The 55,438-nt window shown below is 71.4% G+C and carries 53 protein-coding genes and 5 pseudogenes (1 of these 58 cut by a window edge); 27 read left to right on the top strand and 31 right to left on the bottom strand.

Annotation, left to right across the window (positions count from 1 at the left end; translation table 11 throughout):
• Positions 1–94: 94 nt before the first annotated feature.
• The 3 genes from ACWC09_RS00005 to ACWC09_RS00015 all read left to right on the top strand — a co-directional run bounded on the left by ACWC09_RS00005 (position 95) and on the right by ACWC09_RS00015 (position 3,044).
• Entirely contained in the window at positions 95–1,096 is a 1,002-nt protein-coding gene (locus tag ACWC09_RS00005) for a PHP domain-containing protein (RefSeq protein WP_450846860.1), read from the top strand.
• Positions 1,097–1,133: 37 nt separating this feature from the next.
• Positions 1,134–1,796, top strand: a complete 663-nt coding sequence (locus ACWC09_RS00010) for an HAD family hydrolase (RefSeq protein WP_450846861.1) — start codon at positions 1,134–1,136, stop codon at positions 1,794–1,796.
• Between the two features lie 288 nt (positions 1,797–2,084).
• Positions 2,085–3,044 carry an SDR family NAD(P)-dependent oxidoreductase gene (locus tag ACWC09_RS00015; RefSeq protein ID WP_450846863.1) on the top strand — a complete coding sequence of 320 codons (960 nt, stop codon included), beginning with the start codon at positions 2,085–2,087 and terminating at the stop codon, positions 3,042–3,044.
• Between the two features lie 203 nt (positions 3,045–3,247).
• On the opposite strand, the pseudogene ACWC09_RS00020 reads toward ACWC09_RS00015, so the two are convergent.
• The 7 genes and pseudogenes from ACWC09_RS00020 to ACWC09_RS00050 form a co-directional block, all read right to left on the bottom strand.
• Positions 3,248–3,355, bottom strand: a pseudogene (locus ACWC09_RS00020) (NrfD/PsrC family molybdoenzyme membrane anchor subunit); the annotation flags it as partial.
• A gap of 90 nt (positions 3,356–3,445) precedes the next feature.
• Positions 3,446–3,643 (bottom strand): annotated as a pseudogene (locus ACWC09_RS00025) (hypothetical protein); the annotation flags it as partial.
• An 18-nt stretch (positions 3,644–3,661) separates the two neighbouring features.
• Positions 3,662–3,883: a hypothetical protein gene (locus ACWC09_RS00030; RefSeq protein WP_450846865.1), complete on the bottom strand. Its 222-nt coding sequence runs from the start codon at positions 3,881–3,883 to the stop codon at positions 3,662–3,664.
• Positions 3,884–3,970: 87 nt separating this feature from the next.
• Positions 3,971–5,254, bottom strand: a complete 1,284-nt coding sequence (locus ACWC09_RS00035) for an ROK family transcriptional regulator (RefSeq protein WP_450846867.1) — start codon at positions 5,252–5,254, stop codon at positions 3,971–3,973.
• A gap of 125 nt (positions 5,255–5,379) precedes the next feature.
• Positions 5,380–6,354, bottom strand: a complete 975-nt coding sequence (locus ACWC09_RS00040; protein ID WP_450846869.1) for a phosphotransferase family protein — start codon at positions 6,352–6,354, stop codon at positions 5,380–5,382.
• Positions 6,355–6,378: 24 nt separating this feature from the next.
• On the bottom strand, positions 6,379–6,519 hold the full coding sequence (locus ACWC09_RS00045) for a hypothetical protein (RefSeq protein WP_450846870.1): 141 nt from the start codon (positions 6,517–6,519) through the stop codon (positions 6,379–6,381).
• A gap of 271 nt (positions 6,520–6,790) precedes the next feature.
• Positions 6,791–7,834 carry a LacI family DNA-binding transcriptional regulator gene (locus ACWC09_RS00050; protein ID WP_450846872.1) on the bottom strand — a complete coding sequence of 348 codons (1,044 nt, stop codon included), beginning with the start codon at positions 7,832–7,834 and terminating at the stop codon, positions 6,791–6,793.
• Between the two features lie 135 nt (positions 7,835–7,969).
• Here ACWC09_RS00050 and ACWC09_RS00055 point away from each other — a divergent pair, with 135 nt between their 5' ends.
• Together ACWC09_RS00055 and ACWC09_RS00060 are read left to right on the top strand one after the other, a co-directional pair.
• Positions 7,970–9,607 carry a glycoside hydrolase family 13 protein gene (locus ACWC09_RS00055; protein WP_450846874.1) on the top strand — a complete coding sequence of 546 codons (1,638 nt, stop codon included), beginning with the start codon at positions 7,970–7,972 and terminating at the stop codon, positions 9,605–9,607.
• Positions 9,608–9,742: 135 nt separating this feature from the next.
• A pseudogene (locus ACWC09_RS00060) lies at positions 9,743–10,032 on the top strand (diguanylate cyclase); the annotation flags it as partial.
• Here the strand turns inward: ACWC09_RS00060 and ACWC09_RS00065 are convergent.
• Positions 9,990–10,892, bottom strand: a complete 903-nt coding sequence (locus ACWC09_RS00065; RefSeq protein WP_450846876.1) for a DUF3626 domain-containing protein — start codon at positions 10,890–10,892, stop codon at positions 9,990–9,992. The pseudogene ACWC09_RS00060 and the gene ACWC09_RS00065 sit on opposite strands and share 43 nt — an antisense overlap.
• Before the next feature lie 38 nt (positions 10,893–10,930).
• Complete coding sequence (locus ACWC09_RS00070) at positions 10,931–11,929, bottom strand: quinone oxidoreductase family protein (protein WP_450846877.1); 999 nt, start codon at positions 11,927–11,929, stop codon at positions 10,931–10,933.
• Positions 11,930–12,068: 139 nt separating this feature from the next.
• On the opposite strand from ACWC09_RS00070, the gene ACWC09_RS00075 reads away from it, so the two are divergent.
• The 4 genes from ACWC09_RS00075 to ACWC09_RS00090 all read left to right on the top strand — a co-directional run bounded on the left by ACWC09_RS00075 (position 12,069) and on the right by ACWC09_RS00090 (position 16,517).
• Entirely contained in the window at positions 12,069–12,650 is a 582-nt protein-coding gene (locus tag ACWC09_RS00075; protein ID WP_450846879.1) for a CGNR zinc finger domain-containing protein, read from the top strand.
• Between the two features lie 174 nt (positions 12,651–12,824).
• A complete protein-coding gene (locus ACWC09_RS00080) occupies positions 12,825–14,096 on the top strand; it encodes an FUSC family protein (protein ID WP_450846881.1) in 1,272 nt (423 codons plus the stop codon).
• Positions 14,097–14,130: 34 nt separating this feature from the next.
• The gene (locus tag ACWC09_RS00085) at positions 14,131–15,168 is read left to right on the top strand and encodes a hypothetical protein (protein WP_450846883.1); all 1,038 of its coding nucleotides are present in this window, start codon (positions 14,131–14,133) and stop codon (positions 15,166–15,168) included.
• A gap of 113 nt (positions 15,169–15,281) precedes the next feature.
• Entirely contained in the window at positions 15,282–16,517 is a 1,236-nt protein-coding gene (locus tag ACWC09_RS00090) for a lactonase family protein (RefSeq protein WP_450846885.1), read from the top strand.
• On the opposite strand, the gene ACWC09_RS00095 is transcribed toward ACWC09_RS00090, so the two are convergent.
• Positions 16,485–17,204 carry a DUF2470 domain-containing protein gene (locus ACWC09_RS00095; protein WP_450846887.1) on the bottom strand — a complete coding sequence of 240 codons (720 nt, stop codon included), beginning with the start codon at positions 17,202–17,204 and terminating at the stop codon, positions 16,485–16,487. The genes ACWC09_RS00090 and ACWC09_RS00095 overlap by 33 nt on opposite strands.
• A 118-nt stretch (positions 17,205–17,322) precedes the next feature.
• Positions 17,323–17,931 (bottom strand): TetR/AcrR family transcriptional regulator, encoded by a 609-nt coding sequence (locus tag ACWC09_RS00100; RefSeq protein WP_450846888.1) that lies wholly within the window; start codon positions 17,929–17,931, stop codon positions 17,323–17,325.
• 107 nt (positions 17,932–18,038) lie between these two features.
• Here ACWC09_RS00100 and ACWC09_RS00105 point away from each other — a divergent pair, with 107 nt between their 5' ends.
• Positions 18,039–19,592: a cytochrome P450 gene (locus ACWC09_RS00105; RefSeq protein WP_450846890.1), complete on the top strand. Its 1,554-nt coding sequence runs from the start codon at positions 18,039–18,041 to the stop codon at positions 19,590–19,592.
• On the opposite strand, the gene ACWC09_RS00110 is transcribed toward ACWC09_RS00105, so the two are convergent.
• Positions 19,554–20,384: a pentapeptide repeat-containing protein gene (locus tag ACWC09_RS00110; protein WP_450846892.1), complete on the bottom strand. Its 831-nt coding sequence runs from the start codon at positions 20,382–20,384 to the stop codon at positions 19,554–19,556. The two genes, ACWC09_RS00105 and ACWC09_RS00110, sit on opposite strands and share 39 nt — an antisense overlap.
• An 82-nt stretch (positions 20,385–20,466) precedes the next feature.
• On the opposite strand from ACWC09_RS00110, the gene ACWC09_RS00115 reads away from it, so the two are divergent.
• Entirely contained in the window at positions 20,467–20,895 is a 429-nt protein-coding gene (locus ACWC09_RS00115; RefSeq protein WP_450846894.1) for a pyridoxamine 5'-phosphate oxidase family protein, read from the top strand.
• A 255-nt stretch (positions 20,896–21,150) separates the two neighbouring features.
• A complete protein-coding gene (locus ACWC09_RS00120) occupies positions 21,151–21,351 on the top strand; it encodes a DUF5999 family protein (RefSeq protein WP_450846896.1) in 201 nt (66 codons plus the stop codon).
• A gap of 3 nt (positions 21,352–21,354) precedes the next feature.
• On the opposite strand, the gene sigJ is transcribed toward ACWC09_RS00120, so the two are convergent.
• From sigJ to ACWC09_RS00170, 10 genes are all read right to left on the bottom strand, one after another.
• Positions 21,355–22,245, bottom strand: a complete 891-nt coding sequence (sigJ, locus tag ACWC09_RS00125) for an RNA polymerase sigma factor SigJ (RefSeq protein WP_450846898.1) — start codon at positions 22,243–22,245, stop codon at positions 21,355–21,357.
• Positions 22,246–22,359: 114 nt separating this feature from the next.
• Entirely contained in the window at positions 22,360–23,103 is a 744-nt protein-coding gene (locus tag ACWC09_RS00130; protein WP_450846900.1) for a PIG-L deacetylase family protein, read from the bottom strand.
• Between the two features lie 28 nt (positions 23,104–23,131).
• A complete protein-coding gene (locus ACWC09_RS00135; protein ID WP_450846902.1) occupies positions 23,132–24,433 on the bottom strand; it encodes an alpha/beta fold hydrolase in 1,302 nt (433 codons plus the stop codon).
• Between the two features lie 102 nt (positions 24,434–24,535).
• Positions 24,536–25,561, bottom strand: a complete 1,026-nt coding sequence (locus ACWC09_RS00140) for a LacI family DNA-binding transcriptional regulator (protein WP_450846904.1) — start codon at positions 25,559–25,561, stop codon at positions 24,536–24,538.
• Positions 25,562–25,643: 82 nt separating this feature from the next.
• A complete protein-coding gene (locus tag ACWC09_RS00145) occupies positions 25,644–27,056 on the bottom strand; it encodes a BNR repeat-containing protein (RefSeq protein ID WP_450846906.1) in 1,413 nt (470 codons plus the stop codon).
• 33 nt (positions 27,057–27,089) lie between these two features.
• Complete coding sequence (locus ACWC09_RS00150; protein ID WP_055635320.1) at positions 27,090–27,410, bottom strand: L-rhamnose mutarotase; 321 nt, start codon at positions 27,408–27,410, stop codon at positions 27,090–27,092.
• 17 nt (positions 27,411–27,427) lie between these two features.
• Positions 27,428–28,507, bottom strand: coding sequence for a rhamnose ABC transporter substrate-binding protein (gene rhaS / locus ACWC09_RS00155; protein WP_450846908.1), 1,080 nt, complete (start codon positions 28,505–28,507; stop codon positions 27,428–27,430).
• A gap of 126 nt (positions 28,508–28,633) precedes the next feature.
• Entirely contained in the window at positions 28,634–29,611 is a 978-nt protein-coding gene (locus ACWC09_RS00160; protein ID WP_450846910.1) for an ABC transporter permease, read from the bottom strand.
• The gene (locus ACWC09_RS00165) at positions 29,604–30,683 is read right to left on the bottom strand and encodes an ABC transporter permease (protein WP_450846912.1); all 1,080 of its coding nucleotides are present in this window, start codon (positions 30,681–30,683) and stop codon (positions 29,604–29,606) included. Before ACWC09_RS00165 ends, ACWC09_RS00160 begins: the two co-directional genes overlap by 8 nt.
• A complete protein-coding gene (locus ACWC09_RS00170) occupies positions 30,680–32,197 on the bottom strand; it encodes a sugar ABC transporter ATP-binding protein (protein ID WP_450846914.1) in 1,518 nt (505 codons plus the stop codon). Before ACWC09_RS00170 ends, ACWC09_RS00165 begins: the two co-directional genes overlap by 4 nt.
• Positions 32,198–32,467: 270 nt before the next feature.
• On the opposite strand from ACWC09_RS00170, the gene rhaI reads away from it, so the two are divergent.
• From rhaI to ACWC09_RS00200, 6 genes are all read left to right on the top strand, one after another.
• Positions 32,468–33,628, top strand: coding sequence for an L-rhamnose isomerase (rhaI, locus tag ACWC09_RS00175; RefSeq protein WP_450846916.1), 1,161 nt, complete (start codon positions 32,468–32,470; stop codon positions 33,626–33,628).
• Between the two features lie 55 nt (positions 33,629–33,683).
• On the top strand, positions 33,684–35,723 hold the full coding sequence (locus ACWC09_RS00180) for a bifunctional aldolase/short-chain dehydrogenase (RefSeq protein ID WP_450846917.1): 2,040 nt from the start codon (positions 33,684–33,686) through the stop codon (positions 35,721–35,723).
• Positions 35,720–37,168 carry a rhamnulokinase gene (locus ACWC09_RS00185; protein ID WP_450846919.1) on the top strand — a complete coding sequence of 483 codons (1,449 nt, stop codon included), beginning with the start codon at positions 35,720–35,722 and terminating at the stop codon, positions 37,166–37,168. The genes ACWC09_RS00180 and ACWC09_RS00185 overlap by 4 nt, the downstream gene beginning before the upstream one ends.
• A 70-nt stretch (positions 37,169–37,238) precedes the next feature.
• Complete coding sequence (locus ACWC09_RS00190; protein ID WP_450846921.1) at positions 37,239–37,994, top strand: (Fe-S)-binding protein; 756 nt, start codon at positions 37,239–37,241, stop codon at positions 37,992–37,994.
• Positions 37,991–39,469: a LutB/LldF family L-lactate oxidation iron-sulfur protein gene (locus ACWC09_RS00195; protein ID WP_450846923.1), complete on the top strand. Its 1,479-nt coding sequence runs from the start codon at positions 37,991–37,993 to the stop codon at positions 39,467–39,469. The genes ACWC09_RS00190 and ACWC09_RS00195 overlap by 4 nt, the downstream gene beginning before the upstream one ends.
• Positions 39,466–40,119: a LutC/YkgG family protein gene (locus tag ACWC09_RS00200; RefSeq protein WP_450846925.1), complete on the top strand. Its 654-nt coding sequence runs from the start codon at positions 39,466–39,468 to the stop codon at positions 40,117–40,119. Before ACWC09_RS00195 ends, ACWC09_RS00200 begins: the two co-directional genes overlap by 4 nt.
• A gap of 131 nt (positions 40,120–40,250) precedes the next feature.
• Here the strand turns inward: ACWC09_RS00200 and ACWC09_RS00205 are convergent, their stop codons facing one another.
• The 3 genes and pseudogenes from ACWC09_RS00205 to ACWC09_RS00215 form a co-directional block, all read right to left on the bottom strand.
• Entirely contained in the window at positions 40,251–40,376 is a 126-nt protein-coding gene (locus ACWC09_RS00205; protein WP_450846927.1) for a hypothetical protein, read from the bottom strand.
• A gap of 41 nt (positions 40,377–40,417) precedes the next feature.
• Positions 40,418–40,990 (bottom strand): hypothetical protein, encoded by a 573-nt coding sequence (locus ACWC09_RS00210; RefSeq protein WP_450846929.1) that lies wholly within the window; start codon positions 40,988–40,990, stop codon positions 40,418–40,420.
• A gap of 177 nt (positions 40,991–41,167) precedes the next feature.
• Positions 41,168–41,736, bottom strand: a pseudogene (locus ACWC09_RS00215) (TetR/AcrR family transcriptional regulator).
• Between the two features lie 137 nt (positions 41,737–41,873).
• On the opposite strand from ACWC09_RS00215, the gene ACWC09_RS00220 reads away from it, so the two are divergent.
• Both ACWC09_RS00220 and ACWC09_RS00225 read left to right on the top strand, forming a co-directional pair.
• The gene (locus ACWC09_RS00220) at positions 41,874–42,731 is read left to right on the top strand and encodes an AAA family ATPase (RefSeq protein WP_450847430.1); all 858 of its coding nucleotides are present in this window, start codon (positions 41,874–41,876) and stop codon (positions 42,729–42,731) included.
• Positions 42,728–44,083, top strand: coding sequence for a vWA domain-containing protein (locus ACWC09_RS00225; RefSeq protein WP_450846930.1), 1,356 nt, complete (start codon positions 42,728–42,730; stop codon positions 44,081–44,083). The genes ACWC09_RS00220 and ACWC09_RS00225 overlap by 4 nt, the downstream gene beginning before the upstream one ends.
• Before the next feature lie 15 nt (positions 44,084–44,098).
• Here the strand turns inward: ACWC09_RS00225 and ACWC09_RS00230 are convergent, their stop codons facing one another.
• Positions 44,099–44,464 carry a cupin domain-containing protein gene (locus ACWC09_RS00230; protein ID WP_450846932.1) on the bottom strand — a complete coding sequence of 122 codons (366 nt, stop codon included), beginning with the start codon at positions 44,462–44,464 and terminating at the stop codon, positions 44,099–44,101.
• Between the two features lie 172 nt (positions 44,465–44,636).
• Between ACWC09_RS00230 and ACWC09_RS00235 the strand changes: the two genes are divergently transcribed.
• The gene (locus ACWC09_RS00235) at positions 44,637–45,032 is read left to right on the top strand and encodes a nuclear transport factor 2 family protein (RefSeq protein ID WP_450847432.1); all 396 of its coding nucleotides are present in this window, start codon (positions 44,637–44,639) and stop codon (positions 45,030–45,032) included.
• On the opposite strand, the pseudogene ACWC09_RS00240 reads toward ACWC09_RS00235, so the two are convergent.
• From ACWC09_RS00240 to ACWC09_RS00255, 4 genes and pseudogenes are all read right to left on the bottom strand, one after another.
• A pseudogene (locus ACWC09_RS00240) lies at positions 45,027–46,011 on the bottom strand (threo-3-hydroxy-L-aspartate ammonia-lyase). The gene ACWC09_RS00235 and the pseudogene ACWC09_RS00240 overlap by 6 nt on opposite strands.
• Positions 46,008–46,697 (bottom strand): helix-turn-helix transcriptional regulator, encoded by a 690-nt coding sequence (locus ACWC09_RS00245; protein WP_450846934.1) that lies wholly within the window; start codon positions 46,695–46,697, stop codon positions 46,008–46,010. Before ACWC09_RS00245 ends, ACWC09_RS00240 begins: the two are co-directional and overlap by 4 nt.
• 38 nt (positions 46,698–46,735) lie before the next feature.
• Complete coding sequence (locus ACWC09_RS00250) at positions 46,736–48,067, bottom strand: hypothetical protein (RefSeq protein ID WP_450846936.1); 1,332 nt, start codon at positions 48,065–48,067, stop codon at positions 46,736–46,738.
• Positions 48,068–48,137: 70 nt separating this feature from the next.
• Entirely contained in the window at positions 48,138–48,836 is a 699-nt protein-coding gene (locus ACWC09_RS00255; protein ID WP_450846938.1) for an SDR family NAD(P)-dependent oxidoreductase, read from the bottom strand.
• Between the two features lie 93 nt (positions 48,837–48,929).
• Here ACWC09_RS00255 and ACWC09_RS00260 point away from each other — a divergent pair, with 93 nt between their 5' ends.
• Together ACWC09_RS00260 and ACWC09_RS00265 are read left to right on the top strand one after the other, a co-directional pair.
• Entirely contained in the window at positions 48,930–49,817 is an 888-nt protein-coding gene (locus ACWC09_RS00260) for a helix-turn-helix transcriptional regulator (RefSeq protein WP_450846940.1), read from the top strand.
• Positions 49,818–49,830: 13 nt separating this feature from the next.
• On the top strand, positions 49,831–50,178 hold the full coding sequence (locus ACWC09_RS00265) for a LysE family translocator (RefSeq protein WP_450847434.1): 348 nt from the start codon (positions 49,831–49,833) through the stop codon (positions 50,176–50,178).
• 28 nt (positions 50,179–50,206) lie between these two features.
• Here ACWC09_RS00265 and ACWC09_RS00270 read toward each other — a convergent pair whose 3' ends face one another.
• Positions 50,207–51,109: a universal stress protein gene (locus tag ACWC09_RS00270; protein ID WP_450846942.1), complete on the bottom strand. Its 903-nt coding sequence runs from the start codon at positions 51,107–51,109 to the stop codon at positions 50,207–50,209.
• A 348-nt stretch (positions 51,110–51,457) separates the two neighbouring features.
• On the opposite strand from ACWC09_RS00270, the gene ACWC09_RS00275 reads away from it, so the two are divergent.
• The 4 genes from ACWC09_RS00275 to ACWC09_RS00290 all read left to right on the top strand — a co-directional run.
• A complete protein-coding gene (locus ACWC09_RS00275) occupies positions 51,458–51,946 on the top strand; it encodes a hydrogenase maturation protease (protein ID WP_450846944.1) in 489 nt (162 codons plus the stop codon).
• Positions 51,943–54,231, top strand: a complete 2,289-nt coding sequence (hypF, locus tag ACWC09_RS00280; RefSeq protein WP_450846946.1) for a carbamoyltransferase HypF — start codon at positions 51,943–51,945, stop codon at positions 54,229–54,231. Before ACWC09_RS00275 ends, hypF begins: the two co-directional genes overlap by 4 nt.
• Positions 54,232–54,237: 6 nt before the next feature.
• Complete coding sequence (locus ACWC09_RS00285; protein WP_450846948.1) at positions 54,238–54,495, top strand: HypC/HybG/HupF family hydrogenase formation chaperone; 258 nt, start codon at positions 54,238–54,240, stop codon at positions 54,493–54,495.
• A gap of 153 nt (positions 54,496–54,648) precedes the next feature.
• Positions 54,649–55,438 carry the 5' portion of a 4Fe-4S dicluster domain-containing protein gene (locus ACWC09_RS00290; protein WP_450846950.1) on the top strand. 347 nt of this gene lie beyond the right edge of the window, so 790 of the gene's 1,137 nt are visible here — the first part of the coding sequence; its start codon is at positions 54,649–54,651; its stop codon lies beyond the right edge, outside the window.

The raw sequence follows: 55,438 nt of genomic DNA on the forward strand, positions 1-55,438 counted from the left end.
GACCCCGTCCCTGAAGCTGAAGCGCAAGGCCATCGAGAACGCCTACGCCAACGAGGTCGAGGCGCTCTACCGGGCCTAGCTGATGGCGATGCGGATGGAGCGGTCCCTCGCGCCGACGTACCGCGTGCGCGCCTTCCGTACGGCGTCCCGGGTGCTGTCCGCCCTGCCCGAGGGCGAGGTGCGCGAGCGGGCGGCCGCCGGGACGCTGGAGTCGCTCAAGGGGGTCGGTCCGAAGACGGCGCAGGTCGTCCTGGAGGCGCTGGCCGGGGAGGTGCCGGGCTATCTGCGCGAGCTGGACGGCGAGGCCGCGGCACCGCACGGCGACCGGGGCGGCGAGGAGCTGCGGGCGCTGCTGCGCGGGGACTGCCATCTGCACTCCGACTGGTCGGACGGCGGCAGCCCGATCGAGGAGATGGGCCGGGCCGCGGTGGCGCTCGGGCACGAGTGGGCGGTGCTGACGGACCACTCGCCGCGGCTCACGGTGGCGCGCGGCCTGTCTCCCGAGCGACTGCGGGAGCAGTTGGACGTGGTGGCCGGGCTGAATCGCACCTGGGCGCCGTTCCGGCTGCTCACCGGCATCGAGTGCGACATCCTCGACGACGGCGCGCTCGACCAGGAGCCGGAGCTGCTGGAACGGCTGGATCTTGTCGTGGTGTCGGTGCACTCCAAGCTGCGCATGGACGCCCGCTCGATGACCCGCCGCATGGTGGCCGCCGTACGGAATCCGCACTCCGACGTACTCGGGCACTGCACCGGGCGGCTGGTGACCGGGCGGGGGCGGCCCGAGTCGGAGTTCGACGCCGACGAGGTGTTCGCCGCGTGCGCCGAGACGGGCACGGCGCTGGAGATCAACAGCCGGCCGGAGCGGCTCGATCCGCCGCGCAGGCTGCTGCGCCGGGCGGTGGAGGCGGGGGTGCTGTTCTCGGTCGACACCGACGCGCATGCGCCTGGTCAGCTGGACTGGCAGATCCTGGGCTGTGCGCGGGCCGAGGAGTGCGGGGTACCCGCCGGGCGCGTGGTGAATTCCTGGCCCCTGGACGAACTGCTGGCCTGGACTCGCCGGCGGCATACTCCGGAAGGAGTGGCGGGCCGCTGACGTGGTACTCGTGCGCCGAGAGAGCAAGGGAGCGCGCATGGAACGGGCGGCCGTGTTCGACGTCGACGGAACCCTCGTCGACACCAACCACCTGCATGTGGCGACCTGGTGGGAGGCGTTCCGGCAGGCCGGCCACCAGGTGCCCATGCACGCCATCCACCGCTCCGTCGGGCTCGGCTCCGAGGACCTGATCGCCCGGCTCCTCGGAGAGCGGCGGGACAAGGACGGGGACGCCGAACTGAGCGCCGCGCACAAGGCGTTGTACGGCCAGTACTTCGACCGGCTGCCCGCGTTGCGCGACACCGGACGGCTGCTGCGACGCCTGGACCAGGACGGCTGGCAGGTGGTGCTGGCCACCTCGGCGAGCGGCCCGGAGCTCTCCGCGCTGCGCCGCGCGATCTCCGCCGACGACGCGATCACCGCCACCGCGAGCGCCGACGACGTCGAGCAGGGCAAACCGGCCCCCGAGCCCGTCGAACACGCCCTGGAACGGGCCGGGGTGCCCGCCGAGCGCGCGGTCTTCGTCGGCGACACCGTGTGGGACATGCGCGCGGGCGCCCGCGCCGGCGTGCGCTGCCTGGGCGTGCTGTGCGGCGGGATTCCGCGCGCGGACCTGGAGGCGGCGGGCGCGGAGGCGGTCTACGACGACCCCGCGCACCTGTTGGCGTCCCTGGCGGACAGCCCCTTCGGCATCGCGTGACGGAGGTCACGGAGCGTGCCGGAACACCGACAAGAGGTTGCCCGTTGAACAACACGTGGGTGCGGATGGGACAGTGTCCCCGGGCCTCACCTTTTGCCCACAGGGACGATCGTTCGGCTGAAGCCCTGTGGAGCCTTTCGCCGAGAGGCGACCGCCATCCGTGCCCACCACTTGGCGGCCCCGACCGAGATTCCCCCGTCCGGTCGGGGCTCTTCCCTGTCCGGCCGGCGCCGACAGGGCCGATTCCCGCTTGACTTGGAGCGCACTCCAATTCGTAGCGTTCCGGGCATGAGCACTGCACAGCACAGGATCGGATCAGGTTTCGGCGCCACCAGCACCGCCGAGGACGTCCTGAAGGGCGTCGATCTCACCGGGAAGCTCGCCATCGTCACGGGCGGCTACTCGGGCATCGGCCTGGAGACCACCCGCGCGCTCACCGAGGCCGGCGCCCATGTCGTCGTCCCGGCCCGCCGCCGTGAGACCGCCGAGGAGGCGCTCTCGGGCCTGGAGGGCACCGAGGTGGACGAGTTGGACCTCGGTGACCTGGAGAGCGTGCGCGGCTTCGCCGGGCGGTTCCTCGCCTCGGGGCGGAACATCGACATCGTGATCGACAGCGCCGGCATCATGGCCTGCCCGGAGACCCGGGTGGGGCCCGGCTGGGAGGCGCAGTTCGCGACCAACCACCTCGGCCACTTCGCCCTGGTCAACCGGTTGTGGCCGGCCATCGCGCCGGGCGGCGCCCGGATCGTCTCCGTCTCCTCGCGCGCCCACCACTTCTCCGGCATGCGCTGGGACGACGTCCAGTGGCAGCGGGGCTACGACAAGTGGCAGGCCTACGGCCAGGCCAAGACCGCGAACGTCCTGTTCGCCGTCCACCTCGACCGACTCGGCCGCGACGCCGGCGTCCGCGCCTTCGCGCTGCACCCCGGCGGCATCCTCACGCCGCTCCAACGGCACATCCCCAGGGAGGAGATGATCGAGCGCGGCTGGATCGACGAGGCCGGCACCATCCTCAACCCGCAGGGCTTCAAGACCCCGCCGCAGGGCGCGGCCACCCAGGTCTGGGCGGCGACCTCAGCGCAGCTGGACGGACTGGGCGGCGTCTACCTGGAGGACTGCGACATCGCCGAGCTCGCCGTGGAGGGCGACCAGACCGCCGGCGTCAAGGAGTGGGCCGTCGACCCCGAACAGGCCGCGCGCCTCTGGGAGTTGTCGGCAGAGCTGACGGGCGTGAACGCGTTCGCCTAGCGGCATCGCGGTTCTCGGCGCGTTACCGTGCGGGGGTCAGCTCGTCGTGAACTCCCGCAGTTCCGGCGGGAGTTGCTCGACGTGGGGGACGAACAGGCCTTGGCTGGCGTTGTCGTAGACCTGCAGCGTGCCCGGCCGAGGACCCGGACGTCGGCTCCGTGCCGGGCCCGGCTCGGCTCGGCTCGGCTCGGCCCGGCGAGGGCCTATCCCGACTCGTCGGGCCGCTCTCGCTGGGGCGCCACGGTGTACTTCGGGTCCTGCGCCGAGGCGATCCCCGCCGCGAACACACCGAAGCGGGTGCAGGCCGAGCCCGGTGACTCCGGCCTCGTGCAGTTGGTCGACGCGCAGGGCGGCCCGCTCGCGCGGTTCGTCCAGCGGGCCGAACTGGATGGACCCTACCCGTCCCGCACACAGACCTGCTGCCCGCAGCCGACCGCACAGTACGGACAGACGGACTGCACGACCCGCTCCGCACTGTCGGTCCGCAGCCACAGCGTCTCGGTGTACGACGATTTCGCCGCGCTCCCCCGTCCCGTCCGGTCGTCGCCACTGAGTTGCCGGTAGACGGGCCAGGAACGGGCCCCGTCCCCGATACCCACGGGGGCTCCTCCCACGGCTCAGGCGGAGGACTCGTCCGGCGCGGGGTGCTCGGGATGCACGGTGGCGGACCGGGGGCCGTCCTGCCGCCCGGTCCCGGCCTCATCGGTGTCGGGAACCTCGGCCTCTTCCCCCTCCGGAAGCGGAATGTCCAGCGGATCCTCACCCTCACGCACCTGCTGATCCGGCAGATCCCGAGGTACGGGTTCACCGTCCTGGCCTGCGTCACGCCGATCGGCCACGGCAAACTCCCTTCGCGTTGTCGGGCGACACGCGAGTACCTCGCCGATCACTGAGCAAACCCGGGTCACGAAGACAGCAAGGGGCACTCAGTGGGCGCGCTCCTCCAACACTGCCCGCCAAGCAGGCACCGGCCCCTCAGGAACCCCCTCCATCCGCCGCCCCCCACGACCGAAGAAGTCGGCAAGCGGCAGAATCGCAGCCCCCACAGTGACCGCATCGGGCCCGAGTCGCCCGAGCTCGATCGAGACCTTCTCCGCCGGATGCCGCAACGCATACGACACCGCGTGCCGCCGCACGGCAGGCAGGAACCGCGCCCCGAGCTGAAGCCCGGCCCAGCCCCCGATGAGGATCCGCTCGGGCTGGAAGAGGTTGATCAAATCGGACAGCCCGGCCCCCAGATACTCGGCGGTCTCCTCCAGCACACCCAGCGCGACCATGTCGGCCTCACCCTCGGAGGGATACGCCGCCCCCAGCATCGCAGCCAGCGCCGTCTCCTCGTCGAGCCCCTCGGCCGGCCGCCCGCCCGCCTCCCGCCACCGCGAGAGCAACGACTCCGCGCCCGCGTACGCCTCCAGACACCCGAGCGCACCGCACCGACACCGCCGCCCCCGGACCCGTACCGTCAGATGCCCCCACTCCACCGCCCGCCCGTGCTCCACCTCGGGCGTCACCAGACACGCCCCGACCCCGGATCCGAACAGCACGACGATCGCGTTGCGAGCACCTCGTCCCGCACCGAACCACATCTCGGCCTGACCCAGGGTCTTGGCCCCGTTGTCGATGAAGTACCGCACCCCGTCCGGAAGTCGGGACGTCGACCGGAGCAGCGCCTCCAGCGGCACCGCGTCCCACCCGATGGTCTGCCCGTGTACGACGGCGCCCCGGTCCGGCGTGTGCTCGACGATGCCGGGGACACCGATCCCGACGCCGAGAAGCCGTTCGGCCTCGATGCCGGCGTCGGCGAGCACTTCGGTGATCCCGTCGCGGATGTGACCGACGATGACCTCGACCTCGTAGCCCTGCTGCGTGAGCGGGCGTTCGGCGCGGGCGAGTTCCGTGAGGGTGAGGTCGAACAGCTCCACACGCACCCGGGTCTCACCGACGTCGACGCCGATCATGTGCCCGGCGCCGGGTGCCACGCGCAGCAGGATGCGGGGGCGGCCGCCGTCGGAGTCGACGCTGCCCGCCTCCTCGACCAGTCCGTCGGTGACGAGGTCCGCGACGACGTTGCTGATCGAGCCGGAGCTCAGCCCGGTCGCCGGGCCAAGCTCGAAGCGGCTGAGGGGTCCGTCGAAGTAGAGCCGCTGCAGCACGGCTGCGCGGTTGGCCCGCCTGAGGTCGCGCACCGTGCGCCCGTTCCGCCCCGCCATATGGCTCCTTCCGAACCCTTCCCGACCTGCAACATACCTCTGCGGGCGGCTCCGGCGCGACATTCCTCCAACCCTTAGTTCACGCTATGAGCTAAGCGAGTGCGGCCCATGGATCGCCCAAGACGCTAGGAGGCCGGCTCCTCGATTTCCTCCAGGGCCGCCACGAGTTCCGGCGCGACGACGTCCTGCCGCCAGCGGCACTCGCCCTCGTCCATCGCTCTCGGGACCGTCTCGGTGAGCATGATCAGGTAGAGGTAGGCGCGGTAGAGGGCCAGCCGCAGCAGCGCCGGGGGGTCGAACTCGGCCCGCCCGCCGGCCTCCCGGTAGCCCGCCAGGAACGCCTCGTCCTTCCTGATGTCCCCGAGCAGCGCCAGCGAGACGAAGTCGGCCAGCGGGTCACCCCAGAACATCCGCTCGCCGTCGATCAGCCCGCCGATCCGGGGCTCCCCCGTCGAGCGGTCGAGCAGGATGTTGCCCCACCACAGGTCGAAGTGGACGAGCGCCGGGGCGGTGACCTCGTCGAGCGCGTCGTACGCGGTGCGGAGGGTGCGGGCCACGTCGTCGGCGGGCCGGGGCAGCGGGGCCTCGTAGTCGCGGGCGTCGTCCAGTACGGCGTCGAGCATGCCGGTGAACGCGGTGCGCCAGTCGGCTGCCGGCGGACCGAGCGCACCGGACGGATAGCCGAACCCCGGCCCGGACACACGGTGCAGCCGGGCCGTCTGTCGGCCCAACTCGGTGCGCAGAACGGCCCGTTCGGCCTCGCCGAGGGGCTCGTCCCAGGGCTCCCCGGGCAGGGCGGTCATCAGCAGATGGCGTACGGCACTGTCGCCGCCCCCGACGGCCACCACACGGGGTGCCGGAACGTCGGCCTCGGCGGCGCCCCGGTAGAACTCGGCCTCGGAGACGAGGAGTCGGCTCTCGTGGCGCAGGCCCTGCGCGTCCGGCGCCACCTTCAGCACATAGCGGCTGCCGTCGGTGAGCCGGAGCTCCTCGACGATGTTGTACGTGCCGCCGGTCAGCGCACGCAGGTCGGCGAGACTCCCGGGAGGGATCCCGGAGCTCTCCAGAATCCGCCGGGCCCGTTCCCAGGAGTCCACCACCGTGCGCCCGCCTCTCCCCTTCGATCAGCCGGCCGCGTACACGTCCTCGACGTAACGCCCGCCCGCGACCAGCCCGTTCAGCCATTCCTCGGCCGCCGCCGTGTCCGCGCCCGGCGTGCGGTCCCGGTACAGCGTACGGAACACGTCCCGCACGCCCGGCGTCATCTTCGAACCCTGGCCGCAGACGTACGCAGGCCCCACGGCACGGCTGGTTCCGGCCGACACCGTGTCGCCAGGCTCGACGACGGTGAGGTGGCCTGAGCCGGTCCCCGGTACACGCCGGTGCCCGAGCGTGCGGGGGCTTCCAATAGGGAGACCATCAGGTCCGCGTGGGTCGGGGACACCGGGGAGGGTGTCCGCGGTGTGTGTGGGGGGACTGCGCGATCATGCAGTCGAGACCTTCCCGAGGGCCTTGCGCGGGGCCTCGCGAAGTCCCTCAGTCGGACTCCTCCGCAGGTCCGGGCGCCAGAGCGGTGGTGCCGCGCGGGATCAGCCGGGTCGGCAGCACGACGTGCCGGTTCTGGTCCGCCTCGGGGTCGTCGAGCAGCCGAAGGACCAGCTCACCGACCACCCGGCCCATGTCGGACGGTGACTGGGCCACCGTGGTCAGGTCGAACAGCTCGGCCACCGGCTGGTCGTCGAAGCCGAGCACGGACATCCGCTCGGGCACCTCGATCCGGGACCTGCGCAGCGTCCAGATCAGTGAGACCGCCAGCTCGTCCTCCTCGGCGAAGACCGCGGTGGGCGGTTCCCGCAGGCCCAGAAGCTGCCCGAGGGCCTCCGCGACGGCACGTTTGTCCGCGGCCGGTGCGGACACCACGAGGGAGTCGTCCGACGGCATCTCCGCCTCGGCGAGCGCCTGCTGGTAGCCGAGCAGCCGCTCGTGCGAACTGAAGGAGAAGCCGGTGGCGCCGGGACTCTGCATGAACGCGATGCGGCGGTGGCCCAGGTTCAGCAGATGCCGGGTGCCGGACCGGGCGGCGGCCACGTCGTCGACGTAGACGCTCGGCCGCTGCTCGGCGTGCTGGCTGACGTAGACGACGGGCATGCCGAGGCCGTCGAGCCGTGCGTTCTCCTCGTCGGTGAGGTCGAAGGAGAAGACCAGCAGTGCGTCGGCGTTGCGGCGGGCCGGCAACTGCTCGAAGAACGCGGCTCGTTCGGCCAGGTCGGGTATCACGTAGACGCTCAACTCCCTGCCCGCCGCGCGCAGCAACGGGCCCAGGCTGGACAGGGCCGAGCCCATGAACCACGAGTCGAGGGTGGGTACCAGCACCGCGACCACCCCGGTCCTGCCGGTCACCAGGCTCGACGCCTGCCGCGAGACGGCGAAGTTCAGCTCGCGGGCGGCCCGTTCGACCCTGGCACGCACCTGAGGCGACACGTTCGCGAGGCCGCGCAGGGTGCGCGAGACGGTGGAGACGGAGACCCCGGCCCGTCCGGCGACGTCGGCCATCGTGGGGTGCCTCTGGGCTGGCGGCATGGGCGGACGCTAGCACGGGTGTGCGCGGATTGGTGACAGCGCTGTCAGGGCATTACTGGCATGTGACGCCGGAAGGGTTCACCCTTGGACCTTCAGGCTTGCAAGCGTTGTCATGACCCAGGAGGACCGCACCGAATGTCCACCAGCACCGCACCTTGGTGGCGCGACGCCGTCATCTACCAGGTCTACATCCGCAGCTTCGCCGACGGGAACGGGGACGGGGTCGGCGACATCGCCGGCATCCGCTCCCGGCTGCCGTATCTCCAGTGGCTCGGCATCGACGCGATCTGGATCAACCCCTGGTACAGGTCGCCGATGGCCGACCACGGTTACGACGTCGCCGACTTCCGGGAGATCGACCCGCTGTTCGGGACGGTCGAGGAGGCCGAGCAGCTCATCGAGGAGGCACACCGACACGGAATCCGGGTGATCCCGGACATCGTGCCGAACCACACCTCCGATCAACACGCCTGGTTCCGGGCCGCGTTGACGGCGGGGCCGGGCAGCCCGGAGCGGGAGCGGTACGTGTTCCGGGCCGGGCGTGGGCCCGAGGGCGCCGAGCCGCCGAACGACTGGGTGTCCTGCTTCGGCGGCCCGGCCTGGACCCGGCTGCCCGACGGCGAGTGGTACCTGCACCTGTTCGCGCCCGAGCAGCCCGACCTCAACTGGCAACACCCGGACGTACGCGCCGAGTTCGAGTCGATCCTGCGCTTCTGGTTCGGCCGGGGCGTGGACGGCTTCCGGATCGATGTCGCGCACGGGCTGATCAAACACCCGGAGCTGTCCGACCTGCCGCCCCGCCCCGAAGCGGAGGGACCCCGGCAGCACGTCGACCACCCGCACTGGGACCGGGACGAGGTGCACGACATCTACCGCGCCTGGCGCCGCGTCGCCGACGAGTTCCCCGGCGACCGGTCCTTCGTCGCCGAGGCCTGGGCGGACACCCCGGAGCGGCTGGCCGCCTACGTCCGCCGGGACGGACTGCACACGGCGTTCAACTTCGACTTCCTGATGTCCAGTTGGGACCCCAAGGACCTGCGGGCGGTCATCGACGACTCGCTCGCGATGCTGGGCGCGGTGGGCGCGCCGGCCACCTGGGTGCTCTCCAACCACGACGTCGTACGCCATCCCAGCCGCTACGGCCGCAAGACCGTCCGGCCCTGGACGGTGAACGAGCCGTACCGCCCCGAGGGTCCCCTCGACCTGGAACTCGGCACGCGCCGGGCCCGCGCCGCCGCCCTGCTGATGCTCGCCCTCCCCGGCGGGGCCTATGTGTACCAGGGCGAGGAGCTCGGGCTGCCGGAGGCCGAGGAGCTGCCCGAGTCGGTCCTCCAGGACCCCGTCTGGGAGCGCTCCGGGCACACCGACCGCGGGCGCGACGGCTGCCGGGTGCCGATCCCGTGGTCCGGGTCGAAGGCGCCGTACGGGTTCAGCCCGGAGGGCGCGACGGCCGAGCCGTGGCTGCCGCAACCGGAGAGCTGGGCCGGCCTGGGCGTGGCCGAACAGACCGGCGACGAGGACTCGATGCTGGAGCTGTACCGCGCCGCACTGCGGCTGCGCCGCGAGCACCCCGCCCTCGGCGACGGCAGCCTGGACTGGCTCGACGCGCCCTCCGGTGTCCTGGCCTTCGCCCGCGCCCCCGGCTTCGTCTGCGTGGTCAACCTCTCGGCCGGGCCGTACCGGCTGCCCGAGCACGCGTCGGTTCTGCTGGCGAGCGGCCCGGTGGAGGGCGGTGTGCTGGCGCCGGACCAGGCTGCCTGGCTGGCCGTGTAACCGTGTGGCGCCCACCCACGTGCGAGTTCACCGTCTGCGTCCCCACATGATTGCAGAGCGCACGTATCTGTGTCGGGTGACAGGAGCCGAGGGTGGGCTTCGGACGTCTCGAAGCCGTGGTGTGGCGCGACCGCTCGCGTCTCGGTGCAGTGGGAGGCGCCGTGCGGGGCCAGGCGGTACGGCGAGCTCACGGCCGACCCGGTCAGCGACACCGTGGACGACACGCCCGCCCTGCTGGTGATGCCGCGGATGCCGGGCGAACGCGTACCGCCCGCGCCGGAGCCGAACCGGGTCCACACCGATCGAGGCCCGCATCCTGGCCCCGCCGGCGGCTGACGGCCCGCCGGCGCGCGGCGAACCGTACCGAGCTGGTCGCCCGTGCCTATGTGCTCGACGTGCTGACTCCAGGGGTGTGGCCACCCGGCGCCCAGGCGGTGCCCGCGCCTTCGGGCGCGCCGAAGCGGGCGAGGGTGTGCCACACCATCTTCAGGTCCTGCAGCTCATGGCGGCCGGTGCGGGCGGCGTCCCCGATGATCCGTGGGTCGACGCGGCCGTCCCGGGCGATCCGGGCGCCCAACTCCGCGTACTCCAGGCCGCGGTAGTCCGCGTGCTCCCGCAGCTCCGCCACGGTGAGCCGGTAGCCGGGGTGCCACTCGACGGGGCACGGCAGTAGGCGGGCCGCCGCCTCGACGGGCGTGCCGCGGTAGCTCGCGTCCAGGACGAGCGCCTCCAGGTGCCGGGTGAGTTGGACGCCGCCGTGGACCTGGGCCTCGATGTAGTCGTTGAGGGCGTCCTGCTCGTCGGCCTCGGCGAGCGCGATGAGCGACATGCCGGCGGCCACCCCGAAGTCGGTCGGCTCGGCCGCGCTGTCGGGGTAGCAGAAGGTGGTGCGAGCGAGGGTGTCGGCGGTGAGACGGAAGTGCGAGGAGCCGAACCGCGGGGCGGCGCCGACCACTTGACGCCGGAAGTCGAGCGCGCCGTACACGGGCCGGTCGTGCGGGTCGGCGTCGTCGTAGGCGCCGCCGAAGATCCGGCTCTCCCAGCGCCGGCGGTCGCCGCCGGGGTGGGCGGTGAGGCCGCCGTTGCTGGTGCCGGTGACGAACTGCGAGTGATAGGCGCCGTCCCGGGCCAGCGCCTGGAGGATGGGGAGCCCGCCGACGAGCCGGTCGGGGTGGAAGTTCAGCGTGATCCGCAGGTCCGGGGCGACGGCCGGACCCGCGGAGCGGGCGGCGACGTGCCTCAGTGCCTGGCGTGCCCGAGGTGTCCCGAGATCGCTGAACTCCACCGGTGTCCCTTCGCCGCGGCCGTTGCCCTGGCCATGGCTCAGAGGTCGGCCACCGCCAGGACGATCTTGCCACGGTTGTCCCGTCGCTCCAGCAACTCATGGGCGGCGCGGGCCTCTTCGAGGGGTACGACGGTCTCCACCGGCACACGGTACGCCCCCGCGGCGACCCGCTCGGCCAGCTCGCGCAGGTCGGGGCGGGGGTCGTAGCCGTGGATCTGCAGGTTGGTGAGCTGGAAGCCGAGGACGGCCGCGTTCTTGGGGTAGAAGTCGCGGGTGTCGATGGTGCTGGGCTCCAGGGCGACGTTGGCGAGCGCGACGACCCGGCCGCCGTGCCCGACCTCGCGCAGGCTCCGCCCGAACGCCCGGCCGCCGACGGTGTCGAGGACGACGTCGGCGCCGCGTCCGTCGGTCAGCCGCAGCACTTCCTCGACCTCGGCCTCGTCGGTGTGGGCGGAGGTGTCGACGATGTCCCGGGCCCCGAACTCCCCTGCCCACGCGGCCTTTTCCGCCGACCCGGCGAGGGCGATGACCCGCGCGCCGGTCTCGGCGGCGATCTGCACGGCCGCGCTGCCGACCCCGCTCGCCGCCGCCTTCACCACCACCGTGTCCTCCTTGGCGACCTTGGCCAGGTGCCGCAGGCAGTACCAGGCGGAGAGCCAGGCGACCGGCAGGGTGGCCGCCTCACCCCAGCCCACCCCTTCCGGCAGGACGGTGACCCTCGAGGCGGGCACGGCCGCCGACTCGGCATAGAAACCAGGGGCGTTCACCCCGTCCAGGGCCATGACCCGCTGTCCGACCTCCAGACCGGTCACCCCCTCCCCGACCGCCGCGACGACACCGGCCGCCTCCACGCCCGGGATCAGCGGCGGACGTCCGGCCCGGTGGTAGACGCCGGCCCGGACGAGCGCGTCGGCGCGGTTCACGCCCGCCGCCGCGATCCGCACCAGCACCTGACCGGGCCCGGCCACCGGCTCGGGCATCTCGACCGGCACCAGCACCTCGGGCCCGCCGAACTCGTCGATCCGCACCGCACGCATACCGCACCTGCTTCCTGTCGCAGCGTCACACCCGGCTGACACCGGTTGAAGTGGTGTCACCTTCCGACACCTCTTCAACCGGTGTCAAGAGGGTTCGACGGACATACGACACCTCATGAACCGGTGTACGCTCCCTCGTATGACCTCAGCCGCCGCCGACCCGGCACTAGCGTTCCCGTTCATCGGCGGCCGCCCCTGTCTCGACTTCGTGGCGACCCTGGGCCGACGGCATGCCACTCCCCTGGAGCGGATCCCGGACCCCGCCGCACTGGCGCGTTGGTTCGCGGAGGCGGAACTGGCCGCGGGCGACGGGCCGATGCGGGTCACCGCGCGGGACGTGGCCGACGCCCGCGTCCTGCGCGAGGCCGTCCACCGTGTCGTACGGGCGGCGATGGCCGGGCAGGCGCCGGCGCCGGCCGATGTGGAGCTGGTCAACGAGACGGCCGCCCGCCCGGACCTCGCTCCCCAGCTGGGCCCGGCCCGCTGGACGGCACGACAGCCCGCCCGGGCGGCGCTGGCGACGGTGGCCAGGGACGCCGTACTCCTGGTGGGCAGCCCGCTCCTGGAGCGGGTGAAAAGTTGCGAGAACCCGGACTGTTCGCTGCTGTTCCTGGACGACTCCCAGGCCCGGCGCCGCCGTTGGTGCTCGATGGAGCGGTGCGGGAACCTGGCGAAGGTCGCCGGCTACCGCTCACGCGGTCGGGCCGCCGGCACCCGGTGACGGTGGAAAGGTCCTCAGGGCCGTGAGAACCTCGAAGTCCGGGTGTGCGCCGTCACCGTTCCCCCCTCTTGCCGTCCGTCGGCCGTTGCCAACAATCTAGGTGTCGTCGCGGACGGTTACAGTCCGCAACGAACGTCGTTCGTGTCTGTGGAAACGGAAAGGGAACAGCCCGCAGTGCCAGATGTGCGTGAGTGGAGGGCGTCCCTCGTCCGGTTCGTGAAGCGCCGCCGCGACCCCGTGGTCGTCCAGACGCTCCGGTCGGCCGTCGCGGCGACGGTGGCGTACGTCATCGCCCTGCGCCTGAGCCCGGAGGCGGCCCCGCTGACCGCACCGCTCACCGCGCTGCTGGTCGTCCAGGTCACCCTGTACGCCACGCTCACCAACGGCATCCGACGGGTCAACTCGGTGGTGACCGGTGTGCTGGTCGCCATCGCGTTCAGCCTGCTGGTGGGTCTGACCTGGTGGAGTCTGGCGCTGCTGATCGTCGCCTCGCTGGCCGTCGGGCGGCTGGTGCGGGTCGAGGAGTACGTACCGGAGGTCGCGATCAGCGCGATGCTGGTGCTCGGGGTGACGACCGTCGGGGACACCGCCTGGGCACGGGTGGTGGAGACGTTGATCGGCGCGGTCGTCGGGATGGGCTGCAATCTGCTGCTCGCGCCGCCCGTGTGGGTGGACGAGGCGGGCGAGTCGATCGAGGGGCTGGCCCGGCGGGTACGGCAGTTGATGCTGCGCATGGGCGAGGAGGCCGCGGGACGCACCCCGGTCGACCACGCGACGGAGCGGCTGCACGAGGCACGTCGGCTCGACCACGACATCGTCGAGGTGGACGCGGCCCTGCGGCAGGCGGAGGACAGTCTGCGGCTCAATCCCCGCGTGCGTGAGGGCCTGCTGCACCGGGTGGTACTGCGGACGGGCCTGGACACCCTGGAGATCTGCACGGTTGTGCTGCGGGTGCTGGCGCGCACCTTCACCGACCTCGCCAAGGAACGCGATCCGGAGTGGCTGTTCGCGCCGGAGACGGGGGCCGCGGTGGAGCGGCTGCTGTCGGAGATCGCCGACGCGGTGGTCAGTTTCGCGGTCCTGGTCACCACCAGTGTGAGTGTGAGTGCCGAGTCGGCCGAGGCGCGGCTCGCCGCCGAGCTGCGCCAGGCCGCCACGACCCGGGACAAGCTGGCCCAGCTGCTCCTGGAGGAGGTCCAGCGCGACGCCCGCACCTGGCAGCTGTACGGGGCGGTACTGACCGAGGTCAACCGCATCCTGGACGAGATGGACACCGAGCACCGCTCGCGCCGGCTGCTGGAGGAGCTGGACCGCACCTCCGGCGAGCAGCGGGCACGCATGCCGCGGCTGACCAGACTGCGGGAGGGCCTGCGGGACTCCGAGCGGCTGCGGGTACCTGAGGTGCTGCGCAGGAACCATGCCGACGCCTGGCGTCGTTCCAGGTGACGTAGTCACCGGAAGCGAGCGAGGGGGCGGGCGGATGACCGGGGTCCTGATCGACGGGAACACACTGAGGCTGCCGGGCGGGGTGGCGGTGCGGTTCGTGCGTACGCTGCGGCTGCCGGAGACGGGCACACATCCGCTGCCGCCGGGCCTGGGCGAGTTCCCGGTCCGACGGGTTCGCGACCACCCGGACACCGTGCCCGAGCAGTGGCGTGCGCGGGGCGGTGTGATGCTGCCGGTGTACCTGCGCGAGGCGATGTGGCTGAGCTTCGGCGGGACCGCGGAACCGGCCGCCCTGCAGGTCGGGGTGGGCAAGGTGTGCGCGGTCTCGGGCAGGCCGTGGAGCGACCGGCTGTCCCGGAAGCCGCAGAACTACGTCGTGCTGCCCCGCCAGCCCTGGCTGGACGGCATCAACTCGGGCCGGGGCACGGTCCGCCAGTTCGTGGCGGTGCCGCTGGGCCTGGGAGCGACCGTCGAGGGCCAGGTCACCGGCGAGGAGGTCTGGGGCGGCGTCCAGCTGCAGTCCTTTCCACTGAACGAGCGCAGGCTCGCGGAGTGGCGGAAGGCGGAACAGGCGCGGGAGCGGGCGCGCCCGTCCGGCGGTGGCTACGGCATGACCGCCATGTCCATGGCGGCGCCGTCGGCCCCGGGCTCGGCCCCGATGCCGGTCGCGGCAAGGGCTCCGCGGGCTCCCGCCGCCATGGGCCTCGGCGTCGGCGGCTCGATGCGCCAGGAGGTCTACGAGGACGACCGGCCGCTCGCCGACTGGGCCACGGAGCCCGCCGGACGGGTCTTCGTGCACCTGGTGACGCCTCCGGAGTGGCGCCGCATCACCGGCGAGGCTCCTCCGCCGTCGCCGGTGGACCGCGCGGCGTACACGCGGGCGGGGCTGCCCTGGTACGACTACTACGACCAGGACGCGGAGGACCTCGCTCCCACGGACACGCTGGAGGCCGTGAAGCCGGTCGGCGACTGGCTCGGCGACGACCACGAGCCCTGGCAGGCCCCCTCGCCGGACCAGGTGAAACCGCTCAAGGACGCGGCGGGCGAGCCGGTGGAGGACGGCGACTGGTAGAGCGCCCCGGCATTGCACCCCGCGCAACGCCCGGTGCCGTTCTTGCATGACCGGGCGGTCCGCGTCATGGTGGTTTGTCACGGCAGAGACGGGCGATCATCCGAGGTGCGGGCATGGGCAGTGGGGCAGGAGCGGCGGACGGCGGCTGGAGCAGGCGTCGCTTCGTCGGCGCGCTCGCCGGAGTCGGCGTGGTCGCGGCCCTTCCGGCTCCCGCGCCACCCCAGGACTCCCCGGCGATGCAGGACACGGGCTCGGTCACCCCGGAGCGGCAGCCGAGCGCACAGCCCTCCACCGCGCACCCCGCACCGAAGTCCTCCGGCCCCCGCCCCCTCTACCTCGGCACCTACACCACCGTCGAGGGCGGCGGCACGGGCGTCGGTCTCGCCACCTACGATCCGTCGACCGGCCGTATCACCGGCACCGGAGCCCTCACCGGGATCGTCAACCCGTCCTACCTGGCCCTGCACCCGGACGCCCGCACGCTCTACACGGTCGACGAACACGACGACGGAGCCGTGACCGCCGTACGCCTGGCCGACCGCAGGATCCTGGGCGCCCGGAGCACCGGCGGGGCGGGCCCCTGCCATCTCTCCGTGCATCCGAGCGGCCGCTGGCTGCTGAGCGCCAACTACACCTCGGGCAGTGTGGCCGTGCACCCCATCGCCGGCTCGGGCGCGCTGGGCGAGCGCACCGACCTGGTCACGCACTCCAGCCCGGCGCCCGGCCCCGGCCAGGACGGGCCGCACGCCCACCAGTTCATCACCAGCCCCGACGGCGGCCATGTGCTCGCCGTCGACCTGGGCACGGACACGGTGTACAGCTACCGTCTCGACGAGCGCACCGGAACGCTCACCGAGGTGGCACAGGCCCGGACCCGAGCGGGCGCCGGTCCCCGCCACCTCACGTTCCATCCGGGCGGACGCCACGCCTATCTCGCCAACGAGGTCGACGACACGGTGGCGGTGTGCGGCTACGACCCGTCCACCGGCCACCTCACGATCGGCGACCCGCAGTCCACGGGCAGCAGCGGATCGGGCACCAACTACCCGGCACAGTTCCTGGTGACGGCGAACGGCTCGTACGCCTATCTCGCCAACCGCGGCGACAACACCCTTGCCCGGTACGCGATCGAGGCCGACGGCGCGCGGCTCCGGCTGCTCGGCACGGTGCCGGTGTCCGGTGACTTCCCGCGGCAGATCGCGTTCTCGCCGGACGGCACACTGCTGTTCGCGGCGAACCAGAAGTCGAGCACGGTCAGTGTCTTCCACGTGGCCGACGAGACCGGCGAACTGCGGCTCGCGGGCGACCCGTTCGCCTCACCCGTCGCGGTCTGTGCGCTGCCGCTGTAGGGCGCGGGGACAGGCGGCGGCAGTGGCCTGTGTGAGCAGGGCGTGCATGCGCTCCGTGAGCTGACCGATGTCGTCGGCGGGCGTGTGGAACGGCAGGCGTACGTCGCCGTGGGCGCGGGAGCGCTCGATGCGCAGCGTCAGTCCGTGCCGGTCGACGGCGAGGGGCTGGACACGGACCGCGCCGTGCAGGCTGGTGTGGTCGACGAGACGGGTGAGCCGTTCGACCGCGTCGCCGTGGCAGTCGGCGAGGTGGGTCAGCAGATGGGCCTCGGCGAGGGCCAGGGGGTCGGGCGCGGCGCCGGCGAACTCGTCGAGGTCGACGACCACCGCGCCGGACGCCTGCCGCAGTACGATCCGCGTCGGCCGGAACGCCAGGTGACCGTCCTCCGGGACGAAGTACCCCGCCATCCACAGCCGGGCCCGGATACGGTGCCGTACCGGGACGGGCGCCACGTCGGCGAACTCCAGCACCGCGGACGGCTCTCCGCGCGGCGCGCAGATCGCGGCCGTGAGCAGGGCGCTGTCCTCGGGCACGTGCACCAGCACCCTGCCGTCCTCGGCCACGGTGTGCGCGCCGACGAACTCCTCGCGGCCGCCCTCCGCGGTGGCCGCGCAGGACCATGCGGTCGCGAGCACCGAGCGGGCTCGTTCCGCCGCGGCAGGCGCGGCCGTCCAGCTGTCACCCATCCCAGAACCTCCTTAGGCAAGCCTTGCCTAACTTAGCGAAGATCCAGGTGTACGCCAACCGTCTCCGGGTGGATCGAGGTGTACGCCACCCGCGTGCGGGTGGGGGATACGGCACCGCTCAGGGTGCGAGAGCTCCCAACAGCGCCCGGGCGCACAGGTCGCGGACCTGCTCCCGGGTCAGGTCCGAGCCGCGCAGCCACTCCAGGCAGACGGCCGTGACGAACGCCAGCCAGCCGCGCACGGCGAGCTTCAGGTCGGGTCGCCCCTGTGCCATCGGCCCGAGTTCGGGGTCCTGGGCGATCGCCGCAAGGATCTGCCGCTCCTGTGCGCCGAGGGCCCGCTGGTAGACGCGGCGCACGGCCTGGTCCCCCGCCGCGTCCGCGCGATGGAAGGCGCGGAAGCCGTGCGCGTGGGTGTGCACGTACTCCAGGAAGACGTCCAGGCCGGAGGCGAGTTGCTCGCGCGCCGGCACTCCCGGGACGGCCGCCGTCATCTGCAGCATCCGCCCGCTCTCCCGCTCGACGACCGCCAGGAAGAAGTCCCGCTTGGTCGGGAAGTAGTGGTAGAGCAGCCCGCGCGATACGCCGGCGATCTCGGCGACCCGCTCGATCCAGACGTCGTCGTACGCGCTCTCCGAGAACAGCCGCGCCCCCACCGACAGCAGCTGCTCCCGGCGCTCCTCGGTGCTCAGTCGACGGCGTGTGCGCGCGCCCGGGTTCGCGGCCATGTCCGCACTTTACTTGACGTCGGTTCAACAGGGGCACGAGACTGGGCGCGTTATTGAACCCACGTACAACAGGCTCAATCTGCCGCTGGTTCGAGGGAGATCGCGTCATGGCGGAGACGACGACACAGGCCACGTTGCCGAAGGGCTTCCGCGGGGCCGAGCAGGGCTGGCCCGAGCTGCACCGCATCCCGCATCCGCCGCGCCGCGTGCCCCTGCTCGGCGATGTGCTCGGCGCCGACCGACGCGCACCCGTCCAGGACTCCATGCGGTACGGCCGGCAGCTGGGGCCGATCTTCCGGCGCAAGGCCTTCGGCAAGGAGTTCGTGTTCGTGTGGGGCGCGCGGCTCGCGGCCGACATGGCGGACGAGTCGCGTTTCGCCAAGCACGTCGGCCTGGGGGTCGCCAATCTCCGTCCGGTCGCCGGGGACGGGCTGTTCACGGCGTACAACCACGAGCCCAACTGGCAGCTGGCGCACGACGTGCTGGCCCCCGGCTTCAGCCGCGAGGCCATGGAGGCCTACCACCCCATGATGCTGGCGGTGGCCGGACGCCTCACCGACCACTGGGACCGCGAACTGACGGCGGGCCGGGCGGTCGACGTCCCCGGGGACATGACCAAGCTGACGCTGGAGACGATCGCGCGCACCGGGTTCGGGCACGACTTCGGGTCCTTCGAGCGCGACCGGCTGCACCCCTTCGTGACCGCCATGGTCGGCACACTGTCGTACGCCCAGCGGCTGAACACCGTCCCGTCACCGCTTGCTCCGCTCCTGCTGCGCGACGCGTCCCGGCGCAACGAGGCCGACATCACCCATCTGAACCGCACGGTCGACGACCTGGTCCGCACCCGCCGCACGGCGAACGGCGACGGCGACCTGCTGGACCGGATGCTGGAGACGGCCCACCCGGAGACCGGGGAACGGCTCTCCGCGGAGAACGTCCGGCGACAGGTCATCACCTTCCTGGTGGCCGGCCACGAGACGACCTCGGGCGCGCTCTCCTTCGCCCTGCACTACCTCTCCCGGCACCCCGAGATCGCCGCACGCGCGCGTGCGGAGGTGGACGCCGTCTGGGGCGACGCGGAGGTGCCGGGCTACGACCAGGTGGCCAAGCTGCGGTACGTGCGCCGGGTGCTGGACGAGGCGCTGCGACTGTGGCCGACGGCGCCGGCCTTCGCGCGGGAGGCCCGCGAGGACACGGTGCTGGCGGACGACCATCCGATCCTGCGGGGCGGCTGGGCTCTGGTGCTGACCGCGCTGCTGCACCGTGATCCGGAGGTGTGGGGCAGCGACGCGGAACGGTTCGATCCGGACCGCTTCGACCCGAAGTCCGTACGGTCCCGGGCCCCGCACACCTTCAAGCCGTTCGGGACGGGGGCGCGGGCGTGCATCGGCCGGCAGTTCGCGCTGCACGAGGCGACCCTGGTGCTGGGCCTGCTGCTGCGCCGCTACGAACTGCGGGCCGACCCGGACTACCGACTGCGGGTGACGGAGCGGCTGACGCTGATGCCGGAGGGGTTGCGGCTGCACCTGGAGCGGCGCAGGCCCGCGCCGGGCGCGCCGGCCATCTCGGACGCCGCGGTCGCCCCGAGTGCCCCGGGGGCCGCCGAGGAGGCCGCCCCCTCAGAGCTGCGCTGCCCAGTGCACCGGACGGGTGAGTGACTCGGGGAGCAGGGTGCCCGTGCCGCCCCGGGCGGCGTTGAGCTGGGGCTGGGTGAGGAAGAAGGCGCCGGTCAGGTCGGCGTCGGTGAGGTCGGTGTCGCGCAGGTCGGCACCGATCAGGTCCGCGCACCGGAGGTCGGCGCCCGTCAGGTCGGCGGCTATGAGGTAGGCACCGCGGAGGTTCGCGCCGCGCAGGTCGGCTCCCTTGAGGCGGGCGCCGATCAGGTCGGCACCGCGCCGGTCCTTCTTGCGGCCGCGGATTCCGGCCCGCACCAGCTCGCTGGTCCTGAGCAGGAGGACGTTGACCTGCTGCCGATGTGCGGCGACGTCCAACTCGGCCAGCTCGTCCGGCGTTCGGCGGGTGAGCGCCTCGGTCTGTGTCAGGAGCTGTCGCAGGTCGGTGTGGACAGGTCGGGCGGCGGGCAGGGCGAGTGCCTCGGTGAGGTACCAGAGCAGTTCGTGCAGCTGCCGGACGACCGGGAACACGTCGAACATGCGCCGGGCGTCTTCCCGCGAACCGGTGCGCCAGTCCTGTCCGCCGAAGGTGACCTGCGAGACCCGCTGGCCGGCGCCGAAGCAGTCGTAGACCGTGCAGCCGGTGAAGCCCTGTTGCCGGAGCCGTGCGTGGATTCCGCACCGGTGATCGCCCTGGAGGTTCGGGCAGGGGGTGCCGGCCTGCTTGTCGAGGGCGAAGTCGGCGGAGGCGGCGAAGGGCAGCGCGACACAGCACAGGCCAAAGCAGTTGGCGCAGTCCCCGCGCAGGTCGGACCGGCCGACCGTCTGATCTCGCATATCGCACAGTTTATCGAGCGTGCCGGTTCGGTCGGGGTGCGTGCCCGGGGGCGTTGTCAGTGGGCGGTCCTACAGTCGGCGTATGGCACTCTCACGCGAAGAACGAGAAGGGTTTCTGGCCGAGCCGCGTGTGGCCGCGCTGGGCGTGGACGCCGGTGACGGCCGCGGCCCGCTGGTGGTTCCGATCTGGTACGCCTACGAGCCCGGCGGCCTGCCGTGGCTGCTCACCGGCGCGGACTCCCGGAAGATGAGGCTGATCAGGGCGGCGGGCCGGTTCAGTCTGATGGTCGAGCGCACCGAGCCGACGACCCGCTACGTCTCGGTCGAGGGGCCGGTCGCCGAGATATCCGAAGGATCGGGCGCACTCCATCGTGAGATGGCCGGACGCTATCTCTCGGGTGAGGCGCTCGACGGGTTCGTGGCGTTCGCCGAGGCGGAACTCGCCGATCACGTCGTGGTCCGGATGCGACCGGAGCACTGGCTCGGCTCCGATCTGGGCTCGGCCGCATAGCGAGCCGCTGATGTCCGGGCAGCCCGGAGGGCGGCGGCCAACCGGAGAGCAGGGCTCGCTCCCCCTACTCATCGCGCTCCTCGATGTACTCGGCGTCCCCGCCCGACAGGGCCTGCCGCACCCGAACCTCACCGATGAGTTTTCGGGGTTGTGGGGGTCTCCTCATCCAACAGAAAACATTCTCGGCTACTACAGATACGAGCACCGATACGAGCCCATTCCCCACGGGAGCCAGACGGGTCGAGGAGAGAGAACATGTGCAGTCACCGGCCACCGTGTCCCTCCGCGGACAGCCCTGACCACCACGGCGCCGCGATCGTGTCGGCCCACCCCGAACAGGGCTGGAGCCTGCTGTGCAACGGCACCATAGTCTTCGACGACACCGGCGAACTGCTGCCCGACGGCCGGGTCGTGGACCCGCACCGCACGCTCGGTCCGCTCGCCGTGGCCGCCTGACGTTCAGTCAAGGGCGCTGAGGTCGAGGCGGGCGAGCCGGTCGGGGTCGGCCAGGATCTGCAGGGCGACGATCCTGCCGTCGGCGACGGTGACCCCCATGACGGACAGGGCCTGCCCCTCGGGGGCGTTGATGACCCCCACTTCGCCGTTGACCAGCACGACCCGCGCGAAGTGGGCGAACTGCCGGAACAGCATGGCCTGTTCGGCGACGCCCTTCGCGCCGCGCACCGTCTTGGAGGCGGCGGCACCCCCGACCAGGGCCCCGGAGTCGGCCCGCAGCACGACGTCGGGGTGCAGCACCGCGACCAGCGCCTCGAAGTCCCCGGCACGGGCCGCCGCCATGAAGGCCTCGACGACGTGCCGCTGCCGGCCCCGGTCGGGCTCAGCGGACGGCGTGGCACCCCGCACCCGGCGCCGGGCCCGGCTGGCCAGTTGCCGGGTCGCCGCCGAGCTGCGCTCCACGATCGGCGCGATGTCGTCGAAGGGCACCGCGAACATGTCGTGCAGCACGAACGCCAGCCGCTCGGCCGGCTCCAGTGTCTCCAGCACCACGAGCAGTGCCAGCCCCACCGAGTCGGCCTGGAGCACCTCCAGCTCGGGGTCGGTCTGCGCCAGGGGCCGGACGACCGGATCGGGCACGAACGTCTCGTCGATCGGCTCCTCACGGCGCAGGGCCCGGGAGCGCAGCATGTCGAGGCAGACCCGTCCGACGACGGTGGTGAGCCATCCGCCGAGGTTGCGGATCTCGTCCGTGTCGGTGCGGCTCAGCTTCACCCAGGTGTCCTGCACGGCGTCCTCCGCCTCGGCGAGCGAGCCGAGCATGCGGTAGGCGACCGCCTTGAGATGTCCTCGGTGTTCCTCGAAACGGTCGGCCGGCAGGCCCGTCTCCGTCATCCCGCTCCCCCGGTCCGGTCCTGATGCCGTGCGACGACCGAACGATCACATCACAGTGCCGCCCGCCTCGCGACGCCGTTTCCCGCGTCTGCGGCGTGGCAGCCGTCCTCGGCACTATCGGGCGAACACCTCGAAGGCCACGGCCGGCCGGCCCCCGAACTGCTCCGCCATCCGCTCGGCGTTGGCGGTGAGGAAGGTGCGGGCGTATGTCTCCGGGTCCTCGTCGGTCAACGCCTCGATGTAGGTGCGGTGTTCGAGCAGTGAGCGGACCGCCCGATCCAGTCCCGCCGAGGCGTCCGCCGCGTGTGTGGGCTGAGCGGAACCGGCGATGGCGACCCAGCGGACGCCGTTCCACGGCTCCAGCCCCTGTTCGACGAGCTCGGGGAAGATCCACCGGTTGCCGGCGTCCGCCGCCGCGTCCAGGGTGGCCCGGCCGACGGCCACATGGTCCGGGGTGTTCCAGGCGACGCCGCCCCAGGTGTCCCGGTGGTTGAGGGTGATCACCAGCTCGGGCCGGTGCCGGCGGATCGCGGCGGCGATCTCATGGCGCAGCCCGATGCCGTACTCGATCACCCCGTCCCGGTGGTCGAGGAACTCCACCTCCGACACCCCCACCACGGCCGCGCTCGCCCGCTGCTCCCGCTCCCGCAGCGGCGCGCACGTCTCGGGCTCCAGCGTGTCGATGCCCGCCTCGCCCCGGCTGGCCAGGACATAGACGACCTCGCGCCCCCCGTCCGTCCAGGCGGCGACGGCCGCCGAGCACCCGTACTCGAGATCGTCCGGATGGGCCACGACGGCGAGGGCACGCCGCCAGTCGGTGGGCATGGGCTCGAGCTGGGTGGTCTGCGGCTCTGTCATGACCGCAGACTAACCAGGAAGAGCCGCGTCACGCCTCGTCGCGCGTCAACGCCAACAGCCGGTCCAGTACGCGCGGTCCGCCGGCCCGTACCCCGTCGTGTTCGAACTCGTCCGTGACCCAGGTCCTCAGGCCGCGGATGGCGCGAGCCGTCTCCAGGGAGTGGGCCGTGTCGACGTACATGTCGTCGTGGTAGACGGCCGCCGCGACCGGGACCTCGTTGGCGGCGAGGCGGGCGGGGTCGTAGAGGGGTCGCCAGTCGGTGCGCGCGGCGAGGAGTTCGGCGGTTTCGCGCAGCGGGCGCAGGGCCGGGTCGGCGTCGAACATCCAGGGGTGGATGGACTCGCCGGTGAACAGGAGCGGGCCGTCACCGGCGAGCGCCTTGGCAGCGTCGAACTGCGGGAACTCGCCGCGGACGCGCTCGGCCGACCAGGCGGTGGGGCGCTGGTCCTGGCCGTAGATCGCCTCGTGGACCAGGGCGTAGAGGGGGTGGCTCGCGTACGAGAGGTGTCCCTGTACGTCCTCCAGGAAGGCATCGGAGAGGACCGTGCCCTGCGGGGTGTGGACGAAGGCGTGTTCCAGGAGGTGGTGCAGGCGGTGGCTGCCCTCGCCGCCGCCGAGGACGATGCCGAGGGACTGGAAGGCCTCGGCGGTGAGGCGATAACCGTTCGGGAGGGTCACCTCATGGGTGAGGAGGTGGTCGGCGATACGGCGGGCGCGCTCGATGTCCTGTGGGTAGCGGGCGTAGTGCGCGGCGACCTTGCGTTCGATGCGCGGGTAGGCGGCGCGGTAGACCTCGTCGGCGTGGGCGTGCAGGGAGGGCAGACCGCCGGTGACCACGGCCGAGGCCAGGCCCTCGGGGGCGTACGACAGATAGCTGACCGTGCAGAAGCCGCCGAAGCTCTGGCCGAGCACGGTCCAGGGAGCGCCGCCGGTGACGGTCGGCCGGATGGCCTCGCAGTCCCGGACGATCGAGTCGGCGCGGAAGTGGGTGAGGTAGTCGGCCTGTTCGGCGGCGCCGCCGCGCAGCGGGAGGGTCTGGCGGTTGGCGGGCGTGGAGTGGCCGGTGCCGCGCTGGTCGAGGAGCAGGACGCGGTACTCCTTGAGGGCCCGCCCGAGCCAGGCCGGCTGCCCGACGAAACGGTTCGCCCCGAAGCCCGGGCCGCCCTGGAGGTAGACCAGCCACGGCAGGATCCGGTCCGCCTTGTCACTCGCGACGACCTCACGCGCGTAGAGCTCGATCGTCTCCCCGGCCGGGTCGTCGTGGTCGAGGGGCACGGTGAAGTGGCGGTCGGTGAGGACGACGCCGGGCTGGCGGTACGTGGCGGTCAACAGGTCTCCCGGGACGGACGGACTTTCGGGCCGCGTCCCACTTCACCACATGTTCGTCCGACGGCCGAGCCTCGGGATCATGAAATCGTACTGAATCGGCGATCAGCGGGCGGACAGGCTGGAGCGCCGTACGACGAGTTCGGGCTGCAGGACTACACGCCGGTGCTCGTGCCTCCTGGTCCCCTCCTCGGCCTCCGTCTCCTCCAGGAGCAGCTCGGCGGCCAGGGCGCCCATGGTGACGGCGGGCTGTCGTACGGAGGTGAGCGGGACGGCCGCCGCGGCCGCGAACTCGATGTCGTCGTAGCCGACGATGGCGAGGTCGTCGGGGACTCCTATGCCGGCCGCGTACATCGCCTGCAGCACGCCGAGAGCGAGGAGGTCGTTGGCGCAGAAGACGGCGGTGGGCCGGTCGGCGAGGCCGAGCAGCCGGGCGCCGGCGTCGCGGCCGGCGGCCACGTCGAGGCGCTCGGTCGGCAGTTCACGCAGACGGTCCGGGCCCAGACCGGCCTCGGCGAGGGCGTTCAGGGCGCCGATACGGCGGTCACGGACCTGGTTGAGGCCGGGCGGCCCGCTGACGTACGCGATGGACCGGTGCCCGGCGTCGACCAGATGGCGCACGGCCAGCGCGCCGCCCGCGACGTCGTCGACCGAGACCGAGCACTCGGTGGTGCCCTCGGCGACCCGGTCGACCAGCACGAACGGGATGTTGTGCCGGCGGAAGGTCTCGATGTTGCGGCCGGTCGCGTCGGCGGGGGTCAACAGCACTCCCCGCACCCGCTGCTCGGCGAAGAGCGACAGATACTCGGCCTCCTCGCCCGCGCTCTGGGCACTGTTGCAGACCATCACGCCGAGCCCGGCGTCGCGCGCGGCACGCTCGGCACCACGCGCGACATCCACGAAGAACGGGTTGCCCATGTCCAGGACGAGCAGCCCCATGATCCGGCTGCGGCCCGCTCGCAGCTGACGCGCGGACTCGCTGCGGACGTAGCCGAGCCGGTCGATCGCGGACTGCACCCGCGCCCGGGTCTCCGTGGCGACCGTGTCCGGGCGGTTGATCACGTTCGACACCGTGCCGACGGAGACTCCGGCGGCACGGGCGACGTCCTTGATACCCACCGACTGGGCCATCAGGCAGGGACCTCCAGGGGGACGCGGGACGGCGGGAAGAAGACCCTCACATTACCGTCCTCATCCGGCGCATCAGACCCGGTCACGCGGGCAGTGCGAAGTCGACGACATGGAGCGCCGAGGGGGTCGTACCGCTCGACTTCTCCTGGTACATGAAGGACAGCACATTGTCGGCCTTCACCCGCAGCTCGTCGATGACGACCTCGCCGAAGGCGTTCAGGTCGCTGCCGTCGTACAGCAGCGTCCAGTCGGTGTACCCGGAGGACTTGGACGCGGCGGCGATCCGGCCGTACGGGAAGACCGCGTAGGCGTTGTCGTACTTGTCCAGGACCAGTTTGGTGCGCTGGCTGGAGTTGAGGGCGACCGGGATCTCGGTCTTCGTCCAGGTGCCGGAGGAGTTCTTGCGGAGGTGGAAGGCGCGGCCGTTGGTGGTGCGGTCGGTGACGTAGTTGGTGGTGCACTGGCCGAAGCGGCCGGGGACGTAGCTGATGATCGCGTGCGGGAGGCCGGTGGAGTCGGTCCACTGGCTCTCCTGGTTCATCAGGGAGTGGTCGGGGTTGAGCGAGTCGACGACCAGTCCGCTGTCGGTGACGGCGACCGTGTCGGAGCTGCCCGTGGTCCCCACGACGGTTCCCGCGTCGTTGCGCCAGGTGCGGCCGCGGTCGGTCGAGTAGACGTAGCCCGTGTCGTGGTTGGTGATGCCGCCGCTGTTGCACATCACGGCTGCGTTCTGCTCGCGCCAGGTGAAGAAGGAGTGCAGCCTGCCGTTGACGTCGTAGTCGATGCCGTGCAGATACATGTTGCGGGCGGTCGAGGAGCCGTGCGAGCTGGTGTACGTCCCCGTGGAGCTGGACCACTCCCCCAGGGCCGTCCAGCTCGAACCGTCGTACTCGGCAAGGGCGTTGCGGCCGTTGCCGGAGATGGCGACCCGGTAGCTGAGCTGGAGCTTGCCCTCGGGGGTCGAGATGAACTGGGGGTAGGTGAACTGGGAGGTGAGTGCCAGCCCGTCCAACGACGTCTGCACGGCGCCGAAGACGGACGAAGTCCATGCCGTGGACGCCGGGTTGTCGAGCAGACCCGCGATCGACTTCACGTAGAAGTAGCCGTCGCTGTGCGAGTCCATGTTGATGTGGAGGCGGCCGTCGACCTTGGAGACGCCCATGGAGATGACGTTGTGGGAGTCGTCGCTCTTGAGCTGGTGGGAGAGCGTGACCGTGGACCAGCTCGACCCGCCGAGCACCCGGCGGGCGATGACGGCGTACTTGGTGGAGGTGTACCAGGCGGCGTACTGGTAGCCCTTGTAGGTGAACAGGCCGTTCTTCTGGAACGAGTTGTTGTTGACCAGACCGTCGTAGGAGACGAAGAAGACGGCCTGCGAGTCGAGTTGGGTGGTGCCCTTCTTGCTGACGGAGGGGCCGGGATCGGCGGCCCGTGCGATACCCGGTGTTGCCACGGCCGCAAGTATGGCGGTCGCGAGCACGGTACGTCTTTTCATGAGCGGCTCCGGGGAGGGGCAGACGTGGGGACGTCAGGCGAGGTGGAACACTTCGGTGAGCGGTTTCATGGCCTCGTCGGGCCGTGCGCCGTCCAGCGACTCGAAGAACGGCGCCATCTCGGCCTGCCAGCGGGCGTTGACCTCGGCGGCCTCCATGCCGGCCTGGGCGGCGGCGAAGTCCTCGGTCTCCAGGTAGCCCACGAGCAGGCCGTCGTCGCGCAGGAAGAGGGAGTAGTTGTGCCAGCCGGTGGCGGAGAGCGCCTCGAGCATCTCCGGCCACACGGCGGCGTGGCGTTCGCGGTACTCGGCGAGCCGGTCCTCTCGGACCTTGAGGAGGAAACAGACGCGCTGCATGAAGTACCGCTCCCCTGCTAGAAGTTGAACTGGTCGATGTTCTTCGCGTTGAACACGGTCGGCTTGCCGAGGGTGATCACGCCGTCCTTGCCGATGGTGTACTCGGTGGAGCCGGCCTTGAAGGTCTCGCCCTCCTTGCCGGTGATCTGTCCCGAGGCCAGCGCGACGGCGGTGCGGGCGGCGAGGTCGCCGAGCTTCGCCGGGTCCCACAGCTCGAAGGCGTCGACGGTGCCGTTCTTGACGTACTTGCGCATGTCGTTCGGCGTGCCGAGGCCGGTCAGCTTGACCTTGCCCTTGTACTTGGAGCCGGACAGGTACTGGGCCGCGGCCTTGATGCCGACGGTGGTCGGGGAGATGATCCCCTTCAGGTTCGGGTACTGCTGGAGCAGGCCCTGGGTCTGCTGGAAGGACGCCTGGGCGTCGTCGTTGCCGTAGGCGATCTTGACGAGCTTGACGTTCTTGTACTTGGGGTCCTTCAGCTCCTCCTTCATGTAGCCGATCCAGGTGTTCTGGTTCGTCGCGGTCTGCGCGGCGGACAGGATCGCGATCTGCCCCTTGTACCCGATCTGCTCGGCGAGCAGCTGCACCTCGGTGCGGCCCAGGTCCTCGGCGCTCGCCTGCGAGACGAAGGCGTTGCGGCAGTCGGCCTTGGTGTCGGAGTCGTAGGTGACGACCTTGATGTTGTTCTTCATGGCCTGCTTCAGCGCGGTGCACAGGGCGCCCGGGTCCTGCGCGGACACGGCCATCGCGTTGACCTGCTGCTGGGTGAGCGTGTTGACGTAGGAGACCTGGCCGGCGGTGTCGGTGGCGCTGGAGGGACCGACCTCCTTGTACTTGCTGCCCAGCTCGGTGAGCGCCTGCTGGCCGCCCTTGTCGGCCGAGGTGAAGTAGGGGTTGTTGACCTGCTTGGGCAGGAACCCGACGGTCAGCCCCTTCTTGAGCGCGGCGTTCGGGTCGGCCTTCGCGGTCGAGGTGGCCGCGGCGTCGTCACTCTTGGAATTGTTCTTGGTGGTGCCCCCGCAGGCGGTGAGGGCGAGAGCGAGAGAGGTCCCGGCGGCGAGCGCCGCACAGGCACGACGAACGGATGACTTACGCATGGCATGGGGTCCTTTGATACGAGGGTCAGCGACAGCGCCCTGTTGGGGGGCGCGGGACTGTAGTGAAGGTGCGGTTCCACCGCGTGGGCGCGACCAGCCACATTCGGCCGACAGCCAACAAACGACCTATCCAGTGGCGCGTGCAGCTGCCCTGGCCACGGCGATCTGGCGAGCGACACGCGGCCCGAGCACGGACACCACGAGCAACACACCGGTGACGACGATCTGCGACTGTGCCGAGACGTTGAGCAGACTCATCACGTTCTGCAACGCCCCGAGCAGAAACACCCCGGCGATGGCTCCGCCCAACGTGCCCTTGCCACCGTCGAAGTCGATACCACCGAGCAACACGGCCGCGACAACGGAGAGTTCAAGCCCCGTCGCGTTGTCATAGCGCGCGCTGGCGTAGTGCAGCGCCCAGAAGATCCCGGTGAGCGAGGCCATCAGCCCCGTCACCGTGAACAGGATCAACTTGTGCCGCTTGACGCGGATCCCGGCGAACCGCGCGGCCTCCTCGTTCGCGCCGATCGCGAACAGCGATCTCCCGAACGGCGTGGCATGGAGCACGACCACGGCGATCGCGAGCAGCACCAGGAAGGGCAGGAATGCCTGCGGGAGGAAGGTGTTCCCGAGGCGCCCGGCCGCGAAGTCCAGGTACTGGGTGGGGAAGTCGGTCACCGCGTCGGAGCCGAGCACGATCTGTGCGATGCCCCGGTAGGCGGCCAGCGTGCCGATGGTGACGGCGAGGGAGGGCAGCCCGAGCCGGGTGACGAGGAGCCCGTTGATCAGTCCGCAGACCACGCCGAGCACCAGGCAGAGCGGAATGATCGTCTCGATCGCCATGCCGTCGTTCCACAGCTTGCCCATCACCGCGCCCGACAGGCCGGCGGTCGAGGCGACGGACAGATCGATCTCGCCCGAGACGACCAGAAGGGTCATCGGCAGGGCGATCAGAGCGATCGGCAGCGTGTTCCCGATCAGGAAGGACAGGTTCAGCGAGTTCCCGAAACCGTCGACCGTTGTGAACGACAGCAGCAGCAGGACGACCAGCAGCGCGCCGACGACCGTGTCCCAGCGGACCGCGCGCGTCAGGGACTCAGGCATGGCGGACGTTCCCCTTCTTCGCGTTCTTCACGGCCGAGTTCTTCGCAGCCGACTTCTTCAGGGCGGAGGCCACCCGCAGCGCGACGATGCGGTCGACCGCGATGGCGAGGATGAGCAGGATGCCGTTGATGGCGAGCACCCAGACGGAGCTGACTCCGAGGGCGGGCAGCACACTGTTGATGGAGGTCAGCAACAGGGCGCCCAGCGCCGCCCCGTACACGCTCCCGGAGCCGCCGGTGAAGACCACACCGCCGACCACCACCGCGCTGACGACGGTGAGTTCGTAGCCGTTGCCCGTGCTGGAGTCGACGTTCCCGAAGCGGGCCAGGTACATCGCGCCGGCCAGTCCGGCGAGCCCGCCGCAGAAGGTGTACGCGGCCAGGATCCGCTTGCGCACGGGGATGCCGGCGAGCCGTGCGGCCTCCGGGTTGGAGCCCAGCGCGTACAACTCCCGGCCGCTGCCGAAGTGTTTGAGGTAGTACGCCGTGGCCACGAGCACCGCCAGCGCGATCAGCGCCAGCCACGGCACCGCCGAGATGCCGCCGGACCCGAAGTCCACGAAGCCGCCCGGCAGGTCGGCCGCCGTGATCTGCCGGGAGCCGACCCAGATGGAGTCGATGCCCCGGATGATGTACAGCGTGCCGAGGGTGACCACGAGGGCGGGCACCTGGCCGAGGCTGACGAGCAGGCCGTTGAGCAGGCCGAAGCCGATGCCCGACAGCACGGCCAGCGCGACCGCCACGACCGCGTTCCCGCCGCCGTGCAGATAGTCACCGGCGGCGAAGGCGCTGATGCCGAGGGTGGAGCCGACCGACAGATCGACGTTCCTCGTGATCACCACCAGGGACTGACCGGTGGCGACCAGCACCAGGATGGTCGCGTTCAGGAGCAGGTCCTTGATGCCCTGCTCGGAGAGGAACTCGCTGTTGCCCGCCTGGGTGATGCCGATCATCACCAGGAAGACGAGCAGGATGGCGAGTTCGCGCATCTTGAAGACGCGGTCGACGAGCCGGGTGCCGCTGGACCTGGGCACCTCGGCGACGGGGGTCTCGTGGGGAGTGGTCACCGTCATGCGGCGGCCCTCCCGGTGGCTGCGGCCATCACGGTTTCCTCGGTGGCTTCGGCACGTGGGATCTCGGCGGTGAGCCGGCCCTCGTGCATGACGAGCACGCGGTCGGCCATGCCGAGGATCTCGGGCAGGTCGGAGGAGATCATCAGGACGGCCACACCGTCGGCGGCCAACTCGCTGAGCAGCCGGTGCACTTCGGCCTTCGTACCGACATCGATGCCTCGGGTGGGCTCGTCGACGATCAGCACCTTGGGCCCGGTGGCGAGCCACTTGGCGAGGACGACCTTCTGCTGGTTGCCGCCCGAGAGGGTGTTGACGGTGTCGGCGATGCGGGCGTACTTGACCTGGAGCTTGACGGCCCAGTCGAGGGAGCGGCTGCGTTCGGCGCCGCGGTCCATCAACCCGGCCCTGACGGTCGTACGCAGTCCGGTGAGGCCGATGTTGCGCTCGATGGACATGTCCATCACCAGCCCTTGGGCGCGCCGGTCCTCGGGGACAAGGGCGAGCCCGGCGGCCATGGCCGTGGACGGAGCGCCGTTGGTGAGCCTGCGCCCCTGCACCTCGACCTCGCCGGCGTCCCAGCGGTCGATGCCGAAGACGGCCCGGGCGACCTCCGTACGGCCGGCGCCGACGAGCCCGGCGAGACCGACGATCTCACCGTGCCGCACCTCGAAGGACACGTCGGTGAAGACGCCCTCCCGGGTCAACCGCCTTACACTCAGGGCGACTTGGCCCGGCTTGACGTCCTGCTTGGGATACAGCTCGTCGAGGTCGCGGCCGACCATGCGCCGTACGAGATCGTCCTCGGTCATCCCCTCGACCGGCTCGCTGGAGATCCAGGCGCCGTCGCGCAGGGTGGTCACCCGCTGGCAGATCTCGAAGATCTCTTCCAGCCGGTGCGAGATGAACAGCACGGCGGCGCCCTGTTCGCGCAGGGTGCGGACGACGCCGAAGAGACGGGCCACCTCGCTGCCGGTCAGGGCCGCCGTCGGTTCGTCCATGATCAGGACGCGGGCGTCGAAGGAGAGGGCCTTGGCGATCTCGACGATCTGCTGATCGGCGATGGACAGGCCGCGGGCGGGGCGATCGGGGTCGAGTTCGACGCCGAGGCGCTGCATCAGGGACAGGGTCGCGGTGTGCGTGGCCTTGTGGTCGATCCGGCCGAGAGCACGCCGCGGCTGGCGGCCCATGAAGATGTTCTCGGCGATCGAAAGGTCGGGGAAAAGGGTGGGCTCCTGGTAGATCACGGCGATGCCGGCGTCGCGGGCGTCGCCGGGTCCGTGGAAGACGACGGGCTCGCCGTCGAGCAGCACCCGGCCGGCGTCCGGCCGGTGCACACCGGCGAGCGTCTTGATCAAGGTCGACTTGCCCGCGCCGTTCTCTCCGGCGAGCGCGTGCACCTCGCCGGGGAACAGTTCCAGGGACACGTCCCGCAGGGCACGCACGGCGCCGAAGGACTTCGAGATGTCCTCGAGCGCCAGCACCGGGGTCGGTCCCGTGTCGGACGGGTGGGTCATGAGGGGCTCCTCGACGACGCCCGGGAAGGCCTCACGGCGTCGTGAAAGGTTTCAACTTGGTTGCCGGGACGTTAGGCGCGGCGGGCTTGTCACGTCAATGGGTCCGCGTCGAAAAAGTTTCGAGAGCCCGCTGAGAGCCAAAGGTCACGGTCAGGCCACGGCGTGCGGTCTTTGTCAGAAGGCTTGACACCCCTTCGAGGGGCTCTTAGCTTCCGTTCCTGAATCGATTCACAATGAAGCTGTTCGGACCGACGTCACAGGAGCCCTGAAGTGACCGAGCTCGCCGCGGTGAAGGCCGCGCTCAAGACCCAGGCAGTCGAGACGCCGTCATGGGCGTACGGGAACTCGGGGACCCGGTTCAAGGTGTTCGCCCAGCAGGGGGTTCCCCGCACACCGCGGGAGAAGCTGGCGGACGCGGCGCAGGTGCATGCCGTGACCGGGGTCGCGCCGACGGTCGCGCTGCACATTCCGTGGGACAGGGTGGACGACTACGGTGCGCTGGCGAAGTATGCCGAGGACCACGGGCTGAAGCTCGGTGCGATCAACTCCAACACGTTCCAGGACGACGACTACAGGCTCGGCAGCATCTGCCATCCGGATGCGGCGGTGCGGCGCAAGGCACTGGATCACCTGCTGGAGTGCGTCGACATCATGGACGCCACCGGTTCACGGGATCTGAAACTGTGGTTCGCCGACGGCACCAACTATCCCGGACAGGACGACCTCCGCGCCCGGCAGGACCGGCTCGCCGACGGGCTCACCACCGTGTACGAACGCCTCGGCGACGGGCAGCGCATGCTGCTGGAGTACAAGTTCTTCGAGCCCGCGTTCTACTCCACCGACGTCCCGGACTGGGGCACGGCCTACGCCCACTGCCTGAAGCTGGGCGACAAGGCACAGGTCGTGGTCGACACCGGACACCACGCACCCGGCACCAACATCGAGTTCATCGTCGCCACCCTGCTACGAGAGAACAAGCTCGGCGGCTTCGACTTCAACTCCCGCTTCTACGCCGACGACGACCTCATGGTCGGCGCCGCCGACCCCTTCCAACTCTTCCGCATCATGTACGAAGTGATCCGCGGCGGCGGCTACACCCCCGACATCGCCTTCATGCTCGACCAGTGCCACAACATCGAAGCCAAGATCCCCGCCATCATCCGCTCCGTCATGAACGTCCAGGAAGCCACCGCCAAAGCACTGCTCGTAGACCGAAAGGCACTGACGGCGGCCCAGCAGGACGGAGACGTACTCGCAGCGAACGCCGTCGTGATGGACGCGTACAACACCGACGTACGGCCGTTGCTGGGTGAGGTGCGGGAAGAGATGGGGCTCGACCCCGATCCGCTCGCCGCCTACCGCCGCTCCGGCTGGCAGCAGCGGATCATCGCCGAACGTGTCGGCGGCACCCAGGCCGGCTGGGGTGCCTGACCCCCGCCTCTCGAACACCCGCAAGGTCCCGACGACGCAAGGAAGAGACCCGCTCATGGCACCCCACCCCGAAGCCGCCGCCCTCCTGGCCCGCTCCCATCGGCTCGGCGCCGACCCCCGCAACACCAACTACGCCGGCGGCAACGCCTCGGCGAAGGGCACCGACACCGACCCCGTGACCGGCGGTGACGTCGAGTTGATGTGGGTGAAGGGGTCCGGTGGCGACCTCGGCACGCTCACCGAGGCCGGGCTCGCCGTGCTGCGGCTGGACCGGCTGCGGGCCCTGACGGGGGTCTATCCGGGCGTGGAGCGCGAGGACGAGATGGTCGCCGCGTTCGACTACTGCCTGCACGGCAAGGGGGGTGCCGCTCCCTCCATCGACACGGCCATGCACGGGCTGGTGGAGGCCGCGCATGTCGACCATCTCCACCCCGACTCCGGGATCGCGCTCGCCTGTGCGGCCGACGGGGAGAAGCTGACCGCCGAGTGCTTCGGCGACTCGGTGGTGTGGGTGCCGTGGCGGCGGCCCGGTTTCCAGCTGGGCCTGGACATCGCGGCCGTGAAGGAGGCCAATCCGCAGGCCATCGGGTGCGTTCTGGGCGGGCACGGGATCACGGCGTGGGGTGACACGTCCGAGGAGTGCGAGCGGAACTCGCTGCACATCATCCGGACCGCCGAGCAGTTCCTGGCCGAGCGCGGGAAGGCGGAGCCCTTCGGGCCCGTGATCGAGGGGTACGAGGCGCTGCCCGAGGCCGAGCGGCGGGAGCGGGCGGCGGCGCTGGCGCCGTATGTGCGTGCCGTGGCGTCCCAGGACAAGCCGCAGGTCGGGCACTTCGACGGCTCCGAGGTCGTCCTGGAGTTCCTGGCGCGGGCCGAGCATCCGCGCCTGGCCGGGCTCGGCACCTCCTGTCCCGACCACTTCCTGCGTACGAAGGTCAGGCCGCTCGTCCTCGATCTGGCGCCGACCGCTCCCCTGGAGGAGGCGATCGCCCGGCTGAAGGAGCTGCACGCCGAGTACCGCGAGGAGTACGCCGCCTACTACCAGCGGCACGCTCTGCCCGACTCCCCCGCGATGCGCGGCGCCGACCCGGCGATCGTGCTGGTGCCGGGTGTCGGCATGTTCTCCTTCGGCAAGGACAAGCAGACGGCCCGGGTGGCCGGCGAGTTCTACGTCAACGCCATCAACGTCATGCGGGGTGCCGAGGCCGTCTCGACGTACGCGCCGATCGAGGAGTCGGAGAAGTTCCGGATCGAGTACTGGGCACTGGAGGAGGCCAAGCTCCGGCGGATGCCGAGGCCCAAGCCGCTGGCGACGCGCGTCGCGCTGGTGACGGGTGCGGGCAGTGGTATCGGGAAGGCCATCGCGCAGCGGCTGGTCGGCGAGGGTGCGTGTGTCGTCGTCGCCGATCTCGACGCCGAGAACGCGGCGGCCGTCGCCGAGGAGCTGGGCGGCCGGGACAAGGCCGTCGCCGTGACCGTCGACGTGACGTCCGAAGAGCAGATCGCCGAGGCGTTCAGGGCGGCCGTGCTCGCCTTCGGCGGGATCGATCTGGTGGTCAACAACGCCGGTATCTCCATCTCCAAGCCGCTGCTGGAGACTTCGGCGCGCGACTGGGACCTGCAGCACGACATCATGGCCCGCGGTTCCTTCCTCGTCTCGCGGGAGGCCGCCCGGGTGATGGTCGCGCAGGAGCTGGGCGGCGACATCGTCTACATCGCGTCCAAGAACGCCGTGTTCGCCGGGCCCAACAACATCGCCTACTCGGCGACCAAGGCCGACCAGGCACATCAAGTACGGCTGCTGGCCGCAGAGTTGGGCGAGCACGGCATCCGGGTCAACGGGGTCAACCCGGACGGCGTCGTGCGCGGTTCCGGGATCTTCGCGGGTGGTTGGGGCGCGCAGCGGGCGGCCGTGTACGGGGTGCCGGAGGAGAAGCTGGGCGAGTTCTACGCCCAGCGGACCATCCTCAAGCGTGAGGTGCTGCCGGAGCACGTGGCGAACGCCGTGTTCGCGCTGACCGGCGGGGAGTTGACCCACACCACCGGGCTGCACGTCCCGGTCGACGCCGGCGTCGCGGCCGCCTTCCTGCGATGAGCACCGCCGTGAACTCGTACGCCGCGGTCGACCTCGGCGCGTCCAGCGGGCGCGTCATGGTCGGCCGCGTCGGCCCCGACAGCCTGGAGCTGACCGAGGCCCATCGCTTCGTGAACCGGCCGGTGCGCGTGCCCGAGGGGCTGCGCTGGGACGTTCTCGCGTTGTACGGGGGTGTCCTGGACGGTCTGCGGGCTGCCGGGCCGGTCGACTCGGTCGGCATCGACAGCTGGGCGGTGGACTACGGCCTGCTGGACGCCGATGGGGCGTTGCTCGGGAACCCCGTGCACTATCGGGACTCCCGGACCGAGGGGGTCGCGGAGAAGGTGTGGGCGACCGTGCCGGCCGAGCAGCTGTACGCGGCGACCGGGTTGCAGTACGCACCCTTCAACACGCTGTACCAGCTGGTCGCCGCCAAGGAATCGGCCCAACTCTCCTCGGCTGCGAGGCTGTTGCTCATCCCGGACCTGCTCTCCTACTGGCTGACCGGCGAGCAGGGCACCGAGCTGACCAACGCCTCGACGACCCAGCTGATCGATCCGCGGACGCGCGCGTGGTCGTACGACATCGCCTCCCGGCTGGGCATCGACCTCGGCCTGTTCGCGCCGCTGCGGCAACCAGGCGATCCGGCGGGAGTGCTGCGGCCGGAGGTGCTGGAGGAGACCGGGCTGCGGGGTCCGGTGCCGGTGACGACGGTCGGTTCGCACGACACGGCGTCCGCCGTGGCCGCCGTACCGGCCGACGGGGAGCGGTTCGCGTACATCTGCACCGGGACCTGGTCGCTGGCCGGCCTCGAACTGGAGGCGCCGGTGCTCACCGAGGAGAGCCGGGCCGCCAACTTCACCAATGAGCTGGGGCTGGACGGCACGGTCCGGTATCTGCGCAACATCATGGGGTTGTGGCTGCTCCAGGAGTGCGTACGGGCCTGGGGCGAGCCGGAGTTGGGCCCGCTGCTGCTGGACGCGGCCAAGGTGCCGGCGCTGCGGTCGGTGGTGGACGCGGGGGACGCGGCGTTCCTGGCGCCGGGGCGGATGCCGGAGCGGATCGCCGAGGCGTGCCGCGCCTCGGGGCAGCCGGTGCCTTCCTCCCCCGCCGAGATCACCCGTTGCATCCTCGACTCGCTCGCCCTGGCGCACCGCAGAGCGGTGGAGGACGCCCAGCGGCTCGCGGACCACCCCGTCGACGTCGTCCACGTCGTCGGCGGTGGGACCCGGAACGCCCTGCTGTGCCAGCTGACCGCCGACGCGTGCGGGCTGCCGGTGGTGGCGGGTCCGACGGAGGCGGCCGCACTGGGCAATGTGCTGGTCCAGGCGCGGGCGCACGGGCTCGTCGGCGATCTGGCGGGCATGCGGCGGCTGCTCATCCGTACCCAGCCGCTCACGCGGTACGAGCCGCGGGGTGACACGGCACGCTGGCGCGAGGCGCAGGCCCGGCTCGCCGGGGGCTGACGGGGTCTCCCCCCGGCCGCTTCACCGCATTACGCTGCACTCATCCGATGATCGATCACAAGGAGCCGCGATGCGTGTCGCCCTGTTCCTGACCTGTGTCAACGACACGCTCTATCCGGACACCGGGCGCGCCGTGGTGAAACTGCTGAGCAGGCTGGGCGTCGAGGTCGACTTCCCGATGGCCCAGACCTGTTGCGGACAGGCGCACTACAACACCGGGTACCGGCATGAGGCGGAGCCGCTCGCTCGGCATTTCTCCGATGTCTTCGGGGAGTACGAGGCGATCGTGACGCCGTCCGGGTCCTGCGGGGCGATGGTGCGGGAGCTGTATCCGCGGATGGGTGAGCGGGCGCGGGCCGAGGGGCGTGGGGACACGCTGGCGGCGACCCTGGCACCGGTCGTGCCGAAGACGTACGAGCTGACGGAGTTCCTGGTGGACGTGCTGGGGGTGACGGACGTCGGGGCGTACTACCCGCACAAGGTGACCTACCACCCGACCTGCCACGGGCTGCGCGGACTGGGTCTCGGGGACCGTCCGCGGCGGCTGCTGCAGGCCGTGAAGGGGCTGGAGCTGGTGGAGTTGCCGGGGGCGGAGGAGTGCTGCGGGTTCGGCGGCACCTTCGCTCTCAAGAACCCCGACGTCTCGGCGGCGATGGGCACGGACAAGGTGCGCAACGCGGAGTCGACGGGCGCGGAGGTGCTGTGCGCGGCCGACAACTCCTGTCTGATGCACATCGGGGGCACGATGGCGCGGCTCAGCACGGACATGCGACCGGTGCACATCGCGGAGATCCTGGCGAGCACGGAGGAGGTGCCGGCCGTATGAGCGGGACGTTCGTAGGGATGCCGGCCTTTCCGAAGGCCGCGCACGAGGCCGTGGGCAACCAGACCCTGCGCGGCAATCTGCGCCACGCCACCCACACCATCCGCGCCAAGCGGGCGAAGGCCGTCGCCGAGGTGTCGGACTGGTCGGCCCTGCGCGAGGCCGGGAAGCGGATCAAGGACCATACGCTCCGTCATCTCGACCGGTATCTCGTGCAGTTGGAGGAGTCGGTCACGGCGGCGGGCGGCACGGTCCACTGGGCCGCGGACGCCGACGAGGCCAACCGGATCGTGGCCGACCTGGTGAAGGAGACCGGCGAGTCGGAGGTCGTCAAGGTCAAGTCGATGGCCACCCAGGAGATCGGGCTCAACGAGGCGCTGGAGGCGGAGGGGATCCGCGCCTACGAGACCGATCTCGCCGAGCTGATCGTGCAGTTGGGCAAGGACCGGCCCTCGCACATCCTCGTCCCCGCCATCCACCGCAACCGCGGCGAGATCCGCGACATCTTCCGCGAGGAGATGAGCGAGTGGGGCCGCCCTGCCCCCGAGGGCCTCACCGACACGCCCGCCGAACTCGCCGAAGCGGCCCGCCTCCACCTGCGCGAGAAGTTCCTGCGCGCCAAGGTCGGCGTCTCCGGCGCCAACTTCATGATCGCCGAGACCGGCACGCTGGTGGTCGTGGAGTCCGAGGGCAACGGGCGGATGTGCCTCACCCTCCCCGAGACCCTCATCTCGGTCGTCGGCATCGAGAAGATCCTGCCGACCTGGCAGGACCTGGAGGTGTTCCTGCAGACCCTCCCGCGCTCCTCGACCGCCGAGCGCATGAACCCGTACACGAGCATGTGGACCGGTACGACGGACGAGGACGGCCCACAGAACTTCCACCTCGTCCTCCTCGACAACGGCCGCACCGACACCCTCGCCGACGAGGTCGGCCGCCAGGCCCTGCGCTGCATCCGCTGCTCGGCGTGTCTCAACGTCTGCCCGGTGTACGAGCGGGCGGGCGGTCACGCCTACGGCTCCGTCTATCCCGGCCCGATCGGCGCCATCCTCAGCCCCCAACTGAGGGGCATCGCGAGCGAGATCGACGCCTCACTGCCGTACGCCTCCTCGCTGTGCGGTGCCTGCTACGACGTGTGCCCGGTCGCGATCGACATCCCCGAGGTGCTGGTGCATCTGCGGGAACGGGTCGTGGAGGGAGGGCAGGTCACGCGGGAGGGCAACAAGGTGGTGCTGAAGCCCGCCAAGGGGCACGCCGCCGAGCGGGCGGCGATGCGCGCGGCACGCTGGGCGTTCACACATCCGGGTGCGCTGCGCGGCGGCCAGCGGCTGGCCTCGCGCACCCGGCGTCTCCACCCTCGCACACTGCCCGGACCGGGCAAGGCATGGAGCGACAGCCGCGACCTGCCGACGGTGCCTGCCGAACCCTTCCGGGACTGGTGGCAGCGCACGCACGGTGGCAAGGAGGGCGCCAAGTGAGCAGCAGGGAACGGATTCTGGGCCGGGTGCAGCGCGCGCTGACGGACGTACGGCAGGACGACACACCGTACGAGCAGGCGGTTCCGCGCGACTATCTGCGCGAGCACGGCGAACGGAGTGTCGAGCGGACGGTGGAGCTGCTGGCGGAGAACCTGGCGGACTATCGGGCGATCGTGCATCGGTGCACGGCGGACGAACTGGCCGGTGTGATCGGCCGGTTGCTTGCCGAGCGGGGCTCGAAGACGGTGGTCGTGCCGCCGGGGCTGGATGCGCAGTGGTCGGCGACGGCCAATGCCGAGCATGTCGCGGACCGGGCCGAGACCACCCCGCACGAGCTGGACCGCGTCGACAGTGTGGTCACCGCCTGCGCCGTCGCCATCGCCGAGACCGGCACCATCGTCCTGGACGGCGGCCCCGACCAGGGCCGTCGCCGGATCACCCTCGTCCCCGACCACCACATCTGCGTCGTACGGGTCCCGGAGCAGGTCGTCTCCTCCGTGCCCCAGGCCCTGGAACGCCTCGACCCGGCCCGCCCGTTGACGTGGATCTCCGGTCCGTCGGCGACCAGCGACATCGAGCTGGACCGGGTCGAGGGGGTGCACGGCCCGCGCACCCTGGAGGTGGTGCTGGTGGGAGGGGCGGTCGAGTGACCATCCCTCGGAAGTGCCCGGCCGCTGGACGGCTCGTGGTTCCTGGGTGGTGCTGACTCGGCGAGCCGCACGGGCGGACGCCTGAGTGGCTCGGCTGCTTGGCGGGCTTCTGGTCAGTCTCGTGTCGGGCTTCAACGAGCGCTCGGTTCGAAGACCGGGGTCAGTCCTCCGGCGCCCTCGTGGCGCAGACTGCGGGCGAGTCGCCGCCCCGGCACGACGATCTTCTCGTTGCCCACGGTCTGGCTGTCCAGGGCCACCTGCAGATGCAGGTGGTGGTCCGGGTGCGTCTCGCGGAACCTCAGCAGTACGTCATGGGACAGCCGTGGCGCAGTGAGTACTGGGCGGCGCGCAAGTACAGCGCCACATAGAAGGCCGTGTCCAGGTCCTCGGCCCATGCTCCGGGCCGAGTGGTGGCCAATTCCTCCGCCTCCCCTTCGAGGAACCAGAACGTCAGGCCGAGGTTCTCTGCAGCGTCCGGCACCTCGGCCGGCAGCCCGATGACCGCCGCCAGCCGCTCGGCGAGGGCGAGCACCTGCGGTGCCCCGGCTATCACCGTCGTGTCCGTGTACGCGGAGCCGATGGGCACCTCCACCTCCTCGTCGAGCGAGACCGGCACCAGCACCGACCAGTTGCCGAGCATCTCCCACTCCCGCGGCGTCAGGTGCGCCCGGCACAGCGCGTCGAACCCGACCATGGGAGGGCTGATCTTCTCCTCGAACCACGGGGGGCCGCCCCTCCCGGGAGCGGACTCGTACGGTGCCAGACCTCGCCGTGCCAACTCCTCGTTGAGCGCCGAGGCGACCGCCCTCCGCCCGCCCTCATCGTCACCGAACCACTCCTGCGCACCTACGCTCACCAGATAGATCCCCATGCCCGCAACGTACAAGCCACCACTGACAATTCACTTCAGCAGGCCCTTGTCCTGCAGATACGTCCGTGCCACGTCCACCAGTCGGTTCATGGAAGCCGGGCCGGCCGTCGTGAGGACCATCTGGTCCTGCCCGTCGGGTGGCCCGGCCGTGGGACAGCCGGTCGGAGGGGGCGACGGCTACTTCACGCCGGCCGCGTCCAGCAGCGCCGTCACGGTCGTCGTGGTCAGCCCGTCCAGCGTCTCGACACGGGCCCCGGCGCGGGCGCTCGCGCCGTCGAAGATCAGCATCAGCCGGCGGGCGGGGAACTGCGGGTGACGGGCGCCACCGAGCTCCGCCTGCGCGCGGAAGCCGTCCTGCAGGTGCTGCTTGGCCGCGCCCGCCACCCGGCTCGCGGGGTGCTCGGGGTTCTTCAGCTCGACCAGCGCGGCCAGATAGGGGCAGCCCCGGTAATCGGGCTGGGCCGAGACCTTCTCGACCTGCCGGAAGACATACAGGATGCGATCGCGCGGGGTGCCGGCATCCTCGGGGCCGGGCATCCACTGCGCCGCGTATCCGGGGGCGCGCCGCTCCAGGCTCGCCGCGAGGACCTCGTCCTTGCTCTCGAAGAGCTGGTACATCGACCGCTTCGAGACACCGGCCGTCCTGCACAGCGCCTCGACGCCGATGGAGACGCCGTCGCGGTAGAAGAGCTCGGCCGCCGCGTCGAGCAGCCGATCCCTGGAGACGCCTTGTCCGTCGTGGCCATACGGCGAGGTCACCTCTGCGGGCCGGGGCGAGGAAACCGATCGGTCTACCGGCGGGAGCAGCGGATTCCGCGTGACAGAAGCGCTGAACAAGCGCTTAGATAGTAGACCAGGCACCGCCGCCCACCTGGAGGCCCCGTTGTTCACGTCCGTCGACGACGTCTCCGCGCGTCTCGCCACCACCGGCTACCTCGCCTCGCCCGCGGTCGCCACGACCGTCTTCCTCGCCGACCGCCTCGGTAAGCCGCTGCTGGTGGAGGGCCCCGCGGGGGTCGGCAAGACGGAGCTCGCCAAGGCCGTCGCCGAGGTGGCCGGGGCACGACTCGTCCGACTTCAGTGCTACGAGGGCGTCGACGAGTCACGGGCGCTGTACGAGTGGAACCACGCCAAGCAGCTGCTGCGCATCAGCGCAGGCCGCGACGAGACCTGGGACGAGACGCGTACGGACATCTTCAGCGAGGAGTTCCTGCTGACGCGCCCGCTGCTGACCGCGATCCGCGGCGACGACCCCAAAGTGCTGCTGATCGACGAGACCGACAAGGCGGACGTCGAGGTGGAGGGCCTCCTGCTGGAGGTGCTCAGCGACTTCCAGGTGACGGTCCCCGAGCTCGGCACGATCGCCGCGACCCGGCGCCCCTTCGTCGTCCTCACCTCCAACGCGAGCCGCGAGCTGTCCGAGGCACTGCGCCGCCGCTGCCTCTTCCTCCACATCGGCTTCCCGGACGAGGAGTTGGAGCGTCGGATCGTACGGCTGAAGGTGCCGGGGCTGGACGAGGCGCTGACCGCCTCCGTGGTCCGGGTGGTCGGTGCGCTGCGCGCGATGGACCTGCGCAAGGTCCCCTCGGTCGCCGAGACCATCGACTGGGCGCGCACCCTGCTGGCACTCGGCGCGGACACCCTGGACGAGACCGTCGTTCGAGACACCCTGGGCGTCCTCCTCAAGCACCAGGACGATGTCCTCAAGGCGGCGGCCAAGCTCGACCTGGACGCGGTGTGACCGCGCCCGGCGTCGCGGAACGGCTCACCTCGCTGGTCGGAGCGCTGCGGGCGCACGGCATGCGGATCGGCACCGGCGAGACCGTGGACGCGGCGGAGGCCGTGGCGGCGCTGGGACTCGCGGACCGTGAGCTGCTGCGGGAGGGGCTGGCGGCGACGCTGCTGCACGGCCCGGCCCAACGGCAGGTGTTCGACCCGGTCTTCGACCTGTACTTCCCGCGGGGCATCGGCGCGCCGGAGGGCGAGCGCACGGGCCGGGAGGAGCTGCGGGAGCGGCTCGCGGCGGCGCTGGCGGCGGGCGATTCCGCTCTGATGGGGCAGTTGGCGGCGGAGGCGGTCGACGGGTTCGGCGGATACGGCAACTCGCCGGAATCCCAGGGCTGGTCGTCGTACCAGACCTTGGAGTGGCTGCGTCCGCAGACGCTGCTGGCCCGGGTCCGTGACAGCGTGCGGGCGCGGGACGGGGCGTCGGGGTTCACGGACCGGCTGCTCGACGACGAGATCCGGCGGCGGATCGAGGCCTTCCGCGGGCTGGTTGCCGTGGAGGCGCGGCGGCGGATCGCCGAGCGGCGGGACCGGGACGAACTCGCCCGGCGTGCGGTGGCCACGACGCCCGACCGGGTGGACTTCCTGTATGCCGGGAAGCTCCAACTGGCCGAGCTGCGCAGGACGGTTCAGCCGCTCGCCCGCAAGCTCGCCACCCGGCTCGCGGCGCGCCGGCGCCGTGCCTCGCGGGGCAGCATCGATCTGCGGCGGACCCTGCGCGGGTCCCTGTCGACGGGCGGGGTGCCGATGAAACCGGTGCTGCGCAGGCGGCGCCCGGCCCGGCCCGAACTGGTCCTGCTGTGCGATGTGTCGGGGTCGGTGTCCGGATTCTCGGACTTCACGATGCTGCTGGTCCAGGCGCTGCACGACCAGTTCAGCAAGGTGCGGGTGTTCGCCTTCGTCAACCGGATCGACGAGGTGACCGGTCTGCTGGAGCACGGCGCCGCCGACCCGGAGGGGCTCGGCGCTCGTATCCGCGCGGAGGCGACGCTCACGGGCTGGCACGGCAGCAGCGACTACGGCGTCGCGCTGGGCGAGTTCGCGGAACGGTACGACGACGCGGTGGGCCCGCGGACGACGCTGTTCGTGCTCGGCGACGCCCGTACGAACATGAGCGACCCGAACCTCGCGGCGGTCCGGCAGATCGCCGAACGGGCCCGCCGTGTCTACTGGTTGAACCCCGAGCCCCGGGCGCAGTGGGGCACGGGCGACTCCGCCGCGCCCGCGTACGCGGGGCTGGTGGACATGTACGAGTGCCGCACCGCCCGGCAGCTGGGCGCGCTGGTCACGCGCCTGCTGCCGGTGTGACGCGGTACCTTCCGGCTACTCGCCCTTCGCCTTCGCGTAGTCCGTCGCCATCTGGCCGGCGAAGTCGTACACGATGCACGGCTCGTCACTGACCACCCAGGCGTCGTGGCCCGGCGACACCACGAACACGTCGCCCGGTCCCACCTCTTGCTCCGCGCCGTCGTCCATGCGCAGGCGCATGCGCCCCTGGACGCAGTACCCGTTGTGATGGACCTGGCAGCTCTTGGTCCCGGCGATGGGCGCCACGGACTCCGACCACTTCCACCCCGGTTCGAAGGTCCCCACGGCGAAGTCGAGCCCGGTCATATGGACGGCTTCGAGGTGTCCGCTCGGGAAGTCGCGCCGTTCGTCGGGCTTCTCAACAGCCTTGATCTCAAGCATGACAGCTCCCTTCCATGCGAGCCCCTGCCCACCACACCATCGTCCGCCTGTGCGGTCGGGGCCGCCATTCGGGACATGGCCAAACATCGACAACCGGACAACTCGGTCGAACAGGCGCAGAATGGGTGCGCAAGGCCGCCATCGCCGAACCATCAGAAAGGTGGCGATCATCGTGGGTGAACACCCGCACGCACAACTCGTCCGCAAGGGCTACGAAGCCTTCCAACGCGGCGACATGGACACCCTGCGCTCGTTGATGACCAGCGACGCCACGCACCACGTCCCCGGCAGCCACCAGCTGTCCGGCGACTTCAAGGGCATCGACGCGGTCCTCGGCTACTACGGGAAGCTCTACGAGGCGACGGGCGGGACCTTCAAGGTCGAGTTGCGCACCCTCCTCGTCGACGGCCGCGGCCATGTCGTCTCCCTGCACCGGTTCACCGCCCGGCGCGGCGACAAGGAGATCGACGCGACCGGAGGCATCGTCTTCCGGATCGTCGGGGACAAGATCAGCGACCTCGACGAGTGCGTCGAGGACATGGACGTGGCCAACGCGTTCTGGTCATGACTCCTGCGCCCGGCCGCACAGCCGGGCGAACCGGTCCGCGTCCACGTTGCCGCCGGAGACGATGACCCCGATCCGGCGCGGCAGGGGACCGGGCACGCCCGGCGAGCAGGGCGGCCAGCGGGGTGGCCCCGCTCGGCTCGACGACGATCTTCAGTCGCTCGAACGCGAAGCGCATCGCGTCGCGGATCTCCTCGTCGGAGACGAGGGCGATCCCGTCGACGAGCCTCCGGTTCACGGAGAACGTCAGCTCGCCGGGCGACTGCACCGCCTGCCCGTCGGCGATGGTCCTCGGCACCGGGACACTGACACGCCGACCCGCCTCCAGGGACCGCCTGGTGTCGTCCCCGGCCTCCGGCTCGACGCCGATCACCTGGATGCCGGGGTACAGGCCCTTGGCCGCGGTGGCGGACCCGGCGATCAGTCCACCGCCACCGACGGGCACGATCAGTGCGTCCAACTCGCCCGTCTGCTCCAGGAGTTCGAGGGCGGCGGTACCCTGTCCCGCCATCACGTGCGGATGCTCGTAGGGCGGGATGAGAGCGAGGCCGCGCTCCGCGGCGAGGGCTTCTCCGACAGCCACCCGGTCCTCGGTGTAGCGGTCGTACGTGACGACCTCGGCACCGTAACCCTCCGTGGCCGCGCGCTTGGAGCCCGGGGCGTCCTCGGGCATCACGATCACGGCCGAGCTGCCCAGCTCGCGCGCGGCCAGGGCGACGGCCTGGGCGTGGTTGCCGGAGGAGTAGGCGGCGACGCCCCGGGCCAGCTGCTCGGGGGTGAGCCGGGAGACGGCGTTGTAGGCGCCGCGGAACTTGAACGCGCCCATGCGCTGGAAGTTCTCGCATTTGAGGAAGACCTCGGCACCGACGAGGGCGTCGAGGGTACGGGAGCGCAGCACGGGTGTGCGGTGGACGACGCCCTTGAGCCGGGCGGCGGCGTCGCGGACGGCGTCCAGGGTGACCGGTGGGGTGGTGGTCGTCACGCGGGTCCTCCAGCGGGAGTCGGGGCGGCGGCCGTGCGGGCCTGGGAGAGATAGCTGTAGGCGGAGGCGCGGGAGATGCCGAGCCGGCCGGCGACCTGCTCGACGGCGCGACGCACGGCGAAGACGCCGTGCTCGTCGAGGCTGCGGAACAGGTCGAGGCGCTGGGCGCGGTCGAGACCGCCCCAGGGCCGGTCCGGGCCGATCCGGTGGGCGTCGAGCAGGGCGTCCACGACGGAGTCGATGTCGTTGCCGAAGGTGGTGACGGGCGCCTCGGCCGGGCCGTCACCGAGACCGGCCAGCGCGCCGAGCAGGGCGTGGGCCTGGTTCACGGCGGTGACGTCGACGTTGACGCACAGGGCGCCGAAGACCGCGCCCGTGGAGTCCCGGAGCACCATCGTGGAGGACTTGAGCAGCTTGCCGTTCCGGGTGCGGGTGACGTAGTTCAGCTCATCGTCCGCCTGGTCCCCGCGGGCGAGGACCCGCAGGCCGATCTCGCTCATCGCCCCGCCCACGGCCCGCCCGGTCACCGAACCGGCGACGGCGACGACCGACTGCTCCGGCTGCCGGTAGTCGTGCAGGACCACCTCACAGACCGGCCCGAAGGTGGCCGCGATTCCGTCGACGACAGGGCGGAGGGCGGCGAGGATCGCGTCCCGTTCGGCGTCGTGCGTTCGTCCGGCAGACATGCCGCTTAGACTATCCGTCCAATGCCTGGACCAACAGTCTAGGACGCGCTGCCGTGAGTGGCCGCGAACATCAGCGCCTCCCGGGCGGCGTGCCGGTCCGCGGCCGTCTCCCACCAGGGGTGGGTGTGCATCTCCTCGGCGAGCCGACGGCACCGCGCCCGCGCGTCGGCCAGCCGCTCGCGCTGTTCGGCGGTGATCTCCGCGCGCCCGGCCGCGATGTCCGCGCCGCTGGGCAGGTGCGAGGCGATGTCCGCGGCGTGCTCGAGGGCCCGGGTGAAGGTCCGGCGGGCGGCCACCAGGTCGCCGGGTATGACGAACTGGCCCACGGTGAAGGGGCGGGAGAACTCGGACGAGCCGGGCTCTGTGTGCCACAGCGAGGCGTCGATGGGCCGTTCGTCGTCGCGCGCCCTGGTGAGCTCGGTCCGGACTTCCCCCTCCACAACTCCTCGGCCCGCATCCACGCGGGGAACGGCGAGCGGCTCCGGCCCGCCGGCCCGGTACTCCCCCGGCATGCCCGGCACGGGTTCGGGCCGGCCTTCGAGGAACTCCTCCTTGTCGGCGGGAGTGACCCACATGTGCCAGCCGCGACGCCCGGCCGGATGGGGCATGTACAGAGAGACGAGCTCGCCGGTGGCGGTGCGCCGTACGACCTCGTCGTAATAGAGACCCCGTACGGGCTCCCACGATCCGTGCCTGCCGCCGCAGCGGCCGGCGCCCCGGCGCGGACAGGGCACCGGAGTGCTCCAGTCGCAGCGGGACATGTGCAGCTCCTTGATCCCGCCGCGCACCGGGAGGGCCGCACGGTCGGTGACATCCCGCCAGCTCTGTACGTTCAGACGGGCCCAGGGGGCGCGGTCGATGGGGATCGCGTTCTCGTTGTTCACCAGCCACAGCGGGGTCAGTCCCGCCCGGCGGGCGACACGGGTGCGCTCGTCGACGGAACCGCCCGCTATCGCGGCGAGTTGGATTTCGTATCCCAACCGGTGGTGATCGCTGCCTTCGACCGTCAGGTCGATTCGATCCTTGCCCTGCTCGCCCCGCTCCTGTCGTACGACGCGGAATCCCTCTCCCGAAGCGACCTTGGCGGTGTATTCCCCGAGTGCCTTGTGGAGATCGCTTTCCGCTTTCGTCTCGGGGCGTTCCCCTTTTGCCACATGCATGGCGTGCGGGCGGCCGTGGACCTTGCGGATGGTCATGAACCCGGGGCAGATGAACCCTTCGTCCTCATGGGCTTCCAGGCAGTACAGAAGATCGGGCTGGTAATTCCCGTAGATCTCGTCGAGCAGCCGCGGGTGTTCGGGGTGGCCGAGATCGGCCTCGGCGAGGTCGAGTGTGATGCCGAGGCCCCTGTGCCAGACGCTGTAGGTCATAGGGGGAGAGTAGAACCCGGCACTGACAATCGGTCCTGCGTCGTGATCGTCGGCAGTGGGCCGTTGTATTTCAGGACCGGTCGATCGGGCCGTCGCGGTCGATGAAGCGTCCCGATCCGGAGCCGGGTTTTTCCGTCGCGAGACGGACGATCGCGTCGGTGCCTTCCGTGACGGTCTGGGGGCCGCTGTGACCATTGAGGTCGGTGGCCGTGTAGCCGGGGTCGGCGGCATTCACGCGAATGTCCTTGAATGCCTTGGCGTATTGAGTGGTCAGCATGGTGAGGGCCGCCTTGGAGGCGGTATAGAGCGGCGCGATCACCGAGGATTCGACCCGCGAAGGGTCATGGGTGATCGAGAGCGAGCCCATTCCGCTGCTGACGTTGATGACGACGGGATCGGACGACCGGCGCAGCAGCGGCAGGAAGGCGGTGGTCGTGCGGACCACGCCGAAGACGTTGACGTCGAAGACGCTCAGGGCGTCCGCGCCGGTCAGTTCACCCGGATCGCCGTGCGGGCCGTGCACACCGGCGTTGTTGATCAGCACGTCGATCGCGCCTTCGTGTGCGGCGACGTCGGCCGCCGCGGCGGCGACGGAGGCGTCGTCCGTGACGTCGATGGGGACGAATCGGGCGCCCAGTGCGGCGGCGGCCTCGGCGCCCCGCCGCGGATCGCGGGCCCCCACGATCACGGTGTGACCGAGCGCGATCAGGCGGCGGGCCGTCTCGTGGCCGAGTCCCTTGTTGGCTCCGGTGATGAAGGTGGTGGTCATGCGTCGATCGTCGGCCGTCGACTGTCTCGGCTCCAGGGAGACTTCGACGGTAGGAACACCGGTACCACCCTCGACTCACGCAGATGGGGCAGGATGGAGGGCATGGCGGCGAAGGAGGGCGTCGGACTCGGCGCGACGATCCGTGCCTGGCGGGAGAGGCTGTCCCCGACGTCCCTGGGACTGCCGATGACCCCGGGACGCCGTGCGACCGGGCTGCGGCGCGAGGAACTCGCCGACCGCGCGGGTGTCTCGGTCGACTACGTGGTGCGCCTGGAACAGGGGCGGGCGACCACTCCTTCCGTCCAGGTGGTCGCCTCTCTCGCCCAGGCCCTGCAACTGACCTCCGCCGAGCGAGAACACCTCTACTGCATGGCCGGTCACGTCCCGCCGGACCTCGGGCCGGTCCCGGACAGCGTCCCGCCGGGCGTTCACCGGGTGCTGAACCGACTGGCGGACGTCGCGGTCGCCGTGTTCGCCGCGCACTGGCAGCTGCTCTGGTGGAACCCCGAGTGGGCGGCGCTCGTCGGTGACCCGTCGCTCTCGCCGCCCACGTCGCGCAACTTCGCCCGCGAGAGGTTCCCGGTCGGCTCCGCTCCCGTGCGCATCGCTCTGTGGCCGGTGCGGGTCCGGGACAGCGCGGGCTCGGACCTCGCCATCGTGTCCGACCTGCGCCGAGCCGCCGGCCGCTTCCCGCGTGACGTACGTCTGGCACAGCTGATCCAGGAACTCGTCGCCGGCAACGAGACGTTCGCCCGGCTGTGGGCGAGCGGCACGGTGGCCGCGCACCGCGAGGACCGCAAGACGGTCGAGCATCCCACGGCGGGGCCCGTGCAGGTGGACTGCGACGTCCTCACCGACGGCGACTCCGAACTCAAGATCGTGATCCTGAGCACGGCGCCCGGCACCGCCGACACGGACAGGTTCCGTCTGGCCACGGCCCCTGCCGACATCGCCGTCGGCTCCCCTGCGACAGGGACATGACGGGTCGTCAACCATCGGGTTCCGGGCGGGCGCGAAGCCGACCGCCGAGCCGAGGGGTCGCACGGGCTTCTGGGGCGGATACGGGATGGGCCTCGGCACCTGTCTCGGCAACCCCAAGGCGGGCGTGTTCGCCGTGTCGGTCCTGCCGCAGTTCGTCACGACACAGGGTCCCGTCTTCCTGTCCAGCCTCGCCCTGGCGGCGGTGTGGGCGCTGGTGACCGCCTGCTGGTACCTCCAGTTCACCTGGCTCGTCGACCGGGGACGGGCTCTGGTCTCCCGCCCCGCCGTCCAGCGGAGGCTTGGCCTCGCGACCGGCGTCGTCCTGCTCCCGCTGGGCGTGGCGGTGGCGGCGGGCGCCTGACGGAATCGAAGACCTGATGAAGTGCCGCTCAGACGTGCGGTACGACGGCCACGGGGCAGCCGACGTGGTGGATGGCGGCGTGGGCGACGGGGCCGGTGCGCGGGCCCGCCGCGCGGTCGGTGGTACGACGGCCGACGACGAGGAGGCCCGCTCCGGAGGCGGCGCGGACCAGCACGGACTGCGGTCGGCCCTCGGTGACGGTCTCGACGACCCCGACCTCGGGGTACTTCTCGCGCCAGACCTGGAGGACTGCGGTCATGAAGCCGAGCCACTCCTCCGCCCGGTCCTGGGTGTCCACCAGGCCGAGGTCACCGGGGCCGAGGCCGACCGGGGAGGGCTGCTGCCAGGCGTGGACCACCTTGAGGCGGGCCCCGCGCAGCCGGGCCTCCTCGAAGGCGAACTCGATCACCTCCTCGCAGGGGTCGTTCAGGTCGATGCCAAGGACGACGTCACGGTAGGCGGTGGACTCGGAGGCATCGCCGTCGGTGGCCGGGAAGTGTTCGTCGGCGGACTCCTCCCCCGCCCGGACGAGCACGACGGGCCGCTCGGCCCGTGCCACCACGCCCAGCGCGACCGAGCCGACCAGGAATCCGGTGAATCCGCTGAGCCCGCGTGAGCCCAGCACCAGCAGGTCGGCCTGCCCGGCCGCCTTCAGCAGGGCGGCGGTCGCCGGCCCTTCGACCTGTTCGTCCTCGAGCCGGACGTGCCGGCAGGTGCGGCGGATGCGGTCCTCGGCCTCGCGCAGGGCGCGTCGGCCCAGGAAGCGTTGGGCGGCCGTGGCGGGCTCTCCCTCGCCCTGGCGGGGATGCCAGTTCCAGACATGCACGAGCCGCAGCGGCCGGTCCCGGCGGACCGCCTCCCGGGCGGCCCACTCGGCGGCGGCGAGGCTCTCGCCGGAGCCGTCGACTCCGGCAATGACGGGGGGAAGCATGATGCGCACCTCCTGCGCTCGGTCTCCTCGATCCCAGCGTCGTCCGACGGCCGGCCGGGGAACATGGGCCGCCGGGTCTCCAGAACAGACCGTTCGGCCCCCTGTCGGGCCCGGCTGTCAGCGCGTCCTGGGGTTGGGTACGCGCCCGCCCTCCACCCGGCCGGTGCTGCCGGCGCCCGGGACGGTCCCGGAGGACGTCCCGGCGTTCACCGCGGTCGTGGCCCCTGTCCATGCCTCCTTGCCCGGTCGCCGTCGTACCCGCGTGAGCCCGGTGAGGAGGGTCGGCCCCGGTGGACGGGCCCGTTCGGCCCATGCCGGGCCCGGACCCGGGGGACCACCGTGAGAGCCATGAGGACACGCACCGGAATCGCCGTGATCGGTGTCGGCAACGAGTTCCGGCGCGACGACGGCGTGGGCTGGACCGTGGTCGCCCGGCTCCGCGAGCGGGCCGCCGACCGGCCGCTGCCGGCCGGTACCTCGTTCGCCACCTGCGACGGCGACCCCGGCCGGCTGATCGGTCTGTGGGAGGGCGCACGGCTCGCCGTCGTCGTGGATGCGGCCCACGCACACCCCGGCACCCCCGGCCGTGTGCATCGCATCGAACTGGACTCCGGGCACCTCGCCCCGCAGTCCACCACCAGCTCGCACGGGCTCGGCCTGGGCGAGGCGGTCGAGCTCGCCAGGGTCCTCGGCCTGCTGCCGGAACGTCTCGTCGTCTACGCCGTGGAGGGCTCCGACAGCGACTTCGGCACCGGCCTGTCCGCCGCCGTCGCGGCCGCGGTGGACCCCCTCGTCGCCGCGGTCGAGGGCGAGATCACGGCCGGGAGCCGGTCATGACCGTGCGGCGCTTCCATGTGGAGGGCACCGTCCAGGGCGTCGGTTTCCGGCCGTTCGTGTACCGCACCGCCTCCGCGCTGGGCCTGGACGGCTGGGTGGCCAACGTCAACGGGCATGTCGAGGGCGAGGTCGCCGGACCGCCCCGGGACATCGAGGAGTTCGCGGCCCGCCTGCGGACGGACGCCCCGGTCCTCGCCCGGGTGCGCCGGGTCCGGCTCACCGACCGCTTGCGGCGGACGACGGTCGCCCCGGGCTTCCGGGTGCGGCACAGCCCGCCCGACGCGCCGGACACCGAACCCCGGGAGATCCCGCCCGACGCGGCGATCTGCGACGCCTGCCTGCACGAACTGCGTGACCCGCACGACCGCCGCCACCGCTACCCGTTCATCAACTGCACGGACTGCGGCCCCCGCGCCACGATCATCGAGGACCTGCCCTACGACCGGGTCCGGACCACCATGCGGCGCTTCCCGCTGTGTGCGTGGTGCGCGGCCGAGTACGCCGACCCGGCCGACCGGCGCTTCCACGCCGAACCCGTCGCCTGTCCGCTCTGCGGGCCACGACTGGCCTGGGACGAGCTGCGCGGCGAGGAGGCGTTGAGGGCGGCCGTGAAGACCGTCGGCGAGGGCGGGATCGTGGCGCTGAAGGGCTTGGGCGGCTACCAGCTGGTGTGCGACGCGGGCGACTCGGCGGCCGTCGCGGAGCTGCGCCGGCGCAAACGCCGTCCGACGAAACCGTTCGCCGTGATGGTGCCCGACCTCGCCGCGGCGGACCGGCTGGCCCGCATCGGCGCCACCGAACGGGCGGCCCTGACCTCCCCGGAACGCCCCGTCGTGCTGCTCGCCCGGCGCCGGTGGCGGGGGACGCCGCCGCTCTCGCCCGAGGTGCATCCGGGCCTGGCCCACGTCGGTCTGTTCCTGCCCACGACCGGCCTGCACCACCTCCTGCTCGACGAACTCGCCCGCCCGCTCGTCGTCACCAGCGGCAACCTGAGCGACGAGCCCATCGCCATCGACGACACCGCAGCACGGCGCACACTGGCCCGGGTGGCCGACGGTTTCCTCACGCACGACCGGCCCATCCGCTCCCGCTACGACGACTCGGTCGTCCAGTTCACCGGGCGGACCCGGATCACGGTTCGCCGGACACGCGGACTGGCCCCCGCTCCCCTGCCGCTCCGGGTACGGGAGCCGGTCGCGGGTGTCGGTGCCCAGCTGAAGCACACGTTCACGCTGGCCGCCGACGGCCGGGCCCATCTGGGTCCGCACACAGGGGACTTGGCGGATGCGGCGACGCATGACGCGTTCGTGGCGTCGTACGACCATCTCAAGCGGCTCACCGGCATCGAACCGGTGGTCCTCGCCCATGACCTGCATCCCGGTTATCTGTCGACCCGGTGGGCCCAGGCGCAGGCGGTGCGACGGATGCCGGTCCAGCACCATCACGCGCACGTCGCCGCCTGTGCGGCCGAGCACGGGGTGCGGGGGCCGTTCCTCGGGGTGGCGTACGACGGGCTGGGGCTGGGAGACGACGGCACCCTGTGGGGCGGGGAGATCCTCGTCGCCGACCTGAGCGGATACCGCCGCGTGGGCAGGTTCGCGACGGCACCGCTGCCCGGCGGCGACGCAGCGGTGCGCCATCCCTCCCGTACGGCGCTCGGCCAACTGCTCGGCGGCGAGACGCTGGGGTCGCCGCGGCCGTACCCCTGGCTCACCCGGCAGTTCGTCGAGCGGCTCGACCCGGTCGAGGTGGCCGCGGTACGGGCGATGGTGGCCCGGGACGTCAACTGCCCGCGCGCGTCCAGCGCGGGACGGCTCTTCGACACGGTGGCCTCGCTGCTCGGGCTGTGCGACCGGATCGGCTACGAGGGCGAGGCGGCCGTGCTGCTCGAGGCCGCGGCGGGTGACCTGAGTGCGGCGCCGCTGGCTCATCGGATCGTGCGGGCGCAGGGGGTGTGGGTGTACGACTCCGCGCCGACCGTCGCGGATCTGCTGGAGCGGCGGTTGGGCGGGGAGCCGGTGGGGATGCTGGCGGCCGCCTTCCATCTGACGCTCGGGATCGCCACCGCGGAGCTGGTGGCGCGGGCGGTGGCCGAGGGGGCGCCTCGCACGGTGTGCCTCGGCGGTGGCTGCTTCGTCAATCGGCGGCTGTTGACCGAGGTGAAGCGACGGTTGCGCGCGCAGGGGCTGCGGGTGCTGGTCGGGGGCCAGGTGCCGGTCGGGGACGGCGGGATCAGTTACGGGCAGGCGGCGGTCGCGGCGGCGCGGCTGAGTGGGAAGGGGTGAGCGCGGATGTGTCTGGGGATTCCGGGGCGGGTCGTGGAGGTGTACGACGACGCCGGGCTGCGGATGGCTGTCGCCGACTTCGGGGGCGTTCGGCGGGAGGTGTGTCTGAGCTGCACTCCTGAGGCGGATGTGGGCTCGTACGTCATCGTGCACGTGGGTTTCGCCATCACGCAGGTCGATGAGGTGGAGGCGCGGCGGACTCTGGATGTGCTCCGGGCGATGGCGGGGGCCGTCGAGGGTGAGCTGGGTGAGCCCTTGCCGTAGGGACCGTATGGGCCGTCTCCCCGCGCCCCTTGACGGCGTTGAGGACCCAGTCGGCTCGTAGGGCAGGGCCGGTCGGCCCCTGCCACGACCGGCCTTGCACGACGGAATCTGAAGGTGCACGCGCACGATCCGTCCACGACCAGGAGGACCGTCATGACCGTCACCGCAGCCCCGGCCGTGCTCGACCGGGACGGCCTGGATGCCCTGGTCGCGGTGCTGGTGGCGCAGGGGCGGACCGTCGTCGGGCCCACCGTCCGGGACGGGGCGGTCGTGCTGGACGAGCTGACCTCGGCGGACGCGCTTCCCTTCGGGTGGGGTGTCGAGCTGGACGCCGGGCGTTACCGACTGGTGCGGAGAGAGGACGGGGCCGCCTTCGCGCACAGCGCGGGACCGCAGTCCTGGAAGAATTTCCTGCACCCGTCGCGGGAACGGCTGTGGAGCGCCGATCGGACGCCGGAGGGCGACGTCACCTTCACCGCCCACGAGGCGGACGACCCGTCGTACGCCTTCCTCGGCGTCCGGCCCTGTGACCTGCGGGCCATCGCCATTCAGGACCGGGTGCTGACCGGGGGGCGGTACGAGGACTCCGGGTACGGCCGGCGGCGGTCCGGAGCGCTGCTGATCGCCGCCGAGTGCACCGAGCCCGGCGCGACCTGCTTCTGCGTGTCCACGGGGGGCGGGCCCGCCGCCGACCCCGGGTACGACCTGGCGCTGACCGAGGTGGTGGACGAGGACGGACATCGGTTCCTCGTACGGGTCGGCAGCGAGGAGGGTGCCCGGCTGCTGAGCCAGGTGCCGCATCGCGCCGCCGACATGGTCACCGAGACCTCAGCCCGGGCCGCGGTGGACGGGGCCCGTGATCGGATGGGGCGTTCGTTGCCACCGGTGGATCTTCGGACGCTGATGGGGGACAGTCTGGACGCCGAGCGCTGGAACGACGTCG

The organism is Streptomyces sp. NPDC001617 (genome assembly GCF_053596855.1).

Coding starts and splice junctions, on each gene's coding strand:
- ACWC09_RS00160 (WP_450846910.1), bottom strand. CDS start 29,611: ATGCCTGAGTCCCTGACGCGCGCGGTCCGCTGGGACACGGTCGTCGGC.
- ACWC09_RS00270 (WP_450846942.1), bottom strand. CDS start 51,109: ATGCTTCCCCCCGTCATTGCCGGAGTCGACGGCTCCGGCGAGAGCCTC.
- ACWC09_RS00260 (WP_450846940.1), top strand. CDS start 48,930: ATGGAGGGCATGGCGGCGAAGGAGGGCGTCGGACTCGGCGCGACGATC.
- rhaS (WP_450846908.1), bottom strand. CDS start 28,507: ATGCGTAAGTCATCCGTTCGTCGTGCCTGTGCGGCGCTCGCCGCCGGG.
- ACWC09_RS00245 (WP_450846934.1), bottom strand. CDS start 46,697: ATGTCTGCCGGACGAACGCACGACGCCGAACGGGACGCGATCCTCGCC.
- ACWC09_RS00105 (WP_450846890.1), top strand. CDS start 18,039: ATGGCGGAGACGACGACACAGGCCACGTTGCCGAAGGGCTTCCGCGGG.
- ACWC09_RS00195 (WP_450846923.1), top strand. CDS start 37,991: ATGAGCGGGACGTTCGTAGGGATGCCGGCCTTTCCGAAGGCCGCGCAC.
- ACWC09_RS00170 (WP_450846914.1), bottom strand. CDS start 32,197: ATGACCCACCCGTCCGACACGGGACCGACCCCGGTGCTGGCGCTCGAG.
- ACWC09_RS00120 (WP_450846896.1), top strand. CDS start 21,151: ATGTGCAGTCACCGGCCACCGTGTCCCTCCGCGGACAGCCCTGACCAC.
- ACWC09_RS00140 (WP_450846904.1), bottom strand. CDS start 25,561: ATGGCCCAGTCGGTGGGTATCAAGGACGTCGCCCGTGCCGCCGGAGTC.
- ACWC09_RS00145 (WP_450846906.1), bottom strand. CDS start 27,056: ATGAAAAGACGTACCGTGCTCGCGACCGCCATACTTGCGGCCGTGGCA.
- ACWC09_RS00035 (WP_450846867.1), bottom strand. CDS start 5,254: ATGGCGGGGCGGAACGGGCGCACGGTGCGCGACCTCAGGCGGGCCAAC.
- sigJ (WP_450846898.1), bottom strand. CDS start 22,245: ATGACGGAGACGGGCCTGCCGGCCGACCGTTTCGAGGAACACCGAGGA.
- ACWC09_RS00005 (WP_450846860.1), top strand. CDS start 95: ATGGAGCGGTCCCTCGCGCCGACGTACCGCGTGCGCGCCTTCCGTACG.
- ACWC09_RS00090 (WP_450846885.1), top strand. CDS start 15,282: ATGGGCAGTGGGGCAGGAGCGGCGGACGGCGGCTGGAGCAGGCGTCGC.
- ACWC09_RS00150 (WP_055635320.1), bottom strand. CDS start 27,410: ATGCAGCGCGTCTGTTTCCTCCTCAAGGTCCGAGAGGACCGGCTCGCC.
- ACWC09_RS00050 (WP_450846872.1), bottom strand. CDS start 7,834: ATGCCGCCAGCCCAGAGGCACCCCACGATGGCCGACGTCGCCGGACGG.
- ACWC09_RS00130 (WP_450846900.1), bottom strand. CDS start 23,103: ATGACAGAGCCGCAGACCACCCAGCTCGAGCCCATGCCCACCGACTGG.
- ACWC09_RS00075 (WP_450846879.1), top strand. CDS start 12,069: ATGACCTCAGCCGCCGCCGACCCGGCACTAGCGTTCCCGTTCATCGGC.
- ACWC09_RS00250 (WP_450846936.1), bottom strand. CDS start 48,067: ATGACCTACAGCGTCTGGCACAGGGGCCTCGGCATCACACTCGACCTC.
- ACWC09_RS00010 (WP_450846861.1), top strand. CDS start 1,134: ATGGAACGGGCGGCCGTGTTCGACGTCGACGGAACCCTCGTCGACACC.
- ACWC09_RS00180 (WP_450846917.1), top strand. CDS start 33,684: ATGGCACCCCACCCCGAAGCCGCCGCCCTCCTGGCCCGCTCCCATCGG.
- ACWC09_RS00285 (WP_450846948.1), top strand. CDS start 54,238: ATGTGTCTGGGGATTCCGGGGCGGGTCGTGGAGGTGTACGACGACGCC.
- ACWC09_RS00255 (WP_450846938.1), bottom strand. CDS start 48,836: ATGACCACCACCTTCATCACCGGAGCCAACAAGGGACTCGGCCACGAG.
- ACWC09_RS00055 (WP_450846874.1), top strand. CDS start 7,970: ATGTCCACCAGCACCGCACCTTGGTGGCGCGACGCCGTCATCTACCAG.
- ACWC09_RS00210 (WP_450846929.1), bottom strand. CDS start 40,990: ATGGGGATCTATCTGGTGAGCGTAGGTGCGCAGGAGTGGTTCGGTGAC.
- hypF (WP_450846946.1), top strand. CDS start 51,943: ATGACCGTGCGGCGCTTCCATGTGGAGGGCACCGTCCAGGGCGTCGGT.
- ACWC09_RS00190 (WP_450846921.1), top strand. CDS start 37,239: ATGCGTGTCGCCCTGTTCCTGACCTGTGTCAACGACACGCTCTATCCG.
- ACWC09_RS00230 (WP_450846932.1), bottom strand. CDS start 44,464: ATGCTTGAGATCAAGGCTGTTGAGAAGCCCGACGAACGGCGCGACTTC.
- ACWC09_RS00045 (WP_450846870.1), bottom strand. CDS start 6,519: ATGACGCCGGGCGTGCGGGACGTGTTCCGTACGCTGTACCGGGACCGC.
- ACWC09_RS00165 (WP_450846912.1), bottom strand. CDS start 30,683: ATGACGGTGACCACTCCCCACGAGACCCCCGTCGCCGAGGTGCCCAGG.
- ACWC09_RS00100 (WP_450846888.1), bottom strand. CDS start 17,931: ATGGCCGCGAACCCGGGCGCGCGCACACGCCGTCGACTGAGCACCGAG.
- ACWC09_RS00085 (WP_450846883.1), top strand. CDS start 14,131: ATGACCGGGGTCCTGATCGACGGGAACACACTGAGGCTGCCGGGCGGG.
- ACWC09_RS00275 (WP_450846944.1), top strand. CDS start 51,458: ATGAGGACACGCACCGGAATCGCCGTGATCGGTGTCGGCAACGAGTTC.
- ACWC09_RS00095 (WP_450846887.1), bottom strand. CDS start 17,204: ATGGGTGACAGCTGGACGGCCGCGCCTGCCGCGGCGGAACGAGCCCGC.
- ACWC09_RS00070 (WP_450846877.1), bottom strand. CDS start 11,929: ATGCGTGCGGTGCGGATCGACGAGTTCGGCGGGCCCGAGGTGCTGGTG.
- ACWC09_RS00115 (WP_450846894.1), top strand. CDS start 20,467: ATGGCACTCTCACGCGAAGAACGAGAAGGGTTTCTGGCCGAGCCGCGT.
- ACWC09_RS00110 (WP_450846892.1), bottom strand. CDS start 20,384: ATGCGAGATCAGACGGTCGGCCGGTCCGACCTGCGCGGGGACTGCGCC.
- ACWC09_RS00185 (WP_450846919.1), top strand. CDS start 35,720: ATGAGCACCGCCGTGAACTCGTACGCCGCGGTCGACCTCGGCGCGTCC.
- ACWC09_RS00015 (WP_450846863.1), top strand. CDS start 2,085: ATGAGCACTGCACAGCACAGGATCGGATCAGGTTTCGGCGCCACCAGC.